Genomic DNA, 49,443 nt, shown 5'->3' with positions numbered 1-49,443 from the left:
CAGTAAATGTGACAATACTCATTGAGTATTCTCAAAGTCCAATTACAATGCCACTTTGCCTATTGCAAATATCACAATATATTTTAAATATAAAGATTAATTTAATTAACTGTATGTTCAAAATGACATTGTACTATGTGAAAGTTTATAATGTTTTTTTATTTGAATTAATTCTTAATTTTATTGAAATTATGAAACAAGAGAATAGTGGGATTAATAGTAGTAAAACTATTGATGCTAATTGAAAATATTTTAAAAAGTGAAATAGTATATAGTTATTGTTTGAAACTAAGTAAGATAATATAAAAATGATAATCAAAAATATACTGAAGAATACTTTTTTACTTTTTATTTTATCATGATAAATTAAAAATATTGCATATCCAGATAATATATATTTAATAAAAAAACCTGTAACAATTCTAAAAATATAAAAGAACTCACCAAATTCTATAAATTCTAATATTTGAATTATATCTGATTGAATAAATCCAGGATAAAATATATTAGCTACTCTTTCAGCTCCTAATGTAGCGATGACTCCAACAGTAGAAAATATTGTTATGATTGAAACAAGTAGTAGTGAAATAAGGGTATTCTTTTTTAAATCTTTTTTACTATTTAGTAGTTTTAAATAAGGAAGAACAATGCAAATTGATGATAAAGATCCTAATAAAAATAAGATACATTTTATTGAATCTATATTTAAATTATTATGTAAAATTGGGAAAATATATCTGTAATTTTTATAAGGTTCAATTAAAATAGCAAGAATTCCATCACTTAATAATAAAAGTGAGAAGGATACTATAACAAAAATTAATATTGAAGAAAATTTTCTTGTTAACAAATAAATACTAGGAATTAAAAATAACAACAAATAATATCCAATAGAAGATTCTAAAAATAAATTTGTATATATAAAATTAGATTCTATTGAGGTGCTTTCTATAGCATTTAATAAAAGTCCAATTGAAAATAAAAATAAAAAGATATTTGCTATGGGTTTAGGTAAATATTTTTTTATTGATTTTACTAAATCTGGACTATCTAATTTATTTAATGTCGTTATTATAAAATAAAAAAATAATATCAAAATTAATAATGATATTAATAAATATATCCAAGTATCTTGTTTACCGTATTTTATAAAGAATGAACTATAAGTTCTAATGCTAATTAATGTAGTTGCTAATATTAAAATTATGCAATGTTTAGTTGATAAATAATTTTTCATTCGAGATTCTCCCCTTTTAAGTACTATATATAATAATTTATAAATTTACCATTATGATTAAATAATTACTCAAATTATATTTTGATTATTTTTATCAAAATAATACCTTGATTTTAGTATTAACAAAAAAATGAATATTAAACCACTTAAGAGAGATAATATTTTTAGGTGATGTATTTATGAATGAAAATTTAAATTACTTTAAAAAAAGATTTGAGAAAGCATTTGATGTAAAATATAGGGATGTTGATACTAAGCTTGGAAAAGCAACTTTGATATTTATTGATACATTGTGTAATTCACAATTTATAAGTGATTATATTGTAAGTCCACTGAAAAATTATAGTTATGAATGTAATACATTAGATGATATTGTTACTAAAGTATTAGAAATAAATATAGTAGGTAATGTTAAAGATTTGGACGATGCAGTATTGCATATATTATCAGGAGATATAGTATTAACATTTGAAAATGAACAAAGAATGATTTTCTGTGAGGTAAAGGGGTTTCCAACTAGAGGTATAAGCATTCCTGTTACAGAGTCAGTAGTAAAGGGACCAAGAGAAGGATTTAATGAATTATTTGTTAATAGTATTTCATTAATAAGAAGAAAAATTAAAAACTCTGATTTGAAATTTGAACCATTATATGTTGGAGAAAAATCTCAAACAGTTGTATGCTTATGCTATATAGAAGGAGTAGCGCCAGATTATTTAATAAATGAAGTAAAAGAAACTATTAATAATTTGCATTTAGATTTTATACTAGATACTAATTATATAGAAGCTAAGCTGAGAAAAAAAGATTCATTATTTGATACTGTTGGATATACTGAAAAGCCAGATGAAGTAGCAGCTAAAATAATGGAAGGAAGGGTAGCTGTATTAGTAGATGGAACTCCATTTGTTCTAACAATTCCATATTTCTTTTTAGAAAATTTTCAAACTCCAGATGATTATTATTTAAATAGAATTTTTGTGAATTTTTTAAGAATATTAAGGTGGCTTGCTTTTTTCTTAGCTACATTTATGCCAGGCTTATATATAGCTGTTGTTACACATCATTTTTCATTGCTGACCCCTATGTTTACATTTAGATTAGCTGTTGCAAGGGCTGGAGTGCCATTTCCAACATTTTTTGAGGTTATAATTATGATGCTAGCTTTTCAGCTTATTAAAGAAGCAGGATTAAGATTGCCACAACCAATTGGTGGAGCTATGAGTATAGTTTCAGCATTAATACTTGGAGATGCAGCAGTAGGAGCAGGTATAGCATCGAGAATAACAATAATTATAGTTGCATTAAGTACATTAAGTTACTTCTTGATTCCTAAAGTATATGGAGCAATTTCTATTTGGTCAATAGGTGTCGTAACACTTAGTGCATTATTTGGATTACCAGGATTTTTTATGTCATTTATAATTATATTAAGTAATATATCAGATTTAGAAACAGGAGGATATTCATATTTATTTCCTATTGCAACAGATACAACTTATAAATTTAGAGATACAATATTTAGAGGCAGATTAAGTAAAATTTCTAAGACAATAATAGGAAAGGAGAAACATAATGAAAATTAAAAGAGCTTTTATAATTTTATTAGTAATTTTAATATCCTTTTCTATGATTTCATGTTTTAACTATCATGATATAAATAAGGTTACTTTTGTAACAAGTATTATATTTGATGAAGATGAAAATTCTAATGTTGTTTTGTATTTAGACTGTGTTAAAGCGTTTAGAAATGCTAATGAGAGTATTGAAAAAGGAAAAAGATTAATATATAAAGGTCAAGGCAAAACTGCTTTAGAAGCAATTAGAGATGTCAATATGGCAGCTAGCTTTAAATTAAATTTTACGCAAAATAGAGCATATATTTTTACAGGTAATGCTGTTAAAAATGGAATAAAGAAATATATAGATTTAATAAATAATGATCCTGAGTTTCCAATAACCCCTAATATGTTTACTTATTTTGATGATGTTGATAAACTTTTAGAACTGTCAAGTAGTGATGAAGAGTATTTAGGATTATTTTTAGATGATTTAGTAGAAAAAAATGAAAATTCTTCAAAAGTAATAAAATTGGATACAAATGCTTATATGCTTCAAAGGCTATTACCTAATAATTTATCTATTATGAGTACATTAAAATTAAAGGAAGATGCACGTGATAAAAAGATAGAATTAGGTGGCGGAACAATAATTCAAAATGATAGAATGATTGGAAAAATAGATACGCTAAATACATTAAGTTATAATTTGTTAACAAATAATATTAAAAGTGGAATATTAGAAGTTGTAAACCCAGATTCTAAAAATAATTTTATAACATTAAAAATACTAAATTCTAAAATAAAAACATCTGTAGATTATTCTAATGATAAGATAATATTAAATAAAAAACTTAAATTAAAAACTAATATTGCTGAATCACAAAGTAAATTTATAGTGGATAAGGAATTTTTAAATAGTATTTGCGAACTAGAGGAAGAAAGTATAAAAACACATCTAAAAGATACATTTAATGAGTATAGAGAAAAAAATGTAGATATATTGCAAGTAGTGAATTTATTAAATCAAAAATATGGATATGAAAAAGAAGAAGACTATTTATCTAAAGTAGAACTTAATGTTGAGGTAGATATAGATATAAAAGGAAGTGGTAGAATTAAAAATAGTTTATAGATAAATATTTATTGACTATTTCAAGAACATGTTTATACTATAATATCAACATTTATTTAAAATATTACCAATAATCAAACCATGCTTTAAGTTAAAACTTGATTTTGTAGTAGGTATGAAATTATAAGTTATTTCTCTTTAAGCATGGTTTTGTTTTAATTACTCAGACCACTTTGTTTATGCATATATCAATACTAACATAAAACAAAGTCTAATTATTAACTTTTGAATTGTTGCCAAAATATAAGGATAACGATATACTATAAATATTGTAAGTTAAATGTATATAATAGTAGATAATTGAACTTAGTTCAATAATTTAGGAGGTTTATAGTAATGGCAAATATATTAGATGAGTTACTTGATCGTGGGTACATAAAACAATTTACTCATGAAGAGGAAACAAGAAAATTATTAGAAAATGAGAAAGTAACTTTTTATATAGGATTTGATCCGACAGCAGATAGTTTACATGTAGGTCACTTTATAGCGATGATGTTTATGGCTCATATGCAAAGAGCAGGACATAGACCAATAGCTTTATTAGGCGGCGGAACAGCAATGGTTGGAGATCCAAGTGGTAAGACTGACATGAGAAAAATGCTTACTAAGGAACAAATACAACATAATGTTGATTCTATAAAAAAACAAATGGAAAGATTTATAGACTTTTCTGATGATAAAGCCTTAATAGTAAACAATGCAGATTGGTTACTAGATCTTAATTATGTTGACTTTTTAAGAGAAGTAGGAGTTCATTTCTCAGTTAATAGAATGTTAAGTGCAGAATGTTTTAAACAAAGATTAGAAAAAGGATTATCATTCCTAGAATTTAACTATATGTTAATGCAAGGATATGATTTTTATGTTTTAAATCAAAAATATGGATGTAAGATGGAACTTGGTGGAGATGATCAATGGTCTAACATGATTGCTGGTGTTGAACTTGTAAGAAGAAAAGCACAAGGTGATGCAATGGCTATGACTTGTACATTATTAACTAATAGCCAAGGACAAAAAATGGGTAAAACTGTTGGTGGAGCATTATGGCTTGATGCTGATAAAGTATCTCCATTTGACTTCTATCAATATTGGAGAAATGTTGATGATGCAGATGTAGAAAAATGTTTAGCATTATTAACTTTCTTACCAATGGATGAAGTAAGAAGATTAGGTGCCTTAGAAGGTGCTGAAATTAATGGAGCTAAGAAAATTCTTGCTTATGAAGTTACAAAACTTGTTCATGGAGATGAAGAAGCTAAGAAAGCAGAAGAAGCAGCTAATGCTTTATTCTCAGGTGGTGCTGACATGTCAAATGTACCAACAGTAACTATAGCTAAAGAAGATTTAGGTTCAACAGTTTTAGATGTAATAGCTAAGGCTAAAATAGTTCCATCTAAAAAAGAAGGAAGAAGATTAATAGAACAAGGTGGTTTATCTATTAATGGAGAAAAGATCACTGAATTAACAAGAACGTTAAACGAAGATGATTTTAAAGATGGATCTGCCTTAATAAAAAGAGGTAAGAAAAATTATAATAAAATAGAAATACAATAGTAAAGCTATAATGCCAATGTGCACTTATACTAAAATATCAATATTTGTTTTAAAAATAACATATTGCAATTAAAAAATAGGATTTGAAAAATTATTTCAAATCCTATTTTTTTAGGTAATTTAATGGTTATTAAGATTTTGATATATTATAATTATATTTCTTATATGTTAATTTATTCATTATTATAACGATAAATAAATAGGATAGTTAGAAAAAATAATTTTACGGTTTGTTTAATATATAATTTATGATTAAAGGGGGGAATAAATAAATGCCAGGTATTTGGAATGTAAATAATGTCTATAATAATAGTAATACGAGAAAATTTTCTAGTAAATTAACTTTTTCAGTAGGGGAAAAATTTAGTGGAAGAATTGTATCTAAGGGAGAAGGTAAAGATGTTACTATAAGATTATCAGATGGATGGCAGTTCATTGCAGAACTTGATGGAAATGTTAACTTAGATGATCTTAAACTAGTAAATTTTCAAGTAGAAGATTTTAAAGATGGAAAATTAAAATTAAAATTAGTATCCAGTGAACAAAAAGGTGAAGAGGTCTCTAATGAAGTATTTAAAGATATAATTGATAAAGAAGGTTTATCTAAAGAAGATATAAATATATTAGAAAAAATGATTAAACATAATATACCCTTAACTAAGGATAATATAAATAAAATTAAAGGATTAATTCAATTCAATGAAAATATAAACTTAAGCTCAGACAATATAGATGATTTTATACAAAATTATCTTCAAAGTAAAGGGATTGATATAAATACTCCTAAGGGAGAATTTATAAAACAAAATCTTGTGGAATTTTTCAGTAATTTTAAAAATATGTCAAGTGATGAAATATTATTATTTTTAGAAAACAATATGGAATTTTCAACAGAAAATATAAAAAGCTTTAATGAGCTTTTTAAGGGTGATTTATCAATAGAAAAATTATTATATAAATTATCTCAGGAGTTAGATAATTCACAATCAAATTTAAAAGATATACAAAATAAAGAGATAATAACTAATAAAGAATATTTAAATAAAGAAAATATAAATAAAGAAAATATAAATAATGAATTTTTAAAAAATAATAATAAAAATTCTTTAATATCTAAAATATATGATTCAAATGATGTTTCAAAGAATAAAGTTAGTGTTGTATCATTACTAAAGAGTATTACTGGTGACAATGAGAGAATTTTAAATGATTATTTAAAGGATATAATTAATTCTAGAGCTGAGAATTTAACAACGAAAGAATTTAATAGATTAATTTCATTAACATCAAAATTTGAAGACAGTGATATAGTAAATTTAATCAAAAATGAATTATCAGCTAAAGGATTATCTGATGAAACTATAAAATCTAACGGTCTAGAGAGTAAAGTTATAGATGGTAAAAATTTATTAGAGAATACTTTAGGAAAAATTTTAAATAAAGAAGTAAATTTAACTGATGAAGAATTTAAAAGATTTAATGATCTTATTAAATATAAATTACAAACTAACATAAATGAACAGGATATAAAACAAGAAGCAGTTAAGTTTGATAAAAGTCAAATTTCTCAATTAAAACCTGATCTTAATAATTTATATTCAAAAGATATTGAAAACTTCTCAAATAAAGATTTGATAAAACAAGAAATGGTAAACAAATTTAATGAGGTAAAAAATATTGTAAAAGATATAATAAACAATATTGATAATAAAGCAGTAGGTTATGAGAAGGTTATGGAAATGATAAAAGGTAATATTGGAGAATTTAAAGTATTTAATTCTATAAGTGAACAGTATTATTATTTAAATTTTCAAGTTCCTGTTAATGCAGAAGAATATCCTTGCAAACTAATTATAAAAGACAACAGAAAAGATGGAAAGAAAATAGATAAAACTAATGTAAAAATGGTTGTTAATGTTAAAACTATACATTTAGGTGATGTTGATGGATATTTAACGTTAAAAGATAATAGGATAGATATAAATTTAAAGTGTGATAATAAGTATGTAGATATAATAAGTAAAAATAAGAGTAAATTAAAATCCGGATTAGAAACACTAGGACTAGTTACAGAAGTTAGTGTTTCATTAAGAGAAGAACCTATTAACTTAGTAACTTGTGGCAAATTTTTTAATGATTTAAGTATCTCAAATATTGATATTAAGGTATAATAAAGTAGATATATTTTGAGTGTAAATTGTTTATGGAGTGAGTATATATGACTGAAAGAAAAAAAGCAGCAGCTCTTAAATATGAATTAAATAATACTGAAGCTCCAATTATAGCAGCATCAGGAATGGGACATATTGCAGATAAAATAATAGAAAAGGCACAAGAAAATGAAGTTCCCATAGTTTATAATAAAGAGTTAGCAAATTTGTTATGTAACGTTGATGTTGGAGATGAAATACCAACAGAGTTGTATGAGGCAGTAGCTCATGTAATAGCATTTGTAACTGATATAGATAAAACACTATAATTGTGTAAAAAACGGAAAGGTGATAAATTAATGGCACTTTATACTATTTCAGATTTGCATTTAGCAATGAATGTTGAAAAGCCAATGGATATATTTGGGGAAAATTGGGTTGGGCATTGTGAAAAAATAAAGAAAAATTGGCTAGAAAAAGTTAACGATGATGATATGGTATTAATAGCAGGAGATATTTCATGGTCACTTAAGGAAAGCGATAGCAAGTTTGATTTAGACTGGATAGATTCTTTACCAGGTAAAAAAATTATAAGCAAAGGAAATCATGATTATTGGTGGGGAAGTATATCTAAATTAAATAAACTATATGAAAATACCAAATTTCTTCAAAATAATTTTTATACTTATAAAAATTATGCCATTTGTGGTACAAGAGGTTGGATCTGTCCTGGGGGAGATAAGTATTCATCTAAGGATGAAAAAATTTATAGTAGAGAACAAATAAGATTGAAATTATCTTTAGAGTCAGCAAAAAGTAATGGATATGAAGATATTATAGTTATGATTCATTATCCTCCAACTAATGATAAGTTTGAAAAATCAGCCTTTTTAGAAATATTTAAAGAATATGGTGTAAAGAAAGTTATATATGGACACCTACACGGCCCATCATTAAAAGGTAATTTATTAGATGGTGATTTAGATGGAATAGAATATATATTATCATCAGCAGATTATCTTGATTTTAATCCAAAGCTGATTATAGAATAAAGATGTTGAAAAAATATTTTTTCAACATCTTTTTTTATGTCTAGGAAAGTATTAAATGTTTTCAATTTAAAATCTAGTTATATTAATGGAGTGAGAGATGTGAAGTGTATGAAATATCATCAACTAAGTGGACGTGGCACAGCTATTTTTTATGTTAAGTAGTTGTAAGATTTTCTATATAAGTTGTAATTTAATTAATAACCTTTAGAGTTATTTTAAATTATAGTCATTAAGAACTATTTATATATACGGTGTATAACTTAATATAAGTAGTAATAATTTTATAGGGAGAACATTTTGGGAAAGGGATATATATTAGTAAGAATATTTAAGGTTAAGGAAGCTTTACCTAAAACTGAGGGAAAACTCATAATTACTAATGCTGAAAATGGAAATGTAGTTTATGAGAAAGATAATGCATTTGATGTTAGTGGTAGAAGTGAATTAATAGAAGTAACTACGCCTGAAAAAAGTTTGTCTCAGCAGCCATATGAAGAAGGTACTATCCCATATTCTGTATATAATATAGATGTGCTATCTGAAAATTTTAAAGAAGTTATTGTTGAGGGAGTAAGTGCTTTTGAAGAAATAACTTCTATACAGAATATTGAGCTAATTGAAGAAGATAAAGAGAGTACTTTTAATGCTTCAGCAGAAAAAATTATTATTTCGCCGGAACAGCTTGTACTTAATGCAAAAAGGGATAGACAAGTAGGTTCTATGGCTGAGCCTTTAGTTTTAGACAAGCCATATATACCTGAATTTATTGTTGTACACTTAGGAACGCCAAGTTCAGCTGCTGAAAATGTGACGGTAGGGTTTATTGATTATATTAAAAATGTTGCTTCAAGTGAAATATATCCAACATGGCCGGAAGAATCATTAAAAGCAAATATATATTGTCAAATATCATTTGCATTAAATAGAATTTATACAGAATGGTATAGAAGCAAGGGATATTCATTTCAAATCACTAATTCAACTGCGTATGATCAATATTTTATAAAAGGTAGAAATATATTTGATAACATAAGCAAAATAGTAGATGAAATTTTTAGTGAATATATTATAACTATTGGGAACAAAACCCCATTCTTTGCACAGTATTGCAATGGTACAACAGTTAAGTGTGATGGGTTATCTCAATGGGGAACTGTAGATTTAGCAAATGCTGGTATGAAAGCTTTAGGTATTCTTCAATATTATTTTGGCTATGATAAAACTTTAGTTAGAGCAACTATGATTGAAGGAATACCAGAATCTTATCCAGGAACACCTCTTAGACTTAATGATGAAAATAATAATGTTAAGGTTATACAAAAACAATTAAATAGAATATCTAAAAATTTTCCTGCAATACCTAAAATACCATATGAAAATGGGAAGTTTGATAAAATAACTGAAGATGCAGTAAAAGTATTTCAGAAAGTTTTTAATCTTACTCAAGATGGTATTGTAGGAAGAGCTACTTGGTATAGAATATCATCTATTTATGTTGGTGTAAAAAGATTAGCAGAGCTTGATCAAGAGCCAGAAATTGATGGAGAAAATCCACCTCCAGATTCAGGGGGAGAGTATCCAGGATATTTATTAAAGTATGGTTCAAGGGGAGAAAAAGTTAAAGAAGTTCAGAGTTATCTTTCAGTTATATCTAAATCGTATAATATACCAAGTATTAAGGCAGATGGAATATTTGGTCAAATGACAAAAGATGCTGTTATAGCTTTTCAAAGGTTATTTGGACTAGTTCCAGATGGAATAATAGGGATAAATACATGGAATAAAATATATTATGTATATAAAGATTTGATTAAAGGAACTGGACAACAAGGCCTTAATGAAGAATTTGATGGAAAATATCCGGGTTATTTATTAAGTTATGGCTCAAGAGGAGAAAAAGTTAGAGAAATGCAGACATATCTTTCAGTTATATCTAAATCATACAATATACCAAGTATTAATGCAGATGGAATATTTGGAGATATGACAAGAAATGCTGTGTTATCTTTTCAAAGATTATTTGGATTAGCTCAAGATGGGGTAGTAGGATTAAATACTTGGAATAAGATATATGAAATTTATAGAGGTTCAGAAAAGTCTAATGTAGAAGAAAAGATTTATTCAGCTGATTATCCAGGTTATGTGTTAAAAGAAAATTTATATGGCGATGATGTTAGATGGGTACAAACTTATTTAAATGCCATATCTGAGTTTTATAAAGAGATACCTAAGATAAAAGTAGATGGAATATTTAAGAAAAAAACTAAAAATGCCGTAATAGCCTTTCAAAAAAATTTTGGATTGAATGTAGATGGAAAAATTGGCGTAAATGATTGGAAAAAATTAATATCAGTATACAATAGTTTAGATGGTGGACAAAATATTAATAAATCTGATATATTATATGATTATCCAGGTTTTGATTTAGAATTAGGAGATCGAGACGGGTATGTCACAGTTTTTCAAAAGTATATAAATGTTCTTGCTAAAAATAATTATTTATCAAATCAAATTATAGAAAATGGTGTATTTGATAAAAGAACGGAAAATGCTGTTAAAGAACTACAGGAGAAGTTTGGATTAAAAGTAACAGGAATAGTTGATAAATTTACTTGGGATAAAACATCATCGTTATATGAAATTTTATATACTGGCAAGGGAATTAAAAGAAGTAGAAAATAAAAATTAAATATTTAATTTATAGTATTCATATTTTGCAAATAAAAGTATTCTGATTTTTAAAATATACTTTTTGTAATTTAAATTTATTTTAATAATAAAAAGAAAAGATGTAGAGGTAGTCTACATCTTTTCTTTTTTGTTAGCTTTAATTTAATATATTATTTAGTAATACTTTTACTTAGGTTGTTTAATGTATTGTTAAAGTTATCTAAAGAATCTGATTGAACATCTAATTTAGACGCAATTTCTTGAGTTAATTCAGAATTTTTTCTTGCAATATCATTTACTTTTTCAACACAATTAATAACATCATCTTTTTTATTTGAAGCAGTTGTAAGATTTCCTATACAAGTTGTAATTTCATCAATAGTTTCTTCTATAGAAGATTTAATATTATTAAAACTACCTTTTGTAGCATTTAATGAAGTATGTTGAACAGCTAAAGCGGAATTTCCAGAATTCATAGCTTCTGATGCTTGAATTATATCTGTTTTAATTTCTTCTAATATATCTGTTATACTTTGAACCGCTAATTTTGAGTTTTCTGCAAGTTTTCTTACTTCACCAGCAACAACTGAGAATCCCTTACCAGCTTCACCAGCTCTTGCAGCTTCTATTGCAGCATTTAATGATAAAAGATTTGTTTGACTAGCTATTTGACTGATAGAATCAGTTATCATATTTACAGATTCTAATTTACTAACTAAAGCATTTATAGTTTTAGTTGAAACTGTAAACATATGTTGTAATTCATTTAATGATGTATCTAAATTTTCAATTGATACAATTCCATTATCAGCGACTTTATCTGTATCTAATACTTGTCCATGAACATTAGCAACATTTAATGCTAATTCTTCCATATTAGATCTAAAATCATGTAATAAATCTGTTGCATGGTTTGCTTCATGATTTTCAGACATTGATAAGTTTGCTAAATGTGATACTGATGAATTAATATCGTTAATAGAGTTATGAATTTTAGAACTTTCAATTTTTAATTCAGAAAGACCTGTACCTATTTTACTAATTTCTGAATTATCATTAGTTTGTGGTAAAGTGATATTTTGTGTATTTTCTAAAGTCTTATCTTCTGTATATCTTTTGTTTTGAAAAAATCCCATAAGATTTTATCCCCCTTTATTTATAGTTCTAAAGTCTTTAATTATATTAATTATCGTTTGCTTTTATTAAATCTCGACCATTTCTAGCTAATTCTTTTATTTTATATGAAGCCCCAATAGTTGTTATAGCTTTAGAATACCATATAAGGGCCTCTGAATCGTTACCAAGTCGTCTATTTAGTTCTCCTAAAATATACATTGTAGAATCACGTTGAAGACCATACATGGGAAATGATTCTACAATGTATGCTTCATTAAAACCTTTTAATGCTTTTTCTAAAAAATGCAATTCATTTTGTATATCACCTAAAAGTCTATACATCCAAGCAATTTTTAAAGAAATCATAGCTTTGTTGCTATAATTAGAGTTTAATATTACAGAAGTCACTAATGCAAGTTTATAACGCTCAACAGCAATACTTGCAGTAATTATATCTGGATAATCTCTAGGTTTCCATAAAGGTTTTATCTTTTCTAAAACAATTTCTTTCTGATGTTTTTTTATCTTAAAAAAATCTATTTTCATAGAAGCATATCCGCAATTGTTACAAATCCATATATCATAAAAATAAGGATTTGGTGAAGAATATCTTATGAAAAAATCAGAATCTTTAGATAGTATCCTTGGCGAATTAACTTTCACAGCATTAACTTTAAATTTAAATTCACATATAGGACAATGCACTTGCTTTAGAAATAAATGTTTTCTTATTTCTGCCTCACACACTTTATTTCACCTCAATATAAATTACATGTCAAATTATAATTTACTTTTATTAAATTTATAATTTTAACCATTAAATTATACCACAATATACTATTAAAAAAAATAATTCTAATTAGATAAATAATTACACATAATCTAAAGTTTTTGATATAATAAATATGAATGATATTTAAAAGGATGGTATTTATGGCAATAAACGATTGGAAAAGTTTTTTAATGCCGTATGAGCAAGCAGTAGAGGAACTTAAGGTAAAATTAAAGTCTATAAGAAAAGAATATAGAAGAAAAAATGAATATTCACCGATAGAGTTTGTTACTGGCAGAGTAAAAGAAGTTTCTAGTATATTAGAAAAAGCTAATAAATTTGAAATACCTATAGATCAAGTTAGATATGAATTAGAAGACATAGCTGGAATAAGAATAATGTGTCAATTTGTAGATGATATAACTAAAGTTGTAGAATTATTGCGTGGAAGAAAGGACATGCAAATTCTTTATGAAAAAGACTATGTTAGAAATGTAAAAGAAAGTGGTTATAGAAGCTACCACATGATAATAAAATATCAAGTAAATATGGCAGAAGGACCAGTAGATATTCTTGCAGAGTTCCAAATTAGAACTTTGGCTATGAATTTTTGGGCTACTATTGAACATTCGCTTAATTATAAATATAAACAAAACATACCTACTCAGTTGAAAGAAAAACTTAAAAGTTCAGCTGATGCAGCTTTTAAATTAGATGAAGAAATGCTACAAATAAAAGATGAAATAAAAGATGCCCAAAAGCTTTTTGAAGTGAAATCTAGCATAATTTCAAATATTATGAACTCTTTATTGACTTTAAGCTCATTAGGTAAAGAAGCAGAAGCAGCAAGACATGAAAAGACTTTAAATAAACTTATTCAATACGGAGAAATTTGGGAATTGGATAACTTGTTATTTTATGTTAAAAAAGATGTTGAAAAATATAGAGAATAATATTAAAGCTATGTTTGATAGTATATCAAACATAGCTTTAATAATAGGTAAAATTTCAAAAGAAAGGATTATATAATCATGATAGGAAAAGAATTAATGAAAAAGTTAAAAGAAAATCCAGAATATATTAAAGAAATTAGATATATAGATGATGAGCTTAATTTATTTATAGTTAAAAATAATGCAAATAATATAAAATATATTGAAAATCCAAGTAAAGAAGTGCAGTTAGAAGCAATAAAAGGTAGTCCTTTATCAATACAATATATTGATAATGTCTATGAAGATGTTGGAGCTATATGTGTAAAAGCATTATGGAATTCATTAAAATATATAAAAAATCCAACAGAAAAAATAATAAGAGAAGCTATTAATACTAAGGGATGGGCAATTCAATTTATAAAAAATCCATCTGAAGAATTGAGAATTTTAGCTGTTGAAAGAGATTTTGATGCTATTAAATATATAGAAAATCCGTCAGAAGAAGTACAATTAACAGCTATTAAAAATTATTATTCGGCAATTAGGTATATAAAAAACCCAACTTTAAATGCAAAATTAGCAGCTATTGCATCACATGAGGAAGGAATAAATTATATTTCTAATTATGATTTAGATGAAGTAAAATTATTTATTTATAAAAATATAAATGTTGTTAAATATATTTATGAAAATATAGATATAGATTTAGTTATAGAAGTTCTAATGGATAAGATAAAAAATGAAAATATAGAAGAAAAATACATGAGAGACTTTTTAGAATTAGAAATCTTAGAAATGGATAAAGTTAATTTTGTCTGGGAATATGGATCTAAAAATGCAAAGAAAATATTAGTTGATTATAAATTATCTATGTAATGTTAAGCTATATAAATGAGATGAGAATTATAATTAATTTTAAGTAATAAAAAATATTACATGCAATAAAGGGGGAAGATATTTTGAATTATACAGAAACTTTAAAAACAGCTGATTTAGTTATGAATTCAAAGGATGTACCATTAATAATTGGAGAAAGTGGAATAGGAAAAACATCATTAGTTAGAGAGATAGCTAAAAATGATAATTATTCATTAGTTACTATAGACGCAAATCTTTTAAAAGAGGGAGAAATAGGGGGATTGCCTGTAGTAGAAAATAGGGAGGTAGTGTATGCAACACATAATAAGTTGATAGAGGTAAAAAATTTATTATGTAAAGATGATATAAATGGGGTTATATTATTTATTGATGAATTAAATAGATGTGACCATGCAGTTTCACAGGAACTTATGAACCTTATATTAAACAGAGAGATAAATGGTTATGTTTTAGATGAAAGAGTGAAAGTTATTGCAGCTATGAATCCATCAAATAAATATGATGGATTTTCAGACAGTCAATATGAAGTAGTAGATATGGATCCAGCTCAAGAAGATAGATTTGTATGGTTAGAAATGCAATCTGACGTAAAGGAATGGATAAAATGGGGAATGAGTACAGATGGGAATATTCATGAACACATAATAGAATTTATATCTACATTTCCTCAATACTTACATACGCCAAACTCAATGGAAAGCATAAAAGCAACTCCAAGAAGCTGGCATAGAATATCTAAAGCTTATGAGGTGTATTTAAATAACAAGGATAAATATGATTTTAATATATTTTTAAATACAGTGAGAGGAAATGTTGGATCTAATATATGTAATGATTTTGCTGATTTTATACTTCATATAAGAAAACCACTGATCAAAGTTGAAGAGTTATTTGAAAATGAAATTTTAAGTTTTGATTTAAAGGAAAAGTTAGAAAATGAAAATCACTCAAGATTATATATATTAGCTAAAAATGCAATCTTATTTGTAGAAAGAAATTCTTCAGAAAAGAATTTAATATTATTTTCAAAGGTGTTAGATTTATATCCTAGAGATTTAAGACTTGGAATAATGAAAGAAATTAAGAAAGACCATAAAGATGGGTTATATGAATTGTTATTAAATCAAGATGAATTTATAGAAAGCTTTTTTAACATATTTATCAAATAGCATATTTTCAGTAAAATGTTAATATGTATATAGGTAAAGCTTAGCAGAGTAGTTAAGTTTAAATATTAAGTATAGTTGCATTAAATAGACATGAATACAATCGAAAGGAGGAGTTAGGTGGATTTTAATAATAAAAAAGAAGAACTTTTAAAAAAAGCGTATAATATAAAAAGTATTGATGAATTTGATAATATGTATATAAAGAGTTTCTTCGAATTAGTTGAAGAGGTTATTCTTGATTTATTAGAAAGTGAAGATTCATTTTTTGGTCAATTTATGTTAAGAGTAAAAAGGCAAATAAGAATTGAGTTGAAATCACCTATAGCTACTATTCCTAAAAGAAGTGGATTTAACATGTACTTTAACCCTATATTATTTTTACAGTGTGAAAAGAAAGAAATGTCAGCATTATTTAAGCATGAGATTTATCATATAATGTATTCACATTTTTCTAGAGAGAGAAAAATGAAAGAAAGATTAAGTAAAGAAGCTATAAATACTGCACTAGATATTTCGATAAATCAATATATAAAAAATCTTCCACCTTGGAGTAAAAAGATTAATTCTATAAATATGGAATATAATTTAAATTTAAAAGAAGATAGAAGTGCAGAAGAATATGCAGAGGAAATTTATAAATCAATTAAGTCAAGAATAAAGGACCCTAAAATTGACAAAGAAGAGTCATTAGATGAAATTAATTTAGAGAATGCTCATGATATATGGGAAGAAATAGATGTATCTCAAGAAGACATTGAAAGTTTAACGAAGAAAACAGCAGTTAGCATATGTGATAAAAATATGCCAAGTGATATTGAAGAGATAATTTTAGCTTATAGTGAAAACGCAGAGATATCTTGGCAAAGAATATTAAAAAATTTATTACCATCTGTAAAAAATGGATATAAAAAAACTACAACTAGAAGAAATAGGAGGCAACCTAATAGATTAGATTTGAGAGGAAGGTTACCAAAAAACAACTCAGAATTAATAGTTGCAATTGATATAAGTGCAAGTATGAGTGATGATACTTTACATAAAATTTTGGTTGAAATATTAGAGATTAGTAAAACTATAAATAATGATATAATAATAATAGAATGTGATGATACCATTAAAAGAGTATACAAATTACGAAGTCCAAAAGATATAAAAAAGAGAAGTGAAAATAATGGATCAACTGCCTTTACTCCGGTATTTAGATATATATTAGAAAATAATTTAAGAAATGCGGTATTAATTTATTTTACAGATGGTGTAGGAGAAAAGGAATTAGATATAAAGCCGTTGAATAAAAGAATAATATGGGTGTTAATTGGTTCAGAAGAATTTTCATTAAAAAATCATTATGGAACAGTAAAGAGAATAAGCAGTGATAAGAAAGAAAAAGTTGAAGGAAATATTGGGTTACGTATGGTTAATTCAGTAATACATGATTGGGCTAGATAACAAGTAAGTAATTAATTAAAATGACCTGTTTAAGCAGATTATTGATATGTGCATAAGCAATTAAGGAGGGGAAGTGTGAGTAAAAAATTTAAAGTAAGAGATTATGCCATTATTATAACTGTATTATTTGCTATTAGTTTAATAATAAATATTTTTAGCTATGTTAATATAAGAGATTATAAATATAGAATTGGTAGGGAATCTCAACTTAATATCGAAGATATAAGACAAAGAAATGAAAGCAACATGGACATTCTTAATATGAGCATAGATCAAGGGTGCATAAAAAATGAAGAATTATTAAAGCTCTATAAGAATTATGAAATTATTGCAAATGATACAATAGAATTATGGGAACAGTATGGGGAATATAAAGCAAACAGTTTTTCAATATTTTCTAAAAAAATAGAAACTAAAAAAATAATACAAAATGATGTACATGGCAGAATAAAAGAATATATGTTTATTGTATTAAATGAAGCTATGAAAAATAGAGAATCTGGTTTAATATTAAATGAAAATTATTTGGATGATTTTGTTGTTATGAATGAGTTAGCAGAAAAAATATATCATTATTTTGAAGAGTTTAATTCTACAAAATTATCAAATTTTACTGGAGTAGATAGAGAAAAGAAAAGTATTAGAAATAATTATTGGATTGATATGTTACAAGGGATATATGACATTAGTGATGAGTATTCGAATATTCAATTGAGTGTAAGTAATATTGAAAATGTTAATAATATAGATATTATTAACGAAGGTAAATAAAAAAATACAACTACTTAATTTAAGTAGTTGTATTGTATATATTAGTGACATCCACTACATGAACCACCACAGCCTCCAGCAGGAGCTATAACTGGTTTTAAGGTAAGACCTCTACCTTCATTTTCATTAGTAGAAAGTATTATAAAGCCACCAAATTCTTCTATTAAAGTTTTTTCCATGATGAAAGATACATCATTTACTTTTTCTACAACATCAGTATCAGTAGCTTGAGATACTGAGATATTAAATATTGGACCGCTACAAGCAGCACCAGCAAAATTTATTCTAATATTAAAATCAGATATGTTATTATCATCTAAAAAACCTTTGAATTCATTATAAGCTTCTTCGCTTATAGTAATGTTTTTCATATAAATCACCTACTTAAATTAAAATGATTAACAAAAATGTTAATGAATTAAGTATATCATACAAGATACAAAATAAAAAGATTATAAATCATATAAAATATAGTTTGGAGGTATAAAGTATGATATAATTTATCAGTAATTTATCTCTTTAAAGTATTAAGGTTAAAATTTATAATTTTAAGTATTAAAAGGGTTTATATTATTAATAATAATTTATATAATAAGTTTTATATTAGTTTTAGAAGGGAAAAATTTATGAAACCGTATAATAAAGATTTTATAGTAAAAGAAGTACAAGAATATAATTCTCTTATAAATGAGTATAGCCTTGGACGTTATTGTATAAAAAAGAAAAGTAGTAAGGGAATAAAACTTCAAGGATATATGTATGAAAATACAGAAGAATATGATTTACCTATAATACAATTATTAAAAGATGATAAAAGCCTTATGCGTATTACACCAAAAGAAATAGAAAGTTCTTATCAAGCAATAAAATTTGCTAAAGGTAAAGTAGGAATTGTAGGTCTTGGTCTTGGATACGTAGTGGATAAGATTGCAAAAAAAACTAAGGTAAATCAAGTTATAGTATATGAAATTAGTGAAGAAGTAATAGAAATGTATAAGAAAAACTTTGGAGAAAATAAAAAAGTTAAGATTATACATGGAGATGCATTTAAAGCAAAACCAGAAAAATTCGATTTTTTCTATGTTGATATATATGAATATAAATTGGAATTAAAAGTAGTAGAAGACTATAATACATTTAATAAATTACATGAAATAGAAGAGTATTCATTTTGGGGAATGGAGCATTTTCTTTTAAGTTGTAATTATGAAGAAGTTTTATGGGTATATATTCCAGAAAATTGGATTGAAATGAGTAAAAATTTATATGTATCTCTTGATACATCAGGGTATATAAAGAACTATAAACAATTAGAGGAAGATAAAGTAAGAGATGTACTTAAAGAATTTAAAAAAATTTTAAATAACGATATAGAAATATAATTATTATAAAAATATATTTTAATATCACAAAAAAATCTATGTATACTTCATTATTAAAAAGATATGAATTATACATAGGTTTTTTTATTACTTTTATTTTTAAAATTAAAGATAAAGTAAGATTTATTTCTATAATTATCTTTATAATGCAATATTTTGTTGAATTATAAGGGATATAATGTTATCATATTTAGTGTTTAACAAAATATGAATGATAATAGCACACTTATTGAAAAATAAGGTCGCAAAGCTTATGAGTCTAAGGAAAATTTATTTTCTATGATCGTCAGGTTGCCAAAATACAGTTAATTTACAATTGTATAATTTAAAATTTTGGTGTCTATGAATTCATAGATACTTTTTTATTATTTAGGAATTCATATTATGCACCATTATTTCTGCACTACGTTTGAAAAGAGTACATAGCTAAAAAATCGACGTTCCACAGTCTCTTAGCGATTTTTTTGTTTTAGTAGATTAAAGTGTTAGCAACTTAAAATTAATATATATTGAAAGGTAATTTAATGAATGCAAAAGAAAAAATGGATGATTAACTTTTAAGAATACGTTTTATATAAAAATACAAAAGAAAACTAATAATTTTACAAGGGGGTGTATTTAAAGAGTTTTTTGTTATTACAAATAAGAAAATCATTTTAAGGGTAAGGAGAAAATACTTATGAAGAAAATAGATGAACTATTACAACAGATAGAAGATATTATTCAATATGGAATAGATAAAGATGGAATGATAAAAATTTTAAAAATTTTAAATTGTTCTATTCCATTTGAAATATTAGATGAAATTAAATTATATGGAGATTATTTACCTAAAGTTGCGGAAAATGGAATATCGGAGGAGAAAAGATATTTACATTTTTTATGGGATGTATTGGACAAGTCACCCATGTGTCTTATAGCTAATTTTGCAATTCCTTATAGAAGGATTTTAGCTAAAAAATTATTTAAATCTTGTGGAGAAAATTTTATAGCTGAAGAAAATGTTAGATTTAATGTACCAGATAATATTGAATTTGGTGATGATGTATTTATTAATAGAGGAACTTTTATAGATTCAAAAGGAGGAATTAAAGTTGGAAATTTTGTTGGCATAGGTGAGGGGGTAACTATACTTACTCATTCTCATAAAGAAGATAATCATTCTTTTAGAGAATATAGCGAGGTAGTAATAGAAGATTATGCAAAAATATATTCTAATTCAACAATACTTCCAGGAGTAAAAATAAAAACAAAAGGAATAGTTGCAGCATGTTCTTTAGTTAATAAAGATGTAGGAGAAAATGTGTTAGTTGCAGGAGTTCCAGCAAAAGAATTTAGAAAAAGAAATACTTTTAATAAAGATAAAAATGAATTAAATCATGTATGGCTTCACAATAAAAGCTTTCAAAAATAAATAGTGATTTTTGAATCAAATGCTACATTTTAAAATAGATATTATTAGGAGGGTAATCATGAAGAAAAATATTAATCTTGATTTTAAGAAAACATCTGTAAAATCTAAATTAATGTTAATAATCATACCAATAGTTGCTGTTGGATTATTATTACTAACATCAATAACATATGGTTCTGCAAAAAATATGATAGAAAAAGAATTAGTTAATCTTATGTCAGAAAGGGAAGCAGAGGCTGTAAATAATATTGACACTTGGTTGAATTCAAGACTTTCAGAAGTAAAGGAAGTAGCTCAAAGTCCTATATTAGAGCGTGTTTTAGAGATTAATCCAGACTTGAACTTAGAAAATAATGATGAATCTATAGCTCTTATAGACCAGTTGAATTTATCACGTTGGACTTTTGTTAATAATACATATCCTAATGAATATGCAGCTTTACATATTTTAAATGGAATTTCAGCAAATGAATGGAAAAGTATAGAGAATTCAAATAAGCTTTTTGCAAGATATTATAATGTAAATGCAGATGAGTGTAAAACTTCTCCATGGGCTAAAGCGGCTTTAGAAGAAAGTTTTAAAAAGTTTTCTGATAATAATGGTCCTTATGATATAATTTTAAATCCTACATATTCTGAAGCATATAAGAGAAATGTTGTTATGATGATTGCTTGGAAGAAGGATGAAATGGGAGAGGCTAAAATAGGGGCAGCATCTAGCTTAGCTATAGAAGTAGTAGAAAATAAAGTAAAAGAATTAAAATATGGAAAAAAAGGATATGGAATGTTAATAGCAGATAATGGGACATTTATATCACATCCAAATCAAGAATACGTTATGAAAGAAAATATAAATACACTAGAAGATAAGGAAATGCTAAAGCTATCATCTGCTATAAAATCACAAGATAAAGGTATAATTAAATTGGGTATGGGCACTGGAAAGAAGCTAGCATTTTATCATAAAGTACCTGTTACTAATTGGATGGTAGTGAATGTAGTATATGAAAGTGAACTTTTCTCAATTTGTACTAAACTATTAATATTAATGCTAATAATAGCAATATTAATTATAATAGCAGTTATTTTAACAATATATAAGTTTTCAACTAATATGCTTAAACCATTAACAAATATAAGTATATTTGCTGATGAAGTAGCAGCTGGTAATTTAAGTGCAAATATAAATATTAATTCAGATGATGAATTTGGAAAAGTTGCTAAAGCATTAAATAATACAGCTCAATATTTAAAAATTTATATTTCTGAAATAGATGAAGTACTAGGAAGTATTTCTAATGGAAACATTAATGTAAATGTAGAAGGTGAATATAAAGGTGATTTTGTAGGTATAAAAGAATCTTTAATAAAAATAGTATCATCATTAAATAATACATTTACTCAAATAAGAGAAGCAACACAACAAGTTTCTAGTGGATCTCAGGAGGTAGCTTCAGTAGCTCAAGTATTAGCACAAGGAGCATCTGATCAAGCAAGTTCAATAGATGAATTAACAGCATCAATTGGGGATATTAATGAACAATTAAAAGGTACAGCTAAGCATGCAAATGGAACTAATGAAATTGTAAATCAATTAGTTACATATATTGAAGATAGTAACAAACAAATGGAAGATATGTTAAGTGCTATGAGCAATATTGATGTTTCATCTAAAAATATACAAAATATAATAAAAACAATAGCTGATATAGCTGAACAAACTAATCTATTAGCTTTAAATGCAGCAATAGAAGCAGCAAGAGCAGGGGAAGCTGGTAAAGGATTTGCAGTTGTTGCAGATGAAGTAAGAATGCTAGCAGAACAAAGCTCACAAGCAGTTAAGAGAACAACAGAACTTATTAAGAACTCAATAGAATCTGTAAATGAAGGTAAAGTAATAGCAGATAATACAGCAAGCTCATTAAAAGAAGTTGTAGAACACACTAAAGGAGCAACTGAATTAGTTGTTAATATAGTTAATTTAGCAGAAGAACAATCAGAATCTCTTAATAAGATAAATGAAAGAATAGAAGATATAGCTAATGTAATTCAATCTAATTCATCAATAGCAGAAGAAAGTACGGCTGCTAGTGAAGAATTAACAGCACAAGCAGAAAGCTTAGATTACATGGTTGCACAATTTGAATTAAAAGAAGATTAGTATATTCTGTGTTTTAAGATAATGAGTTGATATTATAGTATAAAGCTCGTGGACTAAGGAATTTACTTTAAGAACTCTAAAAATAAAGCTTAGTCTAATTAATGCATGTTCCCAATGAAACATTGGGACAAGCAATTAATTCAACAAATCTTTATTAAGAATTCTAAAAAGCAAATTCCAATGCCACTACGCTAATATACTATAATATTACCTCTGTTAAAACACAGAATATTTTTGTTTATGAAATTAGCAAAGTATAGTCCCATTTTAGCTTGCTCCTAATGTAAAATTGAGACAAGCAGTAAATGTGACTATTAAAAGGAAACTCGACTTCGCTGAGTAAGTTCGAAAAGCAAAATGTAAAATTTTGATTTTCACTTAACTATTCTCAAAGTTCAATATCAACTTTATTTAAAACACAGAATATTTTTTTATAAAATTGAGACAAGCGGTAAATGTGGTTATTAACAAAGAAATTTAACGTTGCTAAGTAAGTTGGAAAAGGCAAATATAAAAAAATAGTATCCAGAAGAAGTTATATTCTCAGGATACTATTTTTTTATTGAAATTATATAATTCTAAAAAGAAGGATATAATTAAATTTTCTATTTTACAACTATATTAACAAGTCTGCCTTTTATAACAATTACTTTTATTATATTTTTACCTTCAGTAGTTGCTTTTATAGTTTCGTTTTCTAATGAAGCTTTCTTTATGCCTTCTTCATCTAAGTTTGATGGTATCATAATTTTAGCTTTTATTTTACCATTAACTTGAATAGCTATTTCAACTTCATCTTTAATTAAAGCAGCTGGATTAAATTCAGGCCATTTTTCATTAAATATAGTTGAGTTATGACCTAATAAGTTCCAATGTTCTTCAGTAAAGTGAGGGGCAAATGGTGCTAATAATTTTAAGAAATCTACTACAGTTTCTTTTAAGAATGTAGGATTTTTAGTATCAGCTTGAATATATTTATGAATAGCATTTGTAAATTCCATAAGTCTTGCTATTGCAGTATTAAATTGCATTTTTTCTGCATCTTCGCTAACACCTTTAATAGCTGTATGTCTCCAGAAGTTTAAGTCTTTTTCTTCAGAATCCATAGTAGTCTTAATATTTTCTGAAGCATTAATGATATCTCTGCATGATTCTAAAGTTCTTTCAATTCTATCTACAAATCTAGCAACAGATTTAACTCCATCATCACTCCATGCACCACCTTCAACATATGCGAAACCGAACATTAAATACATTCTAAATACATCAGCACCAAATTCTTTAATATAGTCATCTGGAGAGATTGTATTTCCTTTTGATTTACTCATTTTTAATCCGTCTGGTCCTAAGATTAATCCTTGGTGAGTTAAGCTTAAGAATGGTTCATCAAATTTTAAGTATCCCATATCTCTCAATGCTTTAGTTATAAATCTTGCATATAATAAATGCATACAAGCATGCTCTGGTCCACCAACATATTTATCTACAGGTAACATTTTATTTATTAATTCAGGATCAAAAGGTGCATCAGTATTTTTGTTATCAGGGTATCTTAAATAATACCAAGAAGAACATACAAATGTATCTAAAGTATCCGCTTCTCTTTTTGCAGGTTTACCACAGTGAGGACAAGTAGTATTTATAAATTCTTCACATTTTCCAAGTGGTGATTTACCATCTGGAGTAAACTCAACATTATAAGGAAGTTCTACTGGTAAGTCTTTTTCAGGAACTGGAACTATTCCGCATTCATCACAGTATATAACTGGAATAGGAGCTCCCCAGTATCTTTGTCTTGAAACTAACCAATCTCTTAATCTGAAGTTAACCTTCATTTGTCCTAATTCATCTTTTTCAAGTTCACTAACAATAGCTTTTTTAGCTTCATCTGTAGTTAAACCATCAAATTTTCCTGAATTAACAAGTATTCCATGCTCACAGAATGGAAGTTCTGGTTCATCACCTTGTTTATTAGTAATAACTCTTTCTATTGGTAAATTAAATTTACTTGCAAATGCGAAATCTCTTTCGTCATGTGCTGGAACTGCCATAACACAACCAGTACCATATGTAGCTAATACATAGTCAGCAATCCATACAGGAACTTCTTTTCCATTTATAGGGTTTATGGCGTATGAACCAGTAAATACACCAGTTTTTTCTTTTGATGATGATTGTCTTTCTATATCAGATTGTTTACTTGCATCTTCTTTATATGCTTCAACAGCGTCCTTATATTCTGGAAGAGTTAATTCGTTAACTAATTTATTTTCAGGTGCTAATACAACATAAGTTACACCATTTAAAGTATCAACTCTTGTAGTAAATACATCAAACTTTAAGTCAGAATCCTTAACTTTAAATGTAACTTGTGCACCATATGATCTTCCAACCCAATGTTTTTGCATAGATTTAGTTTTTTCTGGCCAATCTAATCCATCTAATTTGTCTAATAATTCATCAGCATAATCAGTTATTTTGAAGAACCATTGAGTTAAATCTTTCTTTTTAACTTCAGAATCACATCTTTCACATAAGCCATCAACTACTTGCTCATTAGCTAAAACTGTATTACAAGATGGACACCAATTAACAGGTGCTTTTTTTCTGTAAGCTAATCCTTTTTCATAAAGTTTTAAGAATAACCATTGAGTCCATTTATAGTAATCAGGTGAACAAGTAACAACTTCATTTTCCCAATTAAACATAGCACCCATAGATTTTAATTGTTTTTCCATAGTTTCAATATTTTTAAATGTAGAATCTTTAGGATGTATACCTGTTTTTATTGCATAATTTTCAGCAGGTAACCCAAAAGCATCGAAACCCATTGGTTGGAATACGTTATAACCTTGCATTCTTTTTAGTCTTGCCCATGAATCAGTTGGCCCATAGTTAAACCAGTGACCAGCATGTAATTGAGCTCCTGAGGGATAAGAGAACATTTCAAGTGTATAAAGTTTCTTATCTAAATTTTCTGGGTTAAATTTGTAAGTTTCATTTTCTTCCCAAATCTTTTGCCATTTTTCATCGATTTTAGTACTATAATTTTCCATAATTAACCTCCAAAATAACAATGGACAATGAACAATGAACAATAGACAATGAAGGATTATATTTCTTAAGAAATATGTACAATTAAAAAATTGTAAGCTTTCTCTTTCAATGTCAATTGTAGATTGTAAATTATCAATTGAATTAATTTATTGTATAAAAAAAAGCTCTCATCTCTAAAATTAAGAGACGAAAGCAAAATTCCGCGGTACCACTCTTATTAGAAGAAAAAATATAATTTAATCTTCTCGCTTGATATTTTTAACGGATAGTTACCCGTACTTGTTTTTAACAAGTAAGCTCGTAGACAAGTTCATAATAATGTAACACTATTTCACACCATACAATAGCTCTCTAAAAGATACATTTTATTATTACTACTTCTATTCACAGCAAAATATAAAATTTAGCAATATTATATATTAAAATTTGTAAAAAAGCAAGAAGACATATTAATTATAAATAAAAATACTAATCCTATTTTGACTAAGAAAATTGAATTCACATGAGTTTTCTGTTAAAATCGTTACATTCGTACAAAATTGTTACTTATATTTAGGAGGTTTATATAAATGAATGAAAAAATAATAATTGGGGGTACATTTGCATTATATTTGGTAGTAATGTTATGTATAGGCCTACATTTTTATCGTCGAACTAATAATTTATCAGATTATACATTAGGTGGAAGAAAACTTGGATATTGGGGAAGTTCTATAAGTGCACAAGCTTCGGACATGAGTGGCTGGTTATTACTTGGACTTCCAGGAGCAGCTTTTTTAACAGGTTTATCAGGATCTGTATGGATGGCTTTAGGACTAGCTATTGGAACATATTTGAATTGGAAAATAGTTGCTAAAAGGCTTAGAGTAGATACTCAAAAATATTCAGATTCAATAACAGTACCATCTTATTTAGAAAATAGATTTAATGATAAATCAAGAACATTAAAATTAATTTCTTCGTTATTCATACTTGTATTTTTTATACCATATACTGCCTCAGGATTTGTGTCAGGAGGAAAATTATTTACAACAGTTTTTGGAACCCCGTATATAGTTTCTGTTATAATATGTGGATTAGTTGTTGTAAGTTATACTTTTTTAGGTGGATTTATGGCTGTATGTTATACAGATATAATTCAAGGGTTATTAATGTTTTTTACATTACTTGTATTGCCTATAATAGTTATAGTAGAAGCTGGTGGAGTAGGAAATATATTATCAACTTTTGATCCATCACTTTTAAATCCATTAGATATTGGTTTTATAACTGGATCAAGTAGTGGAACTATAGGAATGGCAGTTGTAGGAATTATTTCATCTCTTGCGTGGGGGCTTGGATATTTTGGGCAACCTCATATTATTACAAAGTTTATGGCTATAGAAAATCCAGAAGAAATTAAAATTTCAAGAAGAATAGCTACAGTTTGGGTTATAATAACACTTTTAGCTTCAACTGGTATAGGTCTTGTTGGACATTATTATTTCCCTAACTTAACAGGTGCGGATTCTGAAACTATATTTATTTTATTAGTTCACAAATGTGTTCCATTAATATTTATTGGAGTATTATTATCAGCAATATTAGCTGCAATTATGAGTACAGCTGATTCTCAACTTTTAATTATATCTTCTACAATTTCAGAGGATATTTACAGATCTATTATTAAGCCAAAAGCTTCAGATAAAGAGCTTATAGGAATTAGTAGATTGTCGGTATTAGTTGTAGCTCTTATAGCATTTTGTATTTCACTTAATCCAGATAGTTCAGTTTTAAAACTGGTATCATATGCATGGGCAGGGTTTGGATGTGCCTTTGGCCCCGTAATTTTATTATCACTATTCTGGAAAAATATCACTAGAAATGGTGCGGTAGCAGGTATGTTAATTGGTGGGATTACATCAGCAATTTGGCCAATATTTAAAAACTATTTTTCAGCACCAATATTTAATCTTTATGAAATTGTACCGGGATTTTTATTAGCTTTAATTGCTATATATGTTGTTAGTAATTTAGATATGAAAAAGCATAAAGTAAAATAGTACATATTTTTAATGTCAACTCACCTATTGGATATATTAACACATATTTAAAATATAGCTTAATAAAATTATAGTGTTTGCTTAACCTATGTTTTTATTGAAAGGTATTATGAGTACCCCTAAAGAATAAAAAATAATCATATGCCGCACCATTATTCCTGCACTGCGTTTGGAAAGGGCGCATGGCTAAAAAAATCGACGGCTCCAAAGTCGCCTTAGCGATTTTGTTCTTCTTTAGGAAATTATATTGCTTGAAAATTTGTGGATAACTTATAGAATACTGTATTTTAGAAGTGTGATGAGTACATATTTATGAAATTATGTTATTTAAGAAATTATTAATAACCGAAATTATAAATTAGAAAAAATTAAAAAATTTCCCATAAGGAATAACAATGGCAGTATAATTGGTTGTTAGATTTGAAATGTGATAATAGTATTAAATTTTTTTCATATATTATTAAAAGGATATAGTATTAATACTTAAAGCTTTATTTAAGTAAATGTTAGTTAATTCATTATAATAAATTTATATATCTATGATAAAATAGTGAATATAGCCTATAAATTAAACGAAGATTTATAATATAATTATTTAATTCAAAATAATAACCTAAACAAAGGAAGTGAGAAAATATGAATATATTATTAGGGATAGGCATGATAGTTTTAATATTAAATATAATTTTTTCATTATCATTGATATTTATAGAAAGAAAGGATCCAACAACAACATGGGCATGGCTTTTAATACTAATTATTCTACCGGGATTTGGATTTGTATTATATATTTTGTTAGGACAAAACTTAAGTAGGCAAAAGATTTTTAAAGAAAAAAAACAAATTGATGAAATAAAGAGAAGAAATTTAAGTAGTAGATATGGTAATAAGAGTAATTGTCATGATGGTGGAGATAAATTTTTTGATTTAAGAAAAATGAATTATAATCATTCAGGTTGTCAATATACAACTAACAATGATCTTGAAGTATATGTTAATGGAGAAGATAAATTTAGACAATTACTTAAAGATATAAAGAATGCAAAAGAATATATACATATAGAATATTATATTTTTCGTAATGATTGTTTAGGAAAAGAAATAATAGCAGAATTAACAAAAAAAGCAGAAAGTGGAGTTGAAGTAAGACTTTTAGCAGATAGTATGGGTTCATATACTTTAACAAAAGGTGCATTAAAGAATTATTTAAAATCAGGAGGAAAATTTGCAATATTTTTCCCAGGAATTTTACCACATATAAATACGCGTATAAATTATAGAAACCATAGAAAAATAGTTGTAATAGATGGGAAATATGGATATGTTGGAGGATTTAATGTTGGTAAGGAATATATAAATAAAGATCCTAAGGTTGGATTTTGGAGAGATACCCACGTTAGAATAAAAGGTGGAGCAGTAAATGATTTAAATGAAAGATTTTTATTAGATTGGTGCTATGCATCAGAAGAAGAAATACGTGATTATAATAAATATTTATCAGATACAAATGAAGAAATAGGGGATGTGGGAATACAAATAGTTACAAGTGGTCCAGATCATGAAGAAGAATATATTAGAAACGCATATATTAAGCTTATAAATAATGCTAAAAATAATTTATATTTAGAGACACCTTATTTAGTTCCAGATTTACCAATATTAGAGGCGTTAAAAATATCTGCGTTGTCAGGTGTTGATGTAAGAATAATAATTCCAGGAAATCCAGATCACTTTTTTATGCAATGGGCAGCTAGTTCTTATATAGGTGAACTATTAAATGCTGGAATAAAAATATATTATTATAAAAATGGATTTATTCATGCTAAGGCTATGGTTGCAGATAGCACTGTAGTATCTATAGGAACAGCTAATATGGATATAAGAAGTTTCAAATTAAATTTTGAAGTTAATGCTTTTATCTTTGATGATAGAGTAGCTGTTGATTATGAAAAACAATTCATGAAGGATATTGAATTTTCTGAGGAAATAACAATAGAATCTCATTCTAATAGAAGTACATCTATTAAGATAAAAGAATCTTTAGCAAGACTAGTTTCACCAATATTATAATTGAATTATCAAAAAAATTAATAAAAAATAAAAAAGTATCAAAAAATATTGACAAAAAATTCTAAGTTGTTATACTAAAAATATAATAATTTATTTGATTAATATATCAAGATGATTAAATTTTATTTAATGGGAGGGCACTATGGAAAAGAATATAGTTAAAATATTTATTGCAAAATTTTATAACTTTTTTTATTTTATGTTCTGGGGCTTTTATTTTAGCGCTAGCTATTTATTTTGCAAAAAATTAAATAATTTAACTTTAATGAGTGCTCAAAAATTATAAGAATTTTTTAGATGTTTATTATGTGAATACATTATAGAGCTCATTAATATGTGGGCTCTATTTTTTTTATATAAAATTAAGGGGGCAAAAAATATGATAGTAATATTAAAACAAAAAGTTGAACAAGAAAAAATAGAAAAATTAACTTTAATTTTAGAAAATCAAGGTGTTAAAGTAAACCCTGTTATAGGAACTGACATTAGCATTTTAGGTTTAGTAGGGGATACGAGTAAAATTGATAAAGAACAAATTGAGGCTAATGAAATAGTTGAAAAAGTTATGCATGTACAAGAACCTTTTAAAAAGGCAAATAGGATGTTTCATCCAGAATCAACAATAATTGATGTGAATGGACAAAAAATAGGTGGAAATAAAATAGCTATGATTGCAGGACCATGTTCAGTTGAAAGCGAAGAACAAATAACGCAAATAGCTAAAGATGTTAAAAAAATAGGGGCAAACTTTTTAAGAGGTGGAGCATTTAAACCTAGAACTTCACCATATGCATTCCAAGGATTAAAGTATGAAGGTTTAGAACTTTTAAAAAAAGCAAAAGCAAATACAGGATTACCTATAGTTACGGAAATTATGTCACCATATGATATAGAATTTTTTAATGATAATGTTGATGTTATACAAGTTGGAGCAAGAAATATGCAAAACTTTGATTTACTTAAAGAATTGGGAGGATTAAATAAACCAATACTTTTAAAAAGGGGATTATCAGCAACTCTTGAAGAGCTGTTAATGAGTGCTGAATATATAATGGCAGGTGGTAATGAAAATGTAATTCTTTGTGAAAGAGGAATTAGAACATTTGAGACATATACCAGAAATACATTAGATTTAAGTGCAGTTCCAGCTCTTAAAAAATTAAGTCATTTACCGGTTATTATTGATCCAAGTCATGCTACAGGGAAGTATTGGATGGTAGAACCACTAGCTAAAGCTGCAATTGCAATTGGTGCAGATGGACTTATAATAGAAGTCCATAATGATCCAGCAAATGCTTTGTGTGATGGACCACAATCAATAAAACCAAGTAAGTATGCAAAACTTTTTGAAGAATTAAAAGTTATTGCAAAAGCAGTAGGTAGAGAAATATAGTTTAAATTAATATATTTAAACAGAAGAGCTGAATTAAAAATATACGAGGAGAGTATTAAAATGAGGGAGTTAGTTGTAGATTTAAAGGAAAAAAGTTATTCAATAATAATTAAAAAGGGATTAATTAATGAACTTAGTAATGAAATAAATAAAGTTTATAAAGGGAAAAAGATTTTTGTATTAACTGATGAAAATGTAAATTATCACTACGGAGATAAGGTTAAAGACTCGTTAATTAATCATGGATATGATGTTAAGACAATGGTATTAAAACCTGGAGAGGAAACTAAGTCCTTTAATACTCTTCCTAAGATATATAATGAGTTTTTAGATTTTAAATTAACTAGAAGTGATTTAATTATTACACTTGGAGGAGGAGTTATAGGAGATCTTGGAGGATTTGCAGCATCTACATTTTTGAGAGGAATTGATTTTATTCAAGTACCTACCTCATTACTTGCTCAAGTTGATAGTAGTGTTGGAGGAAAAGTTGCTGTAGATTTAGATAGGGGAAAGAATTTGGTAGGAAGCTTTTATCATCCTAAAGTGGTTTTAATTGATCCAGATGTTTTAATTACATTAGAAGATAAATTTTTTAAAGATGGAATGGCTGAAGTAATAAAATATGGATGTATAAAAGATAAAGAATTCTTTCATAAGTTAAAAGAGTTTAAAAATAAAGATGAAGTTATGGATAATATAGAAGATATAATTTATATATGTTGTAATATTAAAAGAATAGTTGTTGAAAATGATGAAAAAGATAAAGGCGAGAGGATGTTATTAAATTTTGGTCATACATTGGGTCATGCAATAGAGGCATACTATAATTTTAATAAATATACTCATGGTGAAGCCGTAGGAATTGGAATGTATAAAATAACTAAAATGTCTGAAGGAAAAGGCCTTACACCAAAGGGAATTTCAGATGAGATAAGAGATATATTAGTTCAATATTCACTTCCTCATGATATAGATATTGAAAATTTAGATGAAATATTAGAAACAATTTCTTTAGACAAAAAAAATATTAATAATGCTTTAAAGATAGTATTACTTGAGAGTATTGGAAAATCATTTTTAAAAAATAGCAATATAGATTTCTTTAAGTAAATTTTACATTTTTGAAATTATATTTTTAAGTTTAAATTTATATTAAAAAGTAAATAGAATTTCAATTAATATATTAATATTAAATAACTAAAAAGGGGGACACAAATGGGAATTTTTAAAATTTATCCTGGCAAATTAAAAGGAGAAGTTAAAATTCCACCATCTAAAAGTATGGCACATAGAGGTGTTATCTGTGCAGCTTTGGGAGATGGAATAAGTAAAATAAGAAATATTAATTATTCAGATGATATTATAGCAACTATTGATGCAATGCGCTCATTAGGGGCTATAATAACAAAGGAAAATGATTATCTTCATGTTGTTGGAATAAAATCTGAAAAGTGTAAAAAAAATATAGAATTGAATAGAACGATAGATTGTAATGAATCAGGTTCTACATTGAGATTTTTGGTTCCAATTTCTTGTGTTTTTGAAGGCAGTAATAGATTTATAGGAAGAGGAAATTTAGGTAAAAGACCTTTAGATACATATTATGAAATCTTTGAGAATCAAGGAATTAAGTATTCATATAAGAAAGGAAAACTTGATTTAAGGACTGAAGGTGTATTAAAAGCAGGAGAGTTTAAACTAAGAGGAGATATAAGTTCTCAATTTATTAGTGGCCTTCTATTTACACTTCCTCTTTTAGATGGAGATTCAAAAATAATAATAACAACTGAGTTAGAATCTAAGGGATATATTGACTTAACATTAAGTGCTATGAGTGATTTTGGAATTGAAATTATAAATAATAATTATAGAGAATTTACAATTAAAGGAAATCAAATTTATAAAAGTAGAGATTATAGAATAGAAGGGGATTATTCTCAAGCAGCATTTTTTTTAGTTGCTGATGCACTTAATAGTGAAGTATTTATAAATGATTTGAAATTAGAATCTCTTCAAGGAGACAAGGAAGTTATAGAAATACTTGAAAGAATGAATGTGAAAATAAAAAATATTAATGATAGTATTTTAGGAATTCCAAGAGAAAATTTAAATGCAACTATTATTGATGGTTCTCAATGTCCAGATATAATTCCTGTTATTTCTTTGGCAGCTAGTTTGTGTAAGGGTAGAACTGAAATAATAAATGTAGGAAGATTAAGAATTAAAGAATGTGATAGATTAAATGCAGTTGCAAGTGAACTAAATAAATTAGGGGCAAATATAATTGAAAAAGAAGACCGTTTAATAATTGATGGAGTTAAAACTTTAAACGGTGGAGTAAAAGTTTGGAGTCATAAAGACCATAGAATTGCTATGATGCTTGCAATAGCTTCTATAGTTTGCAAAGAACCAATTATCTTAGAAGATTATGAATGTGTTTCAAAATCTTATCCAGAGTTTTTTGATGACTTTAAAGCATTAGGAGGAAACTTTCATGAGTGGAATTTGGGGAAATAAATTAAAGATTTCTATATTTGGTGAATCACATGGAAATGCAATAGGTATAACTGTAGATGGACTTCCATCTGGATTTGAAATTAATATGGAAGATATCTTAAGAGAAATGTCTAGAAGAGCTCCAGGAAAAAGTAAACTTTCTACAACTAGAAAGGAAGGCGACATTCCAGAAATACTTAGTGGGGTTTTTGAAGGGAAAACTACAGGTGCTCCTTTATGCGCAATGATTAGAAATAGCGATATGCATTCAAAAGATTATAGTGAATTAAAAGATTTAATGAGACCAGGTCATGCAGATTATAGCGGTAAAATTAGATATCAGGGCTATAATGACTATAGAGGTGGAGGACATTTTTCAGGAAGAATAACAGCACCATTAGTTTTTGCAGGTGCAATATGTAAACAAATATTAGAAAGTAAAAATGTATATGTAGGTACTCATGTTAAAAGAATAGGAAATGTTGAAGATAAGGACTTTAGTAAAATAAATTTAACTAAAGATCTTATGGAAAATTTAAGAAGTGAAGAACTGCCAGTTTTAATAAAAGAAAATAAAGAAAAGATGAAAAATGAAATACTTGAGGCTAAAAAAGATGGCGATTCTATAGGTGGAATTATAGAATGTGGAATTATTGGAGTAAAAGCAGGTGTTGGAAATCCATTTTTTGATTCTATAGAATCTACATTGGCACATTTATTATTTTCCGTACCTGCAGTAAAAGGTGTTGAGTTTGGAAAAGGGTTTGAAATGAGCAAACTTAGAGGTTCTGAATGTAATGATGAATATTATTATGATGGAGATGAAGTAAAAACATATAGTAATAATAATGGTGGTATTTTAGGTGGAATATCTAATGGAATGCCAATATTATTCAAGGCTGTTATAAAACCAACTCCATCTATATCTAAAGAGCAGAAAAGCATAAATATAAGCGAGAAAAAAAATGGTGTTATTACAGTTAAGGGAAGGCATGATCCATGTATAATCCAAAGGGCTGTACCAGTAATTGAAAGTGTTGCTGCAATTGGATTACTTGATTTGATGCTTTAAATATAAAGAAGTGCATATAACTTTCAACTAAAAGAGCGTGTAGTAATCACTTTCTTAAATATTAAAAATAAGGGGCGTGACATATGGCAGGTTTAGATGATTATAGAAATAGTATAGATGAAATAGATCAAAAGATAACTGAATTATTTGAGCAGAGAATGGATGTTGTTCTTAAAGTGGGTGAATATAAGAAAAAAAATAATTTGCCTATATTTAATAAGAATAGAGAAGATGATGTTATAAAGAAGAACTTAGGTTATCTAAAAAATCAAGATTATATTGAAGAAACAGAGAAATTCTTTGAAAAATTAATGGAAATATCAAGACAGCTTCAAAGTAGAAAAATGATAGAAGAAGATTTGATAGAAGAGAAAAAATTAAATAATAATATTAATGTTTGTGAAAACAAAAAAATAGGGTTTTATGGCGCGCAAGGGTCTTTTACAGAAGAAGCGATGATTAAATATTTTGGTGAAGATAGAGATTCTAAATCATATGAAGAATTTGAAGATGTATTTTTAGCAATTAAAAATGATGAAATTAATTATGGAATACTTCCAATAGAAAATTCATCAACAGGAGCAATTTCTAGTGTATATGATCTTTTGTATAAATACGGATTTTTTATAAATGGAGAAGTATGTATAAAAATAAATCAAAATTTAATTGGGGTAGAGGGAAGCAATTTAAGTGAAATTAAAGAGATATATTCACATACTCAAGGATTTGAACAAAGTTCAGATTTTTTAAAGAAGTATAATGAATGGAAGTTGATACCATTTCATAGTACAGCTAGTAGTGCTAAATTAATCAAAGAGTTAGAGGATAAATCAAAAGCTGCAATAGGTAGTAAAAGAGTAGCTAATATATATGATTTAAAAATTATTAAAGAAAATATAAACAATCAAACAGAAAATTTCACAAGGTTTATAATAATTTCTAAAGAATTAGAAGAAAATAAAAATTCCAATAAAATTAGTGTAGTATTTTCACTTGAAGATAAGGCTGGTACGTTATATAAGTTATTAAGACATTTTGCAGAAAATAATATAAATATGATTAAAATAGAATCAAGACCAATGAAAAATGGTCCTTGGAAGTACTTTTTATATGGTGATTTTGAAGGTGATTTATCATCAGAAAAGGTTAAAAAAGCTTTATATTTAATTGAACAAAGTAGTGCTTACTTTAAATTATTGGGGGCATATGAAAAAAATAGATGTTAGATGAACAAAGAAAGGGTGTGAAATATTGAATTTTTACGGATTACTAGGTGAAAAATTATCACATTCTATATCACCAATGATTCATAATAAGATTTTTTCACTTTTAAATATTGATGGGGCGTATAAAATATTTGAAGTGGAAAAAAATAATTTAAGTAAATTTACAGAGTCATTAAAAGTATTGAAAATTAAGGGTTGTAATGTAACAATTCCTTATAAGGAAGATATAATGAAATATTTAGATGAAATATCACCTGAAGCAAAAAAAATAAAAGCAATAAATACAATATTATTAAAAGATAATAAATTATATGGATTTAATAGTGATTATTATGGATTTAATAGTATATTAGTTAGAAACAATATAGAAGTTAATGGTAAAATAGCTATTATACTAGGAACAGGGGGAGCATCTAAAGCTGCAGTTACTTTATTATTAGATAGAGGCATAAAAAAAATATATTTGGTTTCTAGAAGCAAGAAATCAATTCCTTTGGTTGAGGATATTAAAATCGAATATAGAACTTATGAGGACATAGGTAATGTAAAAGGTGATATATTGATAAATGCAACTCCAGTAGGAATGTATCCTAATGTAGATAATAACCCTGTTGATGAAAAGATTATTAATAATTTTGATGTATTAATAGACTTAATATATAATCCAAGAGAAACTAAATTTCTTCAATGTGGAAAAAGACTAAATAAAAAAGTTTGTGGGGGATTAGAAATGCTTCTAGGACAAGCAATTAAGTCATCAGAAATTTGGCATGATATATCTATAAATCCTGATATTCAAGAAAAATTATATTCATATATAAATGAAGAATTTAAATAGAGAGAATAGATTATGAAAAGTAAAATATTTTTAATAGGAATGCCTGGATGTGGAAAGTCTACAATTGGAGAAATTATAGCTAAAGAATTATTGTTAAAATTTATAGATATGGATATATATATTGAGGGAAAAACATCAAAAACAATTTCCAAACTTTTTGAACAAGGAGAAGATTATTTTAGAGATATAGAAAGTGAAACTTGTAAAGAAATAATAAAGTATGATAATGTTGTAATAGCAACTGGTGGTGGAATAGTAAAAATAGATAAAAATATAAATATTCTAAAAGAAAATGGATTAGTAATTTTTATAGATAGACCAGTTGAAAAAATTATTTCTGATATAGATGTTTCAAGAAGACCTCTTTTAAAAGATGGAAAAAAGAGGATTGTAGAATTATATAAAGAAAGATATAATCTTTACAAAAAAGCATCACATAATATAGTTGTTAATGATGGAATTATGGATGAAGTAGTAGAAGAGATAAAAAGATTAATAGTTAAAAGTTAATGTTTATAATTGATATTTTAAATTAGAATATCAGTTAACAAATAAAAATTGATAAATATAAAATTAAATTTATGAAGGATAGTAGAATAGTAGAATTAAAAAAATTTATTTGAAGTACAGGAGGAGTTTTACATGATTATTATTATGAAACCAAAAGCAAGTGAAGAAGAAATAGGAAAGGTTAAGTCTTTTATTGAAAGTAAGGGGTTAGAAACACATATTTCAAAGGGAAATACTTATTATATTGTAGGTATTGTAGGAGATACAGCAATAATAGATCCTAAAAAATTACAAGTACTTAAGGGTGTAGACAGAGTAATGAAGGTACAAGAACCTTTTAAAAAGGCAAATAGAATTTTTAAACCAAATGACACAATAATAAATATAGATGGTTCAATAGTTGGAGGTGGAAAGCTTGGTATAATGGCTGGTCCATGTTCTGTTGAATCTGAAGAGCAAATAATTGAAGTAGCAAAAAGAGTTAAGGCAGCAGGTGCTAATTTTTTAAGAGGTGGTGCATTTAAGCCAAGAACTTCACCTTATAGTTTCCAAGGACTAGAGCTTGAAGGATTAAAACTTTTAAAGGCAGCTAAGCAAGAAACAGGACTTCCAATAGTAACTGAGCTTATGTCAACAGATTATATTGATACATTTGTAGAAGAAGTTGATGTAATTCAAATTGGAGCTAGAAATATGCAAAACTTTGATTTGTTAAAACAAATTGGTAGAACTAAGAAACCTATATTATTAAAAAGGGGTCTATCAGCAACAATTGAGGAATGGTTAATGTCAGCAGAATATATAATGGCAGGTGGAAATGAAAATGTAATACTTTGTGAAAGAGGTATTAGAACATTTGAAACAATAACTAGAAATACGTTAGATTTACAAGCAATTCCTGTTGTTAAGAGGTTATCACATTTACCTATAATTATAGATCCAAGTCATGCAGGTGGATATGCATACTTAGTTGAGCCAATGGCAAAAGCAGCAATAATTGCAGGGGCTGATGGTTTGATGATAGAAGTTCATAATGATCCAGAAAATGCACTAAGTGATGGTCAACAATCACTTACTCCAGACCAATTTGATGGACTTATGGGGAAAGTTAAGGCAGTAGCAGAAATAGAAGGAAAAGAAATATAATTCTTGGAGGGCTATATGAAAGTGGTAATAGTAGGTCTTGGAGTAATAGGTGGATCTTTTGCAATGGCATTAAAAGATGCTGGTTATAAAAATGTTTATGGAATAGATAATAATGAAGAGACATTATTAAAAGCTGAAAAGCTAAACTTAATAAGACGAGGATATACTGATGGAAATGAAATTTTAAAAGATGCGGATTTAATTATAATATCAATATATCCTAAGCTTGTTAAAGATTTTATTAAAAATAATATAGATAATTTTAAAGATGGGGCAGTAATAACTGATGCAACTGGAATAAAGAAGTTATTTATAAATGATATAGTCAAGATATTACCTTCAAATATAGATTTTGTATTTGGACACCCAATGGCTGGAAGAGAAAAAAAGGGAATAGATTTTGCAAGCAGTGATGTTTTTAAAGGTGCTAACTATATTTTGACTCCAACTTCAAAAAATAAAGAAGATAATTTGAAGTTAGTAGAAAACTTAGCATATGAAATAGGTTTTAAAAGAGTTAAAAGAATAAGTCCAGAATTTCATGATGAAATGATAGGATTTACTAGTCAGTTACCTCATTCCCTAGCAGTAGCTTTAGTAAATAGTGACTTAGAGGGAAGAGACACTGGAAGTTTTATTGGTGATAGTTATAGAGACTTAACTAGAATTGCTAATATAAACGAAGATTTATGGAGTGAACTTTTTTTAGGAAACAAAGAAAATCTATTAAAATCTATAGAATCATTTGAATGTGAACTAGATAAAATAAAAGATGCAATAAAAGATGATGATAAAGAATCCTTAAAAGAATTATTTATAAAATCAACTAAGAGACGTGAAAAATTATAATTAAAGGCTCTGTTTTAGTAACATGTTTATATATGCATAAGTAAAGGTGGACTGAGTAATTGNNAATATAAAATTGAGACAAGCAGTAAATAGGACAATACCCATTAAGAATTCTCAAAGTCCAATTACAATGCCACCTTACATATTGCATATATCAACATATAGTTAAAACAGAGCCTTTAATTTCTTTTAAATAAAATACCTTTTAATAAAATTCTTTTCCTGAGATGAATACTTTCTTTATGTTTATATTATCATCGAATAATATTAAATCAGCATCGTAACCTTCCTTAATTAGTCCTTTATGATTATCTACTTTACAATGTTTAGCTGGATTATATGAAGCCATTTTTACAATTTCATTTAATGGTAAATCTGAATTTTTGTAGATATTATTAACAGCTTTATCAAGGGTTAAAACAGAACCAGCTAGAGAGCCAGACTTAACTCTTGCAGCACCATTTTTAACAATAACGTCTTGTCCACCTAAATAGTATTTTCCATCAGGCATGCAACATGCCATCATGGCATCAGTTATTAACAAAACATTATCGGTACCTTTTTGCTTATAAGCAATTCTCAATGCAGGATATGAGATATGAATTCCATCCGAAATAGTTTCTGTTTTAATATCACTATCGAATATAGCACCTACAATTCCAGGACTTCTATGAGTAAAGAAAGGCATTGCATTATAAAGGTGAGTTGAATGAGTAGCACCACATTTAATTGAATGTATTGTTTCTTCATAAGTAGCTTTTGTATGTCCTAATGAACATACAATTCCATTAGCAGAAAGATATTTAATTAAATCATTAGAACCAGAAAGTTCTGGTGCTAATGTAAGTGAAATAACAGAGTCTTCACAATCCTTAACCATAGATTCATAAGTAAATATTGATGGTGGCAAAATGTAATCAGGATTTTGAGCTCCAATTGCATTTGGATTTATAAAAGGACCTTCTAAATGAGCTCCCAAAACATGAGCACCTTCTGAACCTTTTTCTTTTAATAATTTAATAGCTCTCATAGATTTATTAATATCACTAATTGAAACAGTCATAGTAGTAGGCACAAAGGAAGTTGTACCATGCTTAGCTATTGTTTTTGCAATTGTATTTATAGAATCGATTGTTCCGTCCATCGTATCACATCCACCAGCGCCATGAATATGTGCATCAATAAATCCAGGTGAAAGGTATAAACCTTTCGCATCTATAATCTGATTAATCTCATTATTAGTAAAACTAGAGGGATTAATTTTTTTTATCTTACCATCTTGAATAATAACAGAACCTTTTTCTATTTTATCTAAATAAATAATGTTACAATTTGTAATTAACATTTTTAAAACCTCCTAAATACTTAAAGATATTATTGAAAAAAATTTAATATGTATGTAATAAGAATCCTAAAAAGATAAAAAAGTCCTTTAATATTTAATTATTTTACATAAATTGTAAAACAAGGTTATAATTCTTTAAAAATAAAATATAATTAATTTAAAAGGAGGGGGTTTTTATGCAATATTTTAACTTTATTTTATTAGCAATAGTTTTATCTTTTTCAACAATATATATTTATAATATATTTGCTTTAAAAAGTGCCGGAAAGGAAAGCATAAAGGTTTCTTTATTATTAATGTTATTTAGTATTCCTATAGCTATATGTATACTTATAGTTATGAGTTTATTCTTAAAATTGGCAAACTGGACATTACCAGTTGACATTTCTAACTATAAAATATTCATTGTGTCTTTTGCAAGTGTGTTTGTAATTTTTATTGGAGAGTTTATTATAAAGACATTTTTATCTGGTACAATAAGTAGTTATTTTAATAGAAAATATAAAGAAAAAAATTTATCAGAAAAGCAAATGCTTAACATAATTAGAGAAAAACATAGAATTATAGAGATATTAAAAGTTATTTTAATGTTTTTGATTAGCTGTATTATATATTGGGTATTATTAAGCATTTTAAATATTATAGGTATTATATTTATTGTAATGGTTTCATCTGTAATTACAAGTATGTTATATTTTTTTATGTTTAAGAGTAATTAGAATTTTTTCTAAAATAGATTTATTTAAATAAAATAATATAATTAAACATGTTGACACATCTTTTGTAAAGGTTTAATATTTAAGTATGGTAATTACCAATTATTAGAAAACAAACTGGTATTTATAGGAGGGATGAGAAATGCCAAACATATTAATGACTAGAATTGATAATAGACTAGTACATGGACAAGTAGGTGTTACTTGGGTAAATCACCTAGGAGCAAATTTACTTGTAGTAGCAAATGATGAGGTGGCTAAAGATTCTGTTCAACAAAATTTAATGGAGATGGTCATTCCAGATACTATAGGGATAAGGTTTTTCTCAATACAAAAGACTGTAAATATAATAAACAAAGCAGCACCAAGACAATTAATTTTCTTGGTATGTAGAACTCCACAAGATGCAGTAAGATTAGTTGAGGGAGGAGTTCCTATAAAAAAGATAAATATAGGTAATTTACATTTCAGTGAAGGAAAGAAACAAATTTCTTCTACTGTTTTTATAGACGAAAGTGATAGACAAGCTTTTAGAAGACTCAAAGAATTAGGAGTTCAACTAGAAATAAGAAGAGTACCTGATGAAGCAATAGATGAAGATATTTATAAACACATATAAATCCATAAAATTAAAAATATTTTTATTATCAAAAAATATATTAATGAAGGAGGAACATTATGTTTGTTAAAGCTTTATTAATTGCTATTTGGGCAGGTATTGCAGGTATAGATTTATATGATGGATTACTTCATATACACAGGCCAATAGTAACAGGACTTGTAGTTGGTTTAATTTTAGGCGATGTAAAAACAGGGCTTATAGTTGGAGCCGCATTAGAACTTGTATTTATGGGTATGGTTCCGCTTGCAGGAGCACAACCTCCTAATGTAGTTATTGGAGGTATTATTGGAACAAGTATAGCTATTTTAGGTAAATTAGAACCACAAGCAGCTGTTGGAGTAGCAATACCATTTGCTGTAGCTGTACAAGCTGCTATAACATTTATTTTCACATTATTTTCATTCTTTATGCATAAGGCAGATACTTATGCAGAAAATGCAGATACAAAAGGTATAGATAGAATTAATTATATGGGAATGCTTTGCTTATTTGTATTCTACTTTGTAATTGCATTTTTACCAATATTCTTTGGTGCAGACAAAGCAGCAGAGATTGTAAGAGCAGTACCTGAATGGTTTATTGATGGATTAAAAGTAGCAGGTGGAGTAATGCCAGCAATCGGATTTGCAATGTTATTAAAAATCATGTTAAAGAAAGAATATATGGCATTTCTTATTATTGGTTTCTTATTTGTAACATACGGTCATATTTCAATTTTAGGATTAGCTTTAGTTGGCTTAAGTATAGCATTATATGATTATTATTCAGCTAGTAATAAGAAAGTAGTAAAAGTTGCAGAGGAGGAATATGAAGATGGAATCTAATGTAGCATATAAAGAACCTACCCCTAAAAAGGTAATTACTAATAAAGATTTAAATCATATGGTTTGGCGTTCACTTTTTTTACAAGCATCTTTTAACTATGAAAGAATGCAAGGTTGTGGATGGCTTTATGGATTAATACCAGGATTAAAGAAAATTCATACAAATAAAGAAGACCTTTCCCAAGCAATGAAAGATCATATGGAATTTTTTAATACTCATCCATTCTTAGTAACTTTCATTATGGGATTAGTACTAGCAATGGAAGAAAATAAAGAAGACAGAAGTACAATAAGAGCAATAAAGGTTGCAACCATGGGACCTTTAGGTGGTATTGGAGATGCATTATTTTGGTTAACAGCATTACCAATTTGCGTTGGTATAGGTGCATCAATGGCTATGGAGGGAAATGTAGCAGGACCTATAGTTTTCCTAGTAATGTTTAATGCACTACATTTCTTTTTAAGGTTCTTTTTAATGAAATATGGATATAAGACAGGAGTTAAGGCACTTTCTTCATTAAAAGAACAAACAAAGAAAATATCTCATGCAGCATCAATATTAGGTTTAACAGTTGTTGGTGGATTAATAGCATCAATGGTTAATTTAAAGACAACAATGGTAATTTCAGCAGGATCTGCTAGTGGTGATTCAGCAATAAAATTACAAGAAGGCGTTTTAGATCAAGTAATGCCTAATATGTTAGCTTTAGGATATACATTTTTAATGTATAAGTTATTAAAGAAGGGATATTCACCAATTAAATTAATAACAATTACAATTTGTTTAGGTTTAATTGCAAAATTTATAGAAGTAAAAACAGGTTTTGCTATATTATAATGGATAAGTTTCAATAGATAAATTTCTGAATTTTGGATGGAGTATTAGCTCTGTCCAAAATTTAGAAGTTATTAAGTTAGATATAGAAAATATCTATAAAAGTATTATAAATAAAGGGATAACAATCATTAAAGAGTACTAAAATCAGTTTCTATAATTAATAAGAGTATGTTATAATTAGAAAAAATTAGGTTAAATTGAAAGAGGTATATTCACATGAATAAAATTGATAAAAGTTCTAAAATTCCATTATATGCACAATTAATGGATATTCTTATTAATCAAATAGAAAATTATATGGAAGAAAATGATCAATTAGATTCAGAAAGAGAAATTTGTGATAAATATGGTGTCAGTAGAACAACTGTAAGACAGGCATTAGATGAATTAGAAAAGCAAAAATATATATATAAAGTTCACGGAAAAGGGAATTTCATATCATCAAGAAGAGTGGAACAGGACTTGATAAAAGTTTATTCATTTACTGATGAAATGAGAAAACTTGGGAAAAAACCAATTTCAAAATTGTTAAACTTTGAAATTGCAGAACCTGATAGTAAAATATTAAGAAAATTAAAGTTAAAAGAAAATGAGCTTGTATATAAAATAACAAGAATAAGAATAGCTGACGATATTCCAATGATATATGAAGTAACATATTTACCATATGATAAGTTTAATGGTATGACTAAAAAAGATTTAGAGGAAAATCCTCTGTATGAAATTTTTAAGAATGATTTTAAAGTTCATATAACATCGGCTGAAGAAGTGCTTGAAAGTGTTTCAATAAATAAATTGGAAAGTATTTATTTAGATGTATCACAAGGAGAACCAGGGTTAAAAATTGAAAGAACAACATATGAAAATAAGCAAGTTATTGAATATACAGTAAGTATTGCAAGAGGGGATAAATTTAAATATAGAGTATGTTTAAAAAATTAGTAAAAATTTATATGCACTGGTAATTACAATATAGCCAGTATGGGAGGGTATTATGATTTTTGGAAAAACTGTTGAAGAGTTAGAAAAATTAAAAGCAATAAACACATCAAAAGAAATAATGCAACAACCTGATTTATGGAAAGAGACATATAAGATAATTTATGATAAAAGAGATGAAATTAAATCATTTTTAAAGAAAAATATATCAAAGAATACAAGAATAATATTAACAGGTGCTGGAACTTCTGATTATGTAGGACAAACAGCTTTATTAGAACTTAGAAGTAAAATAAATGCACGAATTGAAGCTATAGCTACTACTGATTTAGTATCAAATCCTAAGGAATATATGGAAAAAGATACTCAAACTATTTTAATATCCTATGCAAGATCAGGAAATTCACCAGAAAGCGTTGGTGCATATGATTTATTTGAAAAAGATATCACCAACATATCACAAGTGGTAATTACCTGTAATGAAGGCGGTGAATTAGCAAAGAAGGCTATTACAAATAATAATAATTTAGTATTGTTTATGCCAACAGAATCAAATGATAAAGGATTTGCTATGACAAGTTCTTTTAGCTGTATGCTTCTAGCAACAATATTAATGTTTGATATAGATAATATAGAAAATAATAAAACTTTTGTAGATTTAGTGTCAGAACAAGGAGAAGATATTCTCGAAAATAATTGGAATGATGTTTGTGATTTAGTTAATTATGAATGTAATAGAGTTGTTTATTTAGGCTCAGGAATACTAAAAGCTTTGTCTCAGGAAATGGCATTAAAAGGATTAGAACTTACAAGTGGAAAGATAGTAACAATATTTGAGTCTGTTATGGGCTTTAGGCATGGTCCTAAGTCAATAATTAATGATAAGACTTTAATTATTATTATGAATTCTACAGATAAATATACTAATCTTTATGATTTAGATTTAATAAATGAGATATATAATGATTCGGGAAATCATAAACTTGCAGTAATAAGCTATGAAAATAATGAAAAATTAAAAGCTATATGTGATAAATGCATTGAAATAAATGGAGCAAGTGTACCAGAAATTTATACAGTATTTAATTATATTTTATTTGGACAAATGTTTGGGTTATTTAACTCAATAAAACTAAAAATATCTCCAGACAATCCAAGACCAGATGGGACTGTTAATAGGGTTGTTAAAGGGGTACACATTCATAAAGAAAACTTTTAGTTTTTAAGATTTTAATTTATATAATTTTTGCATATATTTTAAGTGAATGTTGAGATTATAGATAAAGCAAATTCCAATGCCAGTTCGCTCTATACTATATATCAACATTGTTTTTAAACAGAGACTGATTTTAAATATATAAATTAGATAAATATGATAATGAGGAGGGTAACAATGATAGGGTTGGTTATTGTTGGACATGGATTTTTTCCAGAAGGAATACTTAGCTCAGTAAAATTAATTGCTGGAGAACAACAAGAAGTTATAGGCGTGAATTTTGAATGTGGACAAGGATCAGATATTTTAAAGAGAAATATTGAAAATGCAATTGATAATCTTAATACAGATGAAGTATTAATTTTGGCAGATTTAGCAGGGGGTTCTCCTTTTAATGTATCTGTTATTATTAGTGAAAAAAGAAAAGATAAGAATATTAAAGTTATCTCTGGTATGAATTTACCTATGGTTTTGGAGGCATCTTTATCAAGAAATAATTATACTATGGACGAATTAGTTGAATCGGTGAAAAATGCTGCTACTATAGGAATTAAAGAGTATAAGAAAAATAAAATTAAAGAAACAGTGGAAAATGATGATGGAATATAATTGCTAAAAAGTTAAATTAAGATTATATGAGAGGAGATAGGTTTATGCATAAAATACTTTCAACAAAGCAAATGTTATTAAAAGCTCAAAAGGAAAGTTATGCAGTACCAGCTTTTAATATACACAACCTAGAGACATTACAAGTAGTTGTTGATACAGCAATGAAAATGAGATCACCTGTAATTATAGCAGGAACACCATCAACCATAGAGTATGCAGGGGCAGCTTATATAGAAGCAATGGCAGAAGTAGCAGCTAGGAAGTATGATATACCAATAGCCATTCATTTGGATCATTTTGAGGATATAGATGAAATAAAAAAGAATATTGATATTGGATTTAGATCATGTATGATTGATGCATCTAAAGAAGATTTTGAAGTTAATATTGAAAAAGTAAAAGAAATCGTGGAATATGCACATGAATATGATACAACTGTTGAAGCTGAGCTTGGAAAACTCGGTGGAAAAGAAGATGACTTAATAGTATCTGAAAAAGATTCAATGTATACAAATCCAGAGGACGCAGCAGAATTTGTTAAAAGAACAGGGGTAGATTCTTTAGCTGTAGCTATAGGAACAGCACATGGATTGTATAAAGGAAAAGCAAAATTAGATTTTGAAAGATTAAAAGAGATAAGAAGCAAAGTTCAGGTACCTTTAGTATTGCATGGTGCATCAGATGTTCCTGATGAATTAGTGAAAAAAGCAATTTCACTTGGAATATGTAAGGTAAATATAGCTACAGATTTGAAAATACCATTTTCAGATGCAGTAAAAGAATATTTTAAGGAAAATCCTAATGCAAATGATCCAAGAAAGTATATGACTCCAGGTAAAGAAGCTATGGAAAAGATAGTAGAAAATAAAATAAAAGTTTGTGGAAGTGCCAATAGATATTGAGGTGTATGCTATGTTTTAAGTGAAATGTTGATATATACATAAACAAAGATGGACAGAGTAATTTAACTTAGGAATACTAAAATGAGTATAGTCCCATTTCAGCTTGTTCCAAATATAAAATTAGGACAAGCAATAAATGTGACAATACTCATTAAGAATTCTCAAAGTCAAATTATAATGCCACTTTGCCTATTGTATATATCAACTTATATTTAAAATACGGCCCAATAAATGAATTTTATTTAAAAAGGAGCAAAATAATATGATATTAGTTATAAATCTTAATGCTTCTATAGATAAAAGATATGAGATAGCAGATATACAAAAGGGAAAGGTAATGAGGGCTAGGCATGTAGAGAATACTCCAGGTGGAAAGGGATTACATGTAGCTAATATAGTTAATATATTAAATGAAGAGTGTGTTGCGACAGGTTTTCTTGGAGGAAAGAGTGGAGAATTTATTGAAGAGAAGCTTAAGTATTATGGAATAAAGAATGATTTTGTAAAGATAAGTGGTGAAACAAGAGAGTGCTTGGCATTTATTACAGATGATTTTATTCAAACAGAAATACTTGAACCTGGACCAGAGATTACAATTGAAGAAAAAAATAATTTTATAAATAAGTATAATAAATTAATAGAAAAAGCAAATATAATTGTAGCATCAGGTAGTCTTCCCCAAAATGTACCAAAAAAATTTTATAGAGAGCTAATAGAATATGCTAATAAAAAAGGAAAAAAATTTTTATTAGATGCTAGTGGTGAACCCCTAAAAGAAGGTATAGAAGCAAAACCTTATTTTATTAAACCTAATAAAGATGAGATAGAAGATTTAACTGGTAGAAAGATTTTGTCTGAAGAAGATGCTATAAATGAAATAAAGATTTTGAGTGAAAAAGGAATAAATTTCATTACAATTTCATTGGGGGCAGAAGGATCAATTGTTAGATTTGAAGATAAAATTTATAAAATAAATATTCCTAAAGTAGAAGTTATAAATCCTGTAGGTTCAGGAGATGCATATGTTGGTGGCATAGCAGTAGCACTTGAAAGAGGCTATGATATTATAGATACTTTAAAATTAGCATCAGCTTGTGGAACTGCAAATGCAATGGAAAAAGAAACGGGGTTTGTAAATAAGGATGTAGTAGAGAAATTATTTAATAAAATCACTGTTAAAGAATTATAGTGTAATGTTAAAATATTTTTTACTATACAAAATGGATTGAATTGCTTTTGCACTTAAATAAAAGAGTTTCTGAGTAATTCAAAATAGTTTAATTATAGGCTATGTTTTAGTAGAGTGTTGATATATACATAAG

Annotated in this window: 41 protein-coding genes, 1 riboswitch and 1 other annotated feature; of the genes, 35 read left to right on the top strand and 6 right to left on the bottom strand. The window is 26.9% G+C overall.

What is annotated here, in order from left to right:
- Window positions 1-145: 145 nt before the first annotated feature.
- Complete coding sequence (locus NG918_RS13560) at window positions 146-1,237, bottom strand: GerAB/ArcD/ProY family transporter (RefSeq protein ID WP_252211814.1); 1,092 nt, start codon at window positions 1,235-1,237, stop codon at window positions 146-148.
- 179 nt (window positions 1,238-1,416) lie between these two features.
- Between NG918_RS13560 and NG918_RS13555 the strand changes: the two genes are divergently transcribed.
- The 7 genes from NG918_RS13555 (at window position 1,417) to NG918_RS13525 (ending at window position 11,372) form a co-directional block, all read left to right on the top strand.
- Window positions 1,417-2,823: a spore germination protein gene (locus NG918_RS13555; RefSeq protein ID WP_252211815.1), complete on the top strand. Its 1,407-nt coding sequence runs from the start codon at window positions 1,417-1,419 to the stop codon at window positions 2,821-2,823.
- Window positions 2,813-3,931, top strand: coding sequence for a Ger(x)C family spore germination protein (locus NG918_RS13550; RefSeq protein WP_252226613.1), 1,119 nt, complete (start codon window positions 2,813-2,815; stop codon window positions 3,929-3,931). The genes NG918_RS13555 and NG918_RS13550 overlap by 11 nt, the downstream gene beginning before the upstream one ends.
- Window positions 3,932-4,267: 336 nt before the next feature.
- Window positions 4,268-5,488: a tyrosine--tRNA ligase gene (tyrS, locus tag NG918_RS13545; RefSeq protein WP_252211817.1), complete on the top strand. Its 1,221-nt coding sequence runs from the start codon at window positions 4,268-4,270 to the stop codon at window positions 5,486-5,488.
- A gap of 272 nt (window positions 5,489-5,760) precedes the next feature.
- Window positions 5,761-7,659 carry a flagellar hook-length control protein FliK gene (locus NG918_RS13540; protein ID WP_252211818.1) on the top strand — a complete coding sequence of 633 codons (1,899 nt, stop codon included), beginning with the start codon at window positions 5,761-5,763 and terminating at the stop codon, window positions 7,657-7,659.
- A 47-nt stretch (window positions 7,660-7,706) separates the two neighbouring features.
- Entirely contained in the window at window positions 7,707-7,967 is a 261-nt protein-coding gene (locus tag NG918_RS13535) for an EscU/YscU/HrcU family type III secretion system export apparatus switch protein (RefSeq protein WP_252211819.1), read from the top strand.
- A gap of 30 nt (window positions 7,968-7,997) precedes the next feature.
- The gene (locus NG918_RS13530; protein ID WP_252211820.1) at window positions 7,998-8,690 is read left to right on the top strand and encodes a metallophosphoesterase; all 693 of its coding nucleotides are present in this window, start codon (window positions 7,998-8,000) and stop codon (window positions 8,688-8,690) included.
- Window positions 8,691-8,987: 297 nt separating this feature from the next.
- A complete protein-coding gene (locus tag NG918_RS13525) occupies window positions 8,988-11,372 on the top strand; it encodes a peptidoglycan-binding protein (protein WP_252211821.1) in 2,385 nt (794 codons plus the stop codon).
- 158 nt (window positions 11,373-11,530) lie between these two features.
- On the opposite strand, the gene NG918_RS13520 is transcribed toward NG918_RS13525, so the two are convergent.
- Window positions 11,531-12,496, bottom strand: coding sequence for a methyl-accepting chemotaxis protein (locus NG918_RS13520; protein ID WP_252211822.1), 966 nt, complete (start codon window positions 12,494-12,496; stop codon window positions 11,531-11,533).
- A 46-nt stretch (window positions 12,497-12,542) separates the two neighbouring features.
- Entirely contained in the window at window positions 12,543-13,223 is a 681-nt protein-coding gene (locus NG918_RS13515) for a DUF2225 domain-containing protein (protein ID WP_252211823.1), read from the bottom strand.
- A 186-nt stretch (window positions 13,224-13,409) separates the two neighbouring features.
- On the opposite strand from NG918_RS13515, the gene yjbM reads away from it, so the two are divergent.
- The 5 genes from yjbM (at window position 13,410) to NG918_RS13490 (ending at window position 18,451) form a co-directional block, all read left to right on the top strand.
- On the top strand, window positions 13,410-14,201 hold the full coding sequence (yjbM, locus tag NG918_RS13510; protein WP_003373100.1) for a GTP diphosphokinase: 792 nt from the start codon (window positions 13,410-13,412) through the stop codon (window positions 14,199-14,201).
- A 78-nt stretch (window positions 14,202-14,279) separates the two neighbouring features.
- The gene (locus NG918_RS13505) at window positions 14,280-15,059 is read left to right on the top strand and encodes a hypothetical protein (protein ID WP_252211824.1); all 780 of its coding nucleotides are present in this window, start codon (window positions 14,280-14,282) and stop codon (window positions 15,057-15,059) included.
- Between the two features lie 83 nt (window positions 15,060-15,142).
- Complete coding sequence (locus NG918_RS13500) at window positions 15,143-16,231, top strand: AAA family ATPase (protein ID WP_252211825.1); 1,089 nt, start codon at window positions 15,143-15,145, stop codon at window positions 16,229-16,231.
- A gap of 117 nt (window positions 16,232-16,348) precedes the next feature.
- Entirely contained in the window at window positions 16,349-17,680 is a 1,332-nt protein-coding gene (locus NG918_RS13495; RefSeq protein WP_252211826.1) for a vWA domain-containing protein, read from the top strand.
- Between the two features lie 75 nt (window positions 17,681-17,755).
- A complete protein-coding gene (locus NG918_RS13490) occupies window positions 17,756-18,451 on the top strand; it encodes a hypothetical protein (protein ID WP_252211827.1) in 696 nt (231 codons plus the stop codon).
- A 41-nt stretch (window positions 18,452-18,492) separates the two neighbouring features.
- On the opposite strand, the gene NG918_RS13485 is transcribed toward NG918_RS13490, so the two are convergent.
- Complete coding sequence (locus NG918_RS13485; RefSeq protein ID WP_252211828.1) at window positions 18,493-18,822, bottom strand: HesB-like protein; 330 nt, start codon at window positions 18,820-18,822, stop codon at window positions 18,493-18,495.
- 255 nt (window positions 18,823-19,077) lie between these two features.
- Here NG918_RS13485 and NG918_RS13480 point away from each other — a divergent pair, with 255 nt between their 5' ends.
- The 3 genes from NG918_RS13480 to NG918_RS13470 all read left to right on the top strand — a co-directional run bounded on the left by NG918_RS13480 (window position 19,078) and on the right by NG918_RS13470 (window position 23,408).
- On the top strand, window positions 19,078-19,833 hold the full coding sequence (locus NG918_RS13480) for a methyltransferase domain-containing protein (protein WP_252211829.1): 756 nt from the start codon (window positions 19,078-19,080) through the stop codon (window positions 19,831-19,833).
- Between the two features lie 209 nt (window positions 19,834-20,042).
- Window positions 20,043-20,132, top strand: a riboswitch (cyclic di-GMP riboswitch).
- A 380-nt stretch (window positions 20,133-20,512) separates the two neighbouring features.
- Window positions 20,513-21,247, top strand: coding sequence for an acyltransferase (locus NG918_RS13475; RefSeq protein ID WP_252211830.1), 735 nt, complete (start codon window positions 20,513-20,515; stop codon window positions 21,245-21,247).
- A gap of 58 nt (window positions 21,248-21,305) precedes the next feature.
- The gene (locus NG918_RS13470; protein ID WP_252211831.1) at window positions 21,306-23,408 is read left to right on the top strand and encodes a methyl-accepting chemotaxis protein; all 2,103 of its coding nucleotides are present in this window, start codon (window positions 21,306-21,308) and stop codon (window positions 23,406-23,408) included.
- A gap of 605 nt (window positions 23,409-24,013) precedes the next feature.
- Here NG918_RS13470 and leuS read toward each other — a convergent pair.
- Entirely contained in the window at window positions 24,014-26,464 is a 2,451-nt protein-coding gene (leuS, locus tag NG918_RS13465) for a leucine--tRNA ligase (protein WP_252211832.1), read from the bottom strand.
- 180 nt (window positions 26,465-26,644) lie between these two features.
- Window positions 26,645-26,862, bottom strand: a binding site (T-box leader).
- Between the two features lie 172 nt (window positions 26,863-27,034).
- Between leuS and putP the strand changes: the two genes are divergently transcribed.
- The 11 genes from putP (at window position 27,035) to NG918_RS13410 (ending at window position 40,110) form a co-directional block, all read left to right on the top strand.
- Window positions 27,035-28,507: a sodium/proline symporter PutP gene (putP, locus tag NG918_RS13460; RefSeq protein WP_252211833.1), complete on the top strand. Its 1,473-nt coding sequence runs from the start codon at window positions 27,035-27,037 to the stop codon at window positions 28,505-28,507.
- 636 nt (window positions 28,508-29,143) lie between these two features.
- Window positions 29,144-30,577: a cardiolipin synthase gene (gene cls / locus NG918_RS13455; protein WP_252211834.1), complete on the top strand. Its 1,434-nt coding sequence runs from the start codon at window positions 29,144-29,146 to the stop codon at window positions 30,575-30,577.
- A 379-nt stretch (window positions 30,578-30,956) separates the two neighbouring features.
- Entirely contained in the window at window positions 30,957-31,970 is a 1,014-nt protein-coding gene (gene aroF / locus NG918_RS13450) for a 3-deoxy-7-phosphoheptulonate synthase (protein WP_252211835.1), read from the top strand.
- A 60-nt stretch (window positions 31,971-32,030) separates the two neighbouring features.
- A complete protein-coding gene (gene aroB, locus NG918_RS13445; protein WP_252211836.1) occupies window positions 32,031-33,083 on the top strand; it encodes a 3-dehydroquinate synthase in 1,053 nt (350 codons plus the stop codon).
- 105 nt (window positions 33,084-33,188) lie between these two features.
- On the top strand, window positions 33,189-34,490 hold the full coding sequence (gene aroA, locus NG918_RS13440) for a 3-phosphoshikimate 1-carboxyvinyltransferase (RefSeq protein WP_252211837.1): 1,302 nt from the start codon (window positions 33,189-33,191) through the stop codon (window positions 34,488-34,490).
- Window positions 34,468-35,541, top strand: coding sequence for a chorismate synthase (gene aroC / locus NG918_RS13435; RefSeq protein WP_252211838.1), 1,074 nt, complete (start codon window positions 34,468-34,470; stop codon window positions 35,539-35,541). The genes aroA and aroC overlap by 23 nt, the downstream gene beginning before the upstream one ends.
- 83 nt (window positions 35,542-35,624) lie before the next feature.
- Window positions 35,625-36,767: a prephenate dehydratase gene (pheA, locus tag NG918_RS13430; RefSeq protein ID WP_252211839.1), complete on the top strand. Its 1,143-nt coding sequence runs from the start codon at window positions 35,625-35,627 to the stop codon at window positions 36,765-36,767.
- 25 nt (window positions 36,768-36,792) lie between these two features.
- The gene (aroE, locus tag NG918_RS13425) at window positions 36,793-37,605 is read left to right on the top strand and encodes a shikimate dehydrogenase (RefSeq protein WP_252211840.1); all 813 of its coding nucleotides are present in this window, start codon (window positions 36,793-36,795) and stop codon (window positions 37,603-37,605) included.
- A 12-nt stretch (window positions 37,606-37,617) separates the two neighbouring features.
- A complete protein-coding gene (locus NG918_RS13420) occupies window positions 37,618-38,115 on the top strand; it encodes a shikimate kinase (protein WP_252211841.1) in 498 nt (165 codons plus the stop codon).
- Window positions 38,116-38,247: 132 nt separating this feature from the next.
- The gene (gene aroF, locus NG918_RS13415) at window positions 38,248-39,261 is read left to right on the top strand and encodes a 3-deoxy-7-phosphoheptulonate synthase (RefSeq protein WP_252211842.1); all 1,014 of its coding nucleotides are present in this window, start codon (window positions 38,248-38,250) and stop codon (window positions 39,259-39,261) included.
- 15 nt (window positions 39,262-39,276) lie between these two features.
- Window positions 39,277-40,110, top strand: coding sequence for a prephenate dehydrogenase (locus NG918_RS13410; protein ID WP_252211843.1), 834 nt, complete (start codon window positions 39,277-39,279; stop codon window positions 40,108-40,110).
- A 205-nt stretch (window positions 40,111-40,315) separates the two neighbouring features.
- On the opposite strand, the gene nagA is transcribed toward NG918_RS13410, so the two are convergent.
- Entirely contained in the window at window positions 40,316-41,455 is a 1,140-nt protein-coding gene (gene nagA / locus NG918_RS13405) for an N-acetylglucosamine-6-phosphate deacetylase (protein WP_252226610.1), read from the bottom strand.
- Between the two features lie 176 nt (window positions 41,456-41,631).
- Here nagA and NG918_RS13400 point away from each other — a divergent pair, with 176 nt between their 5' ends.
- The 9 genes from NG918_RS13400 (at window position 41,632) to NG918_RS13360 (ending at window position 49,310) form a co-directional block, all read left to right on the top strand.
- Entirely contained in the window at window positions 41,632-42,174 is a 543-nt protein-coding gene (locus NG918_RS13400) for a hypothetical protein (protein WP_252211845.1), read from the top strand.
- A 139-nt stretch (window positions 42,175-42,313) separates the two neighbouring features.
- The gene (agaV, locus tag NG918_RS13395; RefSeq protein WP_252211846.1) at window positions 42,314-42,790 is read left to right on the top strand and encodes a PTS N-acetylgalactosamine transporter subunit IIB; all 477 of its coding nucleotides are present in this window, start codon (window positions 42,314-42,316) and stop codon (window positions 42,788-42,790) included.
- A 59-nt stretch (window positions 42,791-42,849) separates the two neighbouring features.
- Window positions 42,850-43,617 (top strand): PTS N-acetylgalactosamine transporter subunit IIC, encoded by a 768-nt coding sequence (agaW, locus tag NG918_RS13390; protein ID WP_252211847.1) that lies wholly within the window; start codon window positions 42,850-42,852, stop codon window positions 43,615-43,617.
- Complete coding sequence (locus NG918_RS13385; RefSeq protein ID WP_252226607.1) at window positions 43,607-44,455, top strand: PTS system mannose/fructose/sorbose family transporter subunit IID; 849 nt, start codon at window positions 43,607-43,609, stop codon at window positions 44,453-44,455. Before agaW ends, NG918_RS13385 begins: the two co-directional genes overlap by 11 nt.
- Before the next feature lie 216 nt (window positions 44,456-44,671).
- Window positions 44,672-45,397, top strand: a complete 726-nt coding sequence (locus tag NG918_RS13380; RefSeq protein WP_252211849.1) for a GntR family transcriptional regulator — start codon at window positions 44,672-44,674, stop codon at window positions 45,395-45,397.
- A gap of 52 nt (window positions 45,398-45,449) precedes the next feature.
- Window positions 45,450-46,613: an SIS domain-containing protein gene (locus NG918_RS13375; protein ID WP_252211850.1), complete on the top strand. Its 1,164-nt coding sequence runs from the start codon at window positions 45,450-45,452 to the stop codon at window positions 46,611-46,613.
- Window positions 46,614-46,787: 174 nt separating this feature from the next.
- A complete protein-coding gene (locus tag NG918_RS13370) occupies window positions 46,788-47,219 on the top strand; it encodes a PTS sugar transporter subunit IIA (RefSeq protein ID WP_252226605.1) in 432 nt (143 codons plus the stop codon).
- A gap of 44 nt (window positions 47,220-47,263) precedes the next feature.
- Window positions 47,264-48,121, top strand: a complete 858-nt coding sequence (locus NG918_RS13365; RefSeq protein ID WP_252226603.1) for a tagatose bisphosphate family class II aldolase — start codon at window positions 47,264-47,266, stop codon at window positions 48,119-48,121.
- 262 nt (window positions 48,122-48,383) lie between these two features.
- A complete protein-coding gene (locus NG918_RS13360) occupies window positions 48,384-49,310 on the top strand; it encodes a 1-phosphofructokinase family hexose kinase (protein ID WP_252226601.1) in 927 nt (308 codons plus the stop codon).
- Window positions 49,311-49,443: the final 133 nt, after the last annotated feature.

It is taken from the genome of Clostridium sp. ZBS2, assembly GCF_023845855.1.
In the GTDB taxonomy this organism is placed as follows: domain Bacteria; phylum Bacillota; class Clostridia; order Clostridiales; family Clostridiaceae; genus Clostridium; species Clostridium aquiflavi.
The sequence above is the reverse complement of the archived record's forward strand: the minus strand, read 5'-3'. Positions and strand labels throughout refer to the sequence as shown.

Bases quoted from the DNA above. Each gene is read 5' to 3' on its own strand.
- aroC (WP_252211838.1), top strand. From the start codon at position 34,468: ATGAGTGGAATTTGGGGAAATAAATTAAAGATTTCTATATTTGGTGAA.
- agaW (WP_252211847.1), top strand. From the start codon at position 42,850: ATGTTTGTTAAAGCTTTATTAATTGCTATTTGGGCAGGTATTGCAGGT.
- NG918_RS13505 (WP_252211824.1), top strand. From the start codon at position 14,280: ATGATAGGAAAAGAATTAATGAAAAAGTTAAAAGAAAATCCAGAATAT.
- NG918_RS13520 (WP_252211822.1), bottom strand. From the start codon at position 12,496: ATGGGATTTTTTCAAAACAAAAGATATACAGAAGATAAGACTTTAGAA.
- NG918_RS13360 (WP_252226601.1), top strand. From the start codon at position 48,384: ATGATATTAGTTATAAATCTTAATGCTTCTATAGATAAAAGATATGAG.
- NG918_RS13535 (WP_252211819.1), top strand. From the start codon at position 7,707: ATGACTGAAAGAAAAAAAGCAGCAGCTCTTAAATATGAATTAAATAAT.
- NG918_RS13555 (WP_252211815.1), top strand. From the start codon at position 1,417: ATGAATGAAAATTTAAATTACTTTAAAAAAAGATTTGAGAAAGCATTT.
- NG918_RS13385 (WP_252226607.1), top strand. From the start codon at position 43,607: ATGGAATCTAATGTAGCATATAAAGAACCTACCCCTAAAAAGGTAATT.
- NG918_RS13475 (WP_252211830.1), top strand. From the start codon at position 20,513: ATGAAGAAAATAGATGAACTATTACAACAGATAGAAGATATTATTCAA.
- nagA (WP_252226610.1), bottom strand. From the start codon at position 41,455: ATGTTAATTACAAATTGTAACATTATTTATTTAGATAAAATAGAAAAA.
- NG918_RS13400 (WP_252211845.1), top strand. From the start codon at position 41,632: ATGCAATATTTTAACTTTATTTTATTAGCAATAGTTTTATCTTTTTCA.
- NG918_RS13365 (WP_252226603.1), top strand. From the start codon at position 47,264: ATGCATAAAATACTTTCAACAAAGCAAATGTTATTAAAAGCTCAAAAG.
- NG918_RS13560 (WP_252211814.1), bottom strand. From the start codon at position 1,237: ATGAAAAATTATTTATCAACTAAACATTGCATAATTTTAATATTAGCA.
- NG918_RS13550 (WP_252226613.1), top strand. From the start codon at position 2,813: ATGAAAATTAAAAGAGCTTTTATAATTTTATTAGTAATTTTAATATCC.
- tyrS (WP_252211817.1), top strand. From the start codon at position 4,268: ATGGCAAATATATTAGATGAGTTACTTGATCGTGGGTACATAAAACAA.
- cls (WP_252211834.1), top strand. From the start codon at position 29,144: ATGAATATATTATTAGGGATAGGCATGATAGTTTTAATATTAAATATA.
- NG918_RS13420 (WP_252211841.1), top strand. From the start codon at position 37,618: ATGAAAAGTAAAATATTTTTAATAGGAATGCCTGGATGTGGAAAGTCT.
- aroB (WP_252211836.1), top strand. From the start codon at position 32,031: ATGAGGGAGTTAGTTGTAGATTTAAAGGAAAAAAGTTATTCAATAATA.
- agaV (WP_252211846.1), top strand. From the start codon at position 42,314: ATGCCAAACATATTAATGACTAGAATTGATAATAGACTAGTACATGGA.
- NG918_RS13375 (WP_252211850.1), top strand. From the start codon at position 45,450: ATGATTTTTGGAAAAACTGTTGAAGAGTTAGAAAAATTAAAAGCAATA.
- yjbM (WP_003373100.1), top strand. From the start codon at position 13,410: ATGGCAATAAACGATTGGAAAAGTTTTTTAATGCCGTATGAGCAAGCA.
- aroA (WP_252211837.1), top strand. From the start codon at position 33,189: ATGGGAATTTTTAAAATTTATCCTGGCAAATTAAAAGGAGAAGTTAAA.
- NG918_RS13480 (WP_252211829.1), top strand. From the start codon at position 19,078: ATGAAACCGTATAATAAAGATTTTATAGTAAAAGAAGTACAAGAATAT.
- NG918_RS13540 (WP_252211818.1), top strand. From the start codon at position 5,761: ATGCCAGGTATTTGGAATGTAAATAATGTCTATAATAATAGTAATACG.
- NG918_RS13370 (WP_252226605.1), top strand. From the start codon at position 46,788: ATGATAGGGTTGGTTATTGTTGGACATGGATTTTTTCCAGAAGGAATA.
- NG918_RS13470 (WP_252211831.1), top strand. From the start codon at position 21,306: ATGAAGAAAAATATTAATCTTGATTTTAAGAAAACATCTGTAAAATCT.
- leuS (WP_252211832.1), bottom strand. From the start codon at position 26,464: ATGGAAAATTATAGTACTAAAATCGATGAAAAATGGCAAAAGATTTGG.
- aroF (WP_252211842.1), top strand. From the start codon at position 38,248: ATGATTATTATTATGAAACCAAAAGCAAGTGAAGAAGAAATAGGAAAG.
- NG918_RS13410 (WP_252211843.1), top strand. From the start codon at position 39,277: ATGAAAGTGGTAATAGTAGGTCTTGGAGTAATAGGTGGATCTTTTGCA.
- putP (WP_252211833.1), top strand. From the start codon at position 27,035: ATGAATGAAAAAATAATAATTGGGGGTACATTTGCATTATATTTGGTA.
- pheA (WP_252211839.1), top strand. From the start codon at position 35,625: ATGGCAGGTTTAGATGATTATAGAAATAGTATAGATGAAATAGATCAA.
- NG918_RS13530 (WP_252211820.1), top strand. From the start codon at position 7,998: ATGGCACTTTATACTATTTCAGATTTGCATTTAGCAATGAATGTTGAA.
- aroF (WP_252211835.1), top strand. From the start codon at position 30,957: ATGATAGTAATATTAAAACAAAAAGTTGAACAAGAAAAAATAGAAAAA.
- NG918_RS13380 (WP_252211849.1), top strand. From the start codon at position 44,672: ATGAATAAAATTGATAAAAGTTCTAAAATTCCATTATATGCACAATTA.
- NG918_RS13485 (WP_252211828.1), bottom strand. From the start codon at position 18,822: ATGAAAAACATTACTATAAGCGAAGAAGCTTATAATGAATTCAAAGGT.